The sequence below is a fragment of the Paenibacillus phytohabitans genome (genome assembly GCF_013141775.1).
Lineage (GTDB): Bacteria > Bacillota > Bacilli > Paenibacillales > Paenibacillaceae > Paenibacillus_AQ > Paenibacillus_AQ phytohabitans.
The window spans coordinates 57,672-115,342 of the sequence record NZ_WHOB01000068.1; the positions used below are offsets into that span (position 1 = coordinate 57,672).

A 57,671-nucleotide genomic window follows, 5' to 3' on the forward strand; every position below is an offset into this window, starting at 1 on the left:
GAACCAGCTATGAAAAGTGTCCGGCTCCAGCAGGAAGGCAGTGGATGCACTCAGAATGACAAAGGCCAGGATGATTAGACCTATAGACTTCTTTTTTAGATGAAGCAGCTTACCGGAAATTCGGATTAGAAAGTGCAACGCTCATCCCTGCTTTCGGGTAGTTAGCTTAAACCGGCCGGGCAGCTGCTGCCTGAACATCCGAGGCACGGCAGCTGCCCTGCTGTCTGGCCGGTCCTTTTAAATAATCAGGCTGCTGACCGCAAACGCTGTTCCGATGAATACCATGCAGAGTGTTACGCCTACTGCAACATTCCCCTTCTGCAGTTGTTCCGAAATCCGGAAGCCCGGAGTGAACAGCTCAAAGATCCAGTAAGAGGCGACCAGACAAACATAGCCTACCGCAAACCATAGCATCATGAACCAGATGGAGGTATTGGTATATGCCGCTACGCCGAGAATGATCGCCGTGGCCAGGAACTTGCCGCCAAAGGCCAGCGATACAGCGACATTCCCCTTCTTAAGCTCCTCCATATCCTTAAAAGGAGTCATCAGGGTGAATATAACCATACCCAGCACCTGAAGCAGAACAATGGTCAGAATACTAACCACCAGATTAATAACAATCGTCAATTAGCCCACCCCCGGAATTTCGCATAGGCCGAATCATAGTCGGCGAAATCATGTACTTCCTCCAGCACCACGGAGGCTGTTTTTTGTTTCTCCAGCGCAGAATAGCGCTTGTCATCAATCGGCTGCTTAATCCGGTTGCCGGAAGGCAGCTCGAGTACGGCAAAGTTTCTGGTTTTGTCCTGATACTGGGTTTTGTACACCCCGACAAGATCCACATCCGTCGTGATGGACACCTTCAGATTCGCCAGATCCTCCGTTGCCGTCTTCTGGTCACCGTATGATTTCAGCGTGGTCCAGGAGGACAGCCGGATCTCATTCTTCTGATCAGCATCTGTTACCAGCTCCGCATCCATGAACTGCAGTGTCCATACGGTGTCGCCTGTAGCATAATTGCCGTCGTTCGGCAGCAGCTCGTTATCCGGCAGTACGGTCATGTCGCTGCCGATCAGATCGCCCACCTTGCCTTCGACCACCCGGTAATCCCACGGCACGCGCGACACGCTGTCCGTTGTTTCGGTATCGGTGTGGAACACACTGCTGCTGTTTCCCGAGCATGCGCTTAGCAGCATGACTGCCAGAAGCAGCATTGCGGTCAGCGCCCCGGCCCGGAATCTGCGTCCGGCAGCACGTCCCTCTCTACCCTTGTTCATCTTCAAGCCCCCTCACTCCTAGCGCGATAAAATGACTGGCATTGCCTGTAATCGGTCCGCCAGCCCGGCCGAGCAGCCCGCAGGGCTTCCCGTTAATCACGAACATACCGGTCAGCAGGTGAAGCTCCCCTTCGCTGGTCTGAATCCGGGCCATTTCGGCTCTTTTTTGATAGACCACCGGGAACAGCTGGCTGCTGTCATACCCTTCCTCATCCTCTATTTCAAGCGTTCCGCTATCATCAAAAATCCGCACGGACCCGCCTTCCCGGCCGAAGACAGACTTGGACACAAAGCTTTCGGAGAATACCGCCTTATTGTACGTAGGCAGTATGTAACGGGAGATGACCTGGCGTTCCTCTTCGCTGAACAGCAGACCCAGCTCATACATCCCCCATACCGCAGCAATCAGCCCCTTGGATTGCAGGATAATACTATGCGGCCCGTTGAACAGCTGTAGCTTCCCCGTCTCGATGGCGTATGCCAGGGCGTCGCCGCCTTCATCTACAGCCATCCACTCCTTGGGATAGAGCGCGAACATCCGCTCAATGATCAGGTCCTCTGCGTCCTTCACTACACCTTCATCAATCCACAGGTCCAGGCAATCGACGCAGCGGATATCCAGTCCGCTATGCGCTGCCAGGGCATCAATCGTTCCTGTATCCTCCTGATGGCTGCCATAGGCTACACAGGCTGCCGTATCTGGACGTTCAGCGCCCCAGGCTGCGGCAAGCTGCTGCTTCATTGCGGCATTCGGATTCCCGATGCCCGCCTCTGCGCAGATCCACGGCGTGGCGATAGAGGCCTCCACATAGCCGGTCGGTGTATCCGCATTCAGCTCCAGCAGCTTAATGGTTCCGTCGCCGGCTACAGCAAAGTCGAACCGGGCATACCGGCTGATCAGCCCCGGCTCAGGCACAGGGCAGTCGTCGAGCATCTGCCACAGCACCGGGGGAATTCCCAGCAGATCATACAGGTCATGCTTAAGATGGACGTAGCGGACCGCCTTATCCAGAATCATCCACAGTCCTGAAGAGGCTTCCTTCAGTTCCCGGTAGGTCTCGCCGCGCATCACAGCTATTGCATCCAGCCAATATTCCTCTTCCTCCAGGTCAGCCCAGGTGAAGCCCAGCTCATGCAGCTGCTGTACCCGGGGTGCCCGCTCCAGAGCGGACTGGTCCAGATATTCGAAGACGCTCTCTGCCGGGATCATCCGCCGAAGCCGCTCTTGCTTGAGCTTTTGCCGGAGCTTTTACTGGAGCTGGATTTGGACGTGGATGAGCTTGATTTGCCCGAGCCCAGCCCGCTGGAGGTGCCGCCGATTCCGCCTGATTTCGAAGAGGTTTTCCTTCTGGTGATGGAGCCGGTCGATGAAGTCGAGGTCTTCGGTTTCACCACTGATCCGGCTACAGGCTTGTTCTGGAAGCTGCCGCTGCTGTAGGTTGGCGGCTTATAGGCAGTGCGTGTGCCTCCGTAATAAGTCGGCCGGTCATTGTACCAGCCTCTTGAAGAGTAGAACGAGCCGCTGTTGAACAGCATGTGGTACAGAAGCACATCATCCCAGCCGAATCCCGAGTTATAACCGCCATAGTTGTTGATAACCGTTGTCCCGCCTGAGGTTACCGCTCCCTGTCCTTCCTGGACAGTCTCTTCCTGATTCTCATCCGGATAGGGAATATTCCAGTCAACATTCTTGTCGAAATAATTCTTAACTTCCTCGGTAGACCAGGACACCAGCTTCGGTTCATCCCCTGTACCGCCGGTACTCCCGCTGGCACCAGCGCCTCCGGGAATAAATAAAGCATTGGCCAGCAGGGCAATGCCGAGCGAGGTCGACAATACGCGGATCGGCTTGCCGTCAGGGGTGAACAGCCTGCTTACAGCAGGCTCTTTAACATTTTCGTCTTTTGCCAACTTGGGCCCTCCTTTCCTGATAATGTTCTTTAACCTTCGGTACGCATCGGAACCAGCAGAAGCTCAAGCTTCCCTTCGTCCACATTCAGTCGGCCCTCTACCGCCTCGAACTCACGGCCGCCTACGACTATATAATTCACATGCTCCAGGGCCGTAATCATGTTCATGCTCCAGACGCGCTCCTCAATAATCTGCAGCTCGCCTTCGGGCATCTTCTCAAACAGGATGACATTCATTCCATTATCCACTCCATACCAATCCCTTCTGAACAATCTTATGCTTCTGATACGCTGCCGCTATTATTTCGTTTCAACTCGCGCAGCCTGGAATACCTATACCACAGCACCAGGCTTAATGAACATAAACTCACCACAAACAGCAGAATGTAAACATGCTTGTAGGCGGCGGCAGGCGCCAGATTCCGCTTAGCATGCAGCAGCAAGCCTAGGGCGGCGACAGAAACGGAGCCGCCGAAGAACTGGATCAGCTGCAGCAGCCCCATGCCGGAGCCGATCCAGCTGCGGGGAAGAATGCCCGACGCCTCATTGTTCAGGGAAGCCATGGTCGCCGAGAATGACGGCGAGAAGCACAGATAACCCGCGAGCAGAATGAACGGGGATACGGACAGCTTCATGGCAAAGACGGCCAGGACAGCGGTGAGCACCACATGGCCGATAATCAGGAACCGGAGGTTGCCGTAGCGGTCTATCCAGTGGCCGACGTAGCGGGTCAGAATCGCGGACAGAATCGCTCCCGGCGCGATGAACAAGCCGATGCTCAGCGCCGATTCATGGAACAGGCCCGCCAGGGCAAGCGGCATGAGGAACAGATTGCCGAGGTTCAGCACCAGAATGCAGAACCCGATGGCAGTCAGCTTCAGATACCCGGGCATGCGCAGCAGCTGAGGGTTAATGAAGGAGTTCTCCGCTTGGGCCAGATGGCGGGCATGAATAAGCAGCGACACTACACTGGCCGCAAGCCACAGGTAGGACTGGCTGGTGACCGCCAGCAGCAGGCTGCCTGCGTTAAGAACCGTCAGGGCCGCCCCCGTCACATCAAAAGCGGCGGGCTGGGGCTGTTCCTTCGGCAGCAGATGCAGCAGCACAGGCAGAACAATCAGCACGAGGCAGGTGATGCCGAACAGGCCGTTCCAGCCGAAATACTGGCTGATCAGACCGCCGATAATCGGCCCGAGCCCGAATGCCATCGCGCTGCCTGCGGAGATCATGGCGATAGCTGCGCCGCGTCTCCCGAGAGGAACATAGCGGCTGGCCAGCACAAGTCCGAGGCCTGCCATAACTCCTGCTCCTGCAGACTGCAGGATACGGGTCAACAGCAGGATGCTGAAGCTGTGCGCGAATAATCCGCAGACGGAGGCCAGACCCAGCGTAGTCAGGCCGATGGTCAGCAGTCTGCGGATCGGCACCAGGTCAGGGCAGCCTGCTGTAGATCACAGTTGACAGGGCATAACCGATGGAATAGCTCGATATGATCCACGAGCCCAGGTCCGCTGATATGTGCAGATCCTGAATAATTGTGGGCAGCGATACATTAAACATAGTGGTGTTCATAACAACGATAAACAGGCAAAAGGTCCATAGGGGCATTACAACTTTGTCGTTCATTACTCCATCCCTATCTATATTATCTGTTCAGGCTCAACTAAATTCTATGCCTAACAATTAATAATGGCAATGTCCTTAGGATGAATGCCCCCGGCTGATTTATAGCACCTTCTGGACCCAGCTGTCTATGACATGATCCGGCCGGATGCCTAAATCCCGCTGCAGCAATTCCTTATATTTATCATAGTGTTTCCTAAACCCGATGAAATCTCCCAGGTCGGCGTAACTTCTCAGCACCAGCCGGCAGATTTGATCGGAATACGGGTCCAGTGCCTGCAGAACCAGCAGCCTGTCCAGTGCCTGCCGGGGACGTACGGAGGATAATTCATATTCGGCCGAATGCAGCGACATGCGGATGAAGCGGATCTGCAATTCCTTGCGCCGCGTTTCTGCCCAGTCATAATGATGCTCTTCCAGATAATCTCCGCGGTACAGACTCAGCACCGCTTCTCTGCGCGCCCATTCCTCTTCCGATTCCACAGAGGTACTGCAGTATCCCTGCTCGAACTCTTCCAGATCAAGCAGCACATTCTCCTTGGTCAGCCTGTACCGCTCCTGCGAGAACTCAACCTGCACGTCCATATCCCAGGCCTTAAGCAGTTTACGGATATGGTACACCGTTGTATGCAGGTTGGTTACTGCCTTCTCCGGTTGGAAGTCCGGCCAGACCCAATCCACAATGGTATCCTTAAGAATCCATTGGCCGCGGTTATGGAGCAGCAGGGCGAACACTTCCTGCGCTTTGCTGGTTCTCCACTGCATCTTGCGTCCGGGCTCCGTGCTGTCCATGAACTCGAGACGTTTGAAGCAGAGAATCGAGAGCTGCTTGACGGCAGCTGCAGGCTCCGGGGGCGTCTCCACACGCGCTTCATTCTGCTCTATGCGAATCTCCAGGCGTTCGAGCGTCTTGCTCAGGCGCTGGGAGGTTACCGGCTTCAGCAGATAGTCGGCAGCGTTCAGTTCAAAAGCCTCAATAGCATACTCACTGTATGCTGTGATATAGACAATCCGCGTGCTCCGGTCCAGACCGGCAATATATTCGCCGGCTTCCAGCCCGTTCATCTCCGGCATGCCTATATCCAGGAAGACGATATCCGCCTTCTCCCGCTCCAGATGCTCCAGTCCCCGTCTAGCCGACGTATACTTGCCGGTAATCTCCAGACGTCCGTCTTTCAGGAGCAGGCGCTCCAGATGCTGCAATGCAGGCTTTTCATCATCGATTAGTATCGCTTTCATTGAAAGGACTCACCTCATGTCATCGTTCTCGAGTTGTCACTTACCTGGGAATTGTATAAGATATCGCCGTCCCCTGGCCGGGAACACTGTGGATACTCAGGCCTGTTCCGTACATTTTGAGCAGCCGGCGCTGAATATTCCGCAGTCCGATACCGCCCTCTGTCCGCTCTTCTGACAGAACCTCCGCTATCCGCTGAGGAGACATCCCGACACCATCATCTTTGACGGCAACCACAAGCTGGCCGGGCAACAGCTGAATCGACAGCCGCACTGTCCCTCCAGCCTCCTTCTGCATCAGCCCGTGGTTGACGGCATTCTCTACAATCGGCTGAATGCTGAGCGGCGGAACCAGTCCCATAATATCGTCCGGGACATCGAACTCGATATTCAGCCGCTCGTCAAACCGCGCCTGCTCGAGGGCAAGATAGGACTGAACCAGCCCCAGCTCCTTCTCAACAGGAACGGTCTGTCCCCGGTTCTGGAAGTCAAAGCTGCTCCGCAGGTACTGGCTGAGATCCAGCAGCAGATCAGTGGCCTTATCCGGGTCTACCGGACATACGGAGATGATCGCATTGAGCGCATTATACAAGAAATGCGGTTTGATCTGGGCCTGCAGGAAGGCAATCTCCGCCTGAACGGATATCCGGACAGACTTGCGCATATCGAGCAGTGTCTGCACACGCGCCTTGAACTCGCGCAGCTCCACCGGCTTGCTCAGATAATCATTGGCTCCGGCCTCGAACGCAGCCTGGATATCCTCGGGGCGGCTGCTCGCCATCAGCACCAGAATCGGCAGCTCCGACAGAACAAACCGTTCACGGATCGTTTTGCATAATAACAATCCGGGTATTTCCGGCATCACCCAGTCTGCAATGACAAGATCGAGTTCAGGGTACTGCTGTATTTTACTTATAGCTTCGGTCCCGCTGCTGGCCGTAATCACCGAATGATTCTCCAGCTGCAGCACATTAACCAGCACCTGAAGATTGACAGGATCATCATCCACAACCAGAATGAAGCAGCATTCCGCAGGCGGCGGAAGTACCGGCTCTTCTCCCGGCAGCTGGACTGCCGCTGCCGTCTCCCATCCGGTAATTTCCAGATACTCCTGCTCCAGCAGAGCTTTGCTTCTCCGCAGGATAGGTTGCGTGAAGCGGAAGACAGAGCCTTGCCCCAGCTCCGAATGCACCTCTATCTCTCCCCCGGCCAGCTCAACCAGCCTCTGGGTAATGCTGAGACCGAGGCCGTTTTCCCGGTAGGCCTTCTGGGCTGCGGGTCCGCTTGGATCATAGGCATCAAAGATGGAATGCAAACGCTCAGGAGCAATCCCCTGCCCCGTATCCGTGATAAGAATGGCAACATACTCTTCTTTAACCTCTGCAGACAGCGTTATCACGCCCTGAGGCGTATAATTGACGGCATTTGCCAATAAATTATGCAGAATTTGAGCAAGGCGCTGTTCATCCGTCTCCAGCAGGGGAAGATTGCCGGGCAGGTCCAGGCGGAATTCAAGATTGTCCTTTCCGTATACCTGGCGCGTCACCTCCATAATGGAGACAGCCGCGGTGCGGAGATCCACCGCCTGCCGGCGCAGAAAGAGCGAGCCGTGATTCAGCTTCGCGAAGTCAGACATATCATTGATTAAGGCAGACAGCCGCTTGCCCGTCGAGACAATCATGAGCAACTGCTCACTCTGGGCACTGCTCACGGAACCTGCCGCACCCTGCGCCAGTGTCTGGGCCATGTTGACCATTCCCTGCAGCGGCTTGCGGAGCTCATGGGAAGTATCGGAGATGAAATCGTCCTTCAAGCCATCGAGTGTCTGCAGCCTGCGTGACAGCTGCCCCACCTCAAGGAAAGACGACGCATATTGCCGGGTCATAATAATCGCCTGAACGAATCCGAACAGGACAATCTCGTAAGAGATTATAAAATAGCTGAATGACAGGTTCATAAAGCTGACCAGATAGCAGATAATAACGACGCTGAGACTCTCAATGCTGACCATCATCAGGAACATATTTTTCGGATTCCGTCTTGTCCCCTGAACCATAGAGTAGAGCACAAAGCCGATACTTACCGAGCCCCAGGTCAGCAGCAGGCCCTCCAGATAGCTGAACAGATAGGCCGGCATGAATATAGAGATCAGCAGCAGCACGCTCGTAATCATTTTAGAGGCCTTAATGACTGCAATAGACATCGGGTAATTCACGGAATTGGCGACATAGCGCAGCAGATAATAGTAGACCAGCGTGGAAGAAGCCAGCTGCAGCTTGAGCACAACTTCATACGGAAGCCCGGGAAGCCCAGCCGCGATCAGCTTCTCGCCGTGGGTCAGAATGTAGACAAAGGCCGCCATGCAGAATAGACCCAGATAGAGGGTGACCCCCCGGCTCTCTCTAACCTTGGAGAACATCAGCAGGAATAAAGAAAGAATAATAAATCCGAACAGCGCTCCGCCGTCTACAAACAGCGCAAATTCGCGGTGCTTCAGAATAGAGGCCTGATCACCGATGACAATCGGCAGAACGATACCGCCGGAGGAGTAGCTGTAATTCGCCACCTGTACAATAATCTCCATGGTATCTCCGGTCACCGAAGCAAACCCCGTATAGGGTATATTATTCTGCCTCCCCTCAGAAGCCATGGGGGCGGGGCTGCCGCTGCTGCCAATCTCCTGTCCGTTCACGAAGACCCGGCTTGCCGTACGGATGTTGCTGGTGCGCAGACCGTATATTACGGCTTCCCCATAGGCAATCCTGGCCTGCAGACGGTAAGTGCCGTACCCTTTGGCTGCGGGTTCACCGGTGACGGATATATAAGGATTCCATTTCCCGGGAACCTGAACCATTCCGGACACGGCAGGCATGCCCGGGTCCCTCCGCTCCGGGGAGAACGCCTCAGGCATCAGCAGCGCACCGCGGTACAGCTCCCATTCCCCGTTCAGCTTCACAACCCCGTCTTTGCGGAAGTCCCAGCTGCGCAGATCGATCATCCCTTGCCGGGCTTGCGGCATTCCGCGGTTTATATGGAGAGTCTGGAGGATAGAGAGCAATGGAATGATCAACACCAGCACCAGACTGCCTAGAATACTCAGCCAATATTTTTTCATGCCCCATGCCATTCCCTTCTAGCTGTCATTGTATAAATTATACATTAAATTCTGTTTATTTAAGTGCAATAAAAAAAGCCGATTCCCATTTATTTCGGAATCGGCTGCTTATCTTATTAGATTAAAATTTTAGGAATATTTTACTTTACCTCCGGAGCGGCGACTGCGGAAGCTGTGCTCTCCTGGGTTTTGGACAGAAAGATATTAAGAATAATTGCTGTCAGAGATCCGGATACGATCCCGTTCTGCAGCAGCATTCTGGCGAACTCCGGCAGCTGGTCGAACATGGACGGCAGCACAGCAGAGCCGAGACCGACAGCAATACTGCAGGCGGCAATCAGCAGATTGCCGTCCTTGCGCAGGTCAACATCCGACAGAATCGACATGCCGGATGCGGCAACCGATCCGAACATGACAATCATCGCCCCGCCAAGCACCGCGTTCGGTACGACTGTAGTCAGCGCTGCCAGCTTCGGCAGCAGCCCGAGCACGATCATAATTCCGCCGGCGGCAAAAATAACATTGCGCGTCTTCACCCGGGTCAGCGACAGCAAGCCGACATTCTGGGAGAACGCCGTATAAGGGAACGCATTAAACAATCCGCCGAGCATGATGGCAAGCCCTTCAGAACGCAGGCCGTTCACGATCTGCTTCTGTTCTACCTGCTGATCCGTTGCCTTGCCCACGGCAAAGTACACACCCGTCGATTCCACCATGGACACAATATTAACGATAATCATCGTGAAGATCGCCGTAATACTGAACTGCGGCCAGCCGAAGTAGAATGGCTGGGCCACACTCACCCAAGAGGCCGTAGTCACTGTAGAGAAATGTACGATGCCCATGGCATAGCCGATTACGGTTCCGACAACCAGGCCTACCAGTACAGATACGGAACGCAGGAAGCCTGTAGTCAGGCGGTTCACCGCCAGAATTACGAGCAGTGTAATCAGGGCCAGCAGCAGATTGCGGGGCTGGCCGAAATCAGCGCTGCCCTGTCCGCCGGCCACGTTATTCATCGCTACCGGGATCAGCGAGAGCCCGATGATAGTTACTACGGAGCCGGTTACTACTGTAGGGAAGAATTTCAGCAGCTTCCCGTATATCGGGGCTGCCAGCACAACGAACAGACCGGAGATAATAATAGCCCCGTACGCTGTCGGGAGATTGGAGCCTGAAGCGATAGCGATAATCGGGCTGACTGCGGTAAAGGTACAGCCGAGTACAACGGGAAGTCCGCTTCCGAAATACTTGCTGCCCATAATCTGCAGCAGCGTTGCCAGCCCGCAGGTGAACAGATCCGCTGCGATCAGATACGCCATCTGCGTTCCGTTCAAATTCAATGCCCCGCCGACCACCAGCGGCACAATCACAGCTCCGGCATACATAGCCAGCACATGCTGAAGCCCGAGGGCGAATATCTTCTGTTTGCTTAGCATCCTGCACTCTCCTTAATTAATTCTTCCGCACGGGCACTGCCGGTGCCGGGATTATCTATAAAGTGAACTTCCCCCGGAGACATTGAAGCAATCCGCGCCAGGGCATGTACCGGAATTCCGCGCTGCTCCAGCAGGCTGCGTCCTTCCTGGAAGCTCTTCTCAATGACACAGCCGACTCCCATCAGCTGCGCCCCGGACTCCTCCACGATATCGCATAGTCCTACAAGCGCTGCACCGGTAGCCAGAAAGTCATCGACAATCAGCACGTTGTCGCCAGGTCCGAGATACTTCTGCGAGATGCTGATCAGGTAGTCTTCCTGACGGGTGAAGGAATGCACCGGTGCGGAATAGACCGCCTCGGAGAGGGTAACAGCCTTCTTTTTCTTGGCATAAATAAACGGTACACCCAGCGCAATGCCTGCAGCCATGGCGAACTGGATGCCGCTGGCCTCTACAGTCAGCACCTTGGTGATGGGCTGGTCTCCGAAGATAGCTTTGAATTCCTGCCCGATTTGCAGCGCAAGCTCCGTGTCCACCTGATGGTTCAGAAACGAGTCTACCTTCAGCACAGTCTCCGATAGAATTAAGCCTTCTTGTCTTATGCGTTCCTCCAGTACTTTCATTACAGCGATTCTTCCTCCTTTAAAATAAAAAAGACAGATCCCCTTGAGCGTTTCTCTCAAGTGAATCTGTCCTTCTGGGTTTTTGTCCCTTAGTGGTGTAACACATAAGCGTGTCCGCATCGCTTGGACCAGTCCTTCCCCTGCCGCAGCACAAGAAACGGAACCCTAGATGCGCTATTTCACTCATAGTCGGATAATTACAGTGGTCATCCGGTAGAAACTTATGGGCCATATTCCCAAGATTATATGAGGTATTATGATAAGTCTGTTTTTAAAAACCTTCGTATATCTTACACGCTCTGTATGATCCTTACAAGCAAAATTTTAAGTATATTTGCTGTGGATTTCAAAGTGTTTCATGAAATACACGCGTATTTCATCATCGATTCTCCCTGCTCACTAGGCAACCGTTTGTTTATGGGGTCGCAGCGCCTGTATTCCTCACCCTTCCTTCCTCCGCGCATTAATGATAAGGAAAACCTATGCAGGGAGGCATGATACGGATGGCTAAGCAAAAAGACCGGATAACTGTCATTATTCAAAAAGGGAAGCAGCAGATTGTTACCCGCCCCCCGCTGGCCGGCATCAGCCGGCTGGTGTTTGTTATCAATAACCAATATACCAACGCAGCCAATACCACACAGATTGCCAGCGGCGCCGGCCGAAGCAGCGCAGCGGGCAGCAATGCAGCCATTGCTTCGCCCCATACCCGCCAGCAGGAGAGTGTCGGAGCCGGGGGGACGGCGGCGAACACAGGCAGCAAGGGACACCGGGGCACCCGCCGTCACGCGCCGCTGCTTCGTCCGCGCACCGGAGAGAAGGAGATTGTCATCGTCGTGAACAACCAGACCGTGAAGCTCCCGGGGGGCAGCAGAAGCTCCTCCGCCACACAGGTCGGCAGCGGCAGCGGAACCTACAGCTCGGGCGGAACCAATGCCGCTATCGAGATTCCCGGATCCAAGCAGCAGCAGGCGGTTGGCGGCGGTGCAGGAGGCCATGCTTCGAACCGGGCTGCTGCCCGGCGGCGTCAGGGCGGCAGGCGGCGGCGCTGACGCCGCCTGCCGGGAAATGCAATCACGCTTAAACTGGCAAATAACACCGGAAACCTTGTAAAAATCAGGTTTTTCGGTGTTTTCTCTGTGTCCTCTATATCGCCGGGCGTCTATTAAAAGTATACTTATATATATTTAGTAGTACTAACTGAACAAAGGCGGCGAACTATGAGGATTAAACAACAGGTTTGGTTAGCAACATCGGTTACTATACTGCTGCTGGGCAGTATGATTATTATATCTTCACTCTATTTGGAAGGCATTCCGCGTATCTTCATTAATGGATTAAGCGGGGGCGGGATTCTGATTGGAATAGGCCTCATCTTCAGCATTCACCGGAATATTGACCACGGGCTGGACCGGATTACGAACATCTCCCGGGATATCGCCGACGGGACGCTTAATCCTGCAGCCGCGGCAACTGTACGCAAGGATGAATTCGGACTGCTCGCAGCTTCTTACTACAAGCTGGCAGCCGATCTTCACCACAGGTCCGCTGAAGAACGCGAACTGCGGCTGAAGGCGGAGGAGCAGGCCTGGATTAATACGCAAGTGTCAGAGATGGCAATGCAGCTTCAGGGATCGGTGCATCTGCAGACGGCAGCGCGTGTATTTATCGGCAGGCTGGCTGCCGCTGTCGGCGGAAGCTATGGAGCCGTATATTTGAAGCAGGGCGGTCAGCTAAACTTCGCAGCCGGCTATGCCTTTGACGAATCGGCAGGCCGCCGCGAACCCATTCAGCTGGGCAGCGGACTGGTCGGACAATGCGCGGTGGATCAGCAGACCCTCGTGCTGGAGAATCTTCCGGAGCATTATATCAAAGTCCATTCCGCGCTGGGTGAAGCTTCCCCATCTTCGCTTATCGTAGTTCCGATCATGCATGAGCGGGAAGTGGTCGCCGTAATGGAGCTGGCCGCTTTGCACCCGTTCGGCTCCAAGGAGCACGAGCTGATCGAGCGGACCGGCCAGAACATGGGGGTGCTGATCAATACTTTGGCCGGCGTGGCCAGAATTGAAGAGCTGCTGAGCGAAACCCGGCTGCAGAAGGATGAGCTCGAAGCGCAGACCGAGGAATTGACGGCGCAAACCCAGGAGCTGGAGGCACAGACCGAAGAGCTTATGGCCCAAACCGAGGAACTGCGTATGCAGACTGAGCAGCTGCAGGACCAGGGGGAAGAGCTGAAGATGCAGGCCGAGAGCCTGCTGTCCTCCAATGAAGAGCTTCAGGCGCAAATGGAGCTGACAGAGGAACAAAAAGCCGAGATTGAAGCCCAGGCCGATGAGCTGAGGCAGCAGACGGAAGAACTGTACGCCTCCAATCTGGAGCTCCAGCAGCAAATGGAGATTACCAGCCGGCAATCAACAGAGATCAAGGCACAAGCCGATGAGATATCGGCCGCGAACCGCGATATGCAGAAGCAGCTCCAGCTTACAGAACGCCAAAAAGCCGAGATCGCCGATCAGGCTGAAGAGCTTCAAGCCCAAACGAACGAACTGCTGGAGCAGAAAGAAGAACTCCAGGCCCAGACTGAGGAGCTTCAAGCTCAAACGGAAGAACTTCAGTCCCAGACGGACGAGCTCCAGGCTCAGGCCGATGAGCTTCTGACCCAGAAAGAAGAGCTAGCCGCCTCCAATGATCAGCTGCTGCTCCAAGTCCGGCTTACCGAGCAGCAGAAGGAAGAAATTCAGGCGCAGGCCCAGGAAATCTTCATGGCTGCCCAGTATAAATCGGAATTCCTCGCCAACGTATCGCATGAACTGCGCACACCGCTGAACAGCCTGCTGATTCTCTCGCAGATTCTCGCCGAGAACAAGGAAGGCAATCTTGAGAAGAAACAGCTGGAATATGTGCATACCATCTTCTCCGCAGGCAAGGATCTGCTGCAGCTGATCGACGAGATTCTCGATCTGGCCAAGCTGGAGGTCGGCAAAATGACTCCTGTTCTTGAACCGGTCTCTTTACAGGACCTCAGCAACCATGTCTTCCGCCATTTTGAACAGCAGGCCAAGAAAAAGAATCTCCGCTTCGATGTCCATTCAGACAGCAGGCTGCCTGACCATCTGATGACCGACGGCCACAGACTGCAGCAGATCATGAATAATCTGTTGTCCAATGCTATTAAGTTCACCCCGGAGCAAGGCTCCGTTTCCCTGTCCATCCGCACCAGCGGCGATGAAGTAATCTTCGCTGTCAGCGATACCGGCATCGGCATTGCCGCCTCCAAGCTGGGGAGCATCTTCGAAGCGTTCCAGCAGGCGGACGGCACCACCAGCCGTAAATACGGCGGCACCGGTCTTGGGCTTACGATCTGCCGCGAGCTGGCTACCCTGCTGGGCGGAAGAATTGAAGTGGATTCCGTTGAAGGCAAAGGCAGTACCTTCTCGCTGATTATTCCTGCAGTTGAGCCGGGAGAGGACGCACAGGCGCTGGCTGCCGCTACCTTTGCAGCCGCAGCCACTGCGGATATGCCGGGTTCCGAGACCGGCAGCCGGGAGAATCCGGCTTTCCGGGAATCGTTCGTTCCCGATATTTCCATCTCGAATCCTAAGCTGCTGCAATATGCCGAGATGGAGGATGACCGCGGCAATCTGCTCCCCGGCGACACCCTCCTGCTGATCATAGAGGAGGATGCGGAATTCGCCACTATGCTGCTTGAACTGGCGCGCAGCCGGGGCTTCAAGGCGATCGTCGCCTTCCAGGGCGATCAGGGTCTGGCGCTGGCACATGCCTACAAGCCGGACGCCATCCTGCTGGATCTGCATCTTCCCGTCCTGGACGGCTGGTCGATTATCAACCGGCTGAAGAGCCGGCCGGAGCTGCGCCATATTCCGGTGCATGTCATCTCGACAGCCGAGGAGAATCAGCAGAGCCTGGCGATGGGCGCCTTGTCCTTCTGGAAGAAGCCGAATGATTATGCCGAGCTGGAAGCAGCCTTCCTGCAGATTGAGACGTATATCCGCCGTCCGGTGAAGAGCCTGCTGATTGTCGAAGACAACAAGATTCTGCGCAGCAGCCTTGTCGAATTCATCGCGCATCCCGATGTGAACATTATTGCGGTCGGCACAGGCAGGGAAGCGATGGAGCATCTGGCCAGTCATCATTTTGACTGCATGGTGCTGGACTTAGGCCTGTCGGATATTTCCGGCTTCGATCTGCTGGAGCAGGTCAAAACCAACCGTAAGCTGCAGACCCTGCCGGTCATTATCTATACAGGCAAGGATCTCAGCAAGACCGATGAGCAGCGCCTCAAGCACTACGCCGAGAGCATTGTCATCAAGAATGTACGGTCTATGGAACGGCTCTACGATGACACGGCCTTATACCTCCACCGCAAGCATGCTGACCTGCCGCTGGATAAGCAGCGCCTGATTGAGAATCTGCACAATCCGGAGTCAGCCTTTGCCGGAAAAAGCATTCTGCTTGTGGATGATGATATGCGTAATATTTTTGCGTTATCCAGTGTGCTCGAAGGTTATAATATGGAGATCAGCTTTGCCCAGAACGGTAAAGAAGCCCTGGAGCATCTGGAGACACACCCGGGCGTTGAGCTCGTATTCATGGATATTATGATGCCGGAGATGGATGGTTACGAGACCATGAAGCATATCAGGCTCAGACCGGAGTATGACCAGCTGGTGATTATCGCGCTGACCGCCCGCGCCCTGGAGGAAGACCGGGTCAAATGCCTGCAGGCCGGAGCAAACGATTATATATCCAAGCCGATTAATACGACACAGCTGGTAAGTGTGCTGAAATTATGGTTGATTCAGTAGGAGGAATTATGGAGTACCCTATTAATATTTTACTTGTCGATGACCGTCCGGACGAGCTCCTGTCCATGCAGGCTTTGCTGGCCGACACACCTTATCACCTGATTGGTGCAACCTCCGGCATGGAGGCCCTGAAATGTCTGCTGGAGCAGGAGTTCGCCCTGATTATTATGGATGTGCTCATGCCTGACATGGATGGATTCGAAACAGCGAAGCGGATCAAAGCGCGTCAAAAGTCACGTGACATCCCGATTATATTCCTAACTGCGCTGACTTCCGAGCTGGAGACCTATATGATGGCCTATTCAGCCGGAGCTATAGATTTCCTGACTAAGCCGTTCCATCCGATTGTGCTTAAGAGCAAAATTGACGGCTTCGTCCGCCTCTATCAGACCCGCAAAGAGCTGCAGCTTAAATCCCTGGAGCTGGAGGCGGCGAATAGCGTTCTGACCGAGCTGAAGGATACTGCCGAAGTCGCTCTAAGGATCAAAAGCGGCTTCCTCGCGATGATGAGCCATGAAATCCGCACACCGCTGAACGGAATTATTGCCATGTCGGATGTACTGCGGACCTCTGAGCTGGCGGCGGATGACATGGAAATGGCCGAAATCATTCATACAAGCGGCCACGCACTGGTGTCTGTCATTAATCATATCCTGGACTTCACCAAGATTGAATCCGGCAAAATGGAGCTGGACTATGAGCTGTTCAACCTCCACTCCTGCATCAAGGAAACCGTTGATCTTTTCCGGGCACTCGCCAAGGAACGCAATCTGGCCCTGGAGACCTTCATCGACCCGGCCATTCCCGCGCTGCTCGTTGGAGATCCCAACCGTCTGCGCCAGGTACTGAACAACCTGATCGGCAATGCAATTAAGTTCACCTACTCGGGCGGCGTTAAGGTAGGGGTTCATCTCCGGCAAGCGATGGATAGGGTAATGGAGCTTGAGTTCATTATTGAAGATACCGGCATCGGCATTCCTGCGGACAAAATGAAATACCTGTTCCAGCCGTTCACCCAGATCGGCGCTACGATCAACCGTAAATTCGGGGGCACCGGACTCGGGCTGTCCATCTGCAAAATGCTGGTCGACCTGATGGGCGGAACAATCTACGCTAGACCGGATGTTGAACAAGGGGCCGTCTTTATCTTCACGATTCAGGTCGGTGAAGGACAACCGGATTAGCGTTTATTTCTGCAGCTGGCCGGATACCAGGCATATCAAAGAACCGCAAGCCTTCGGGGCTTGCGGTTCTTTGTGTACGCTCATAGGTCTGCTGCGCCTTATTCCACACCGCCGGGCAGCAGCTCCACCTTCTTGTTATTCAGCACATTGTCCTCCAGCACAGCGAATTTATCGCCATACTCCTTAATAATATGCTGCTCTCCCCACGCGCACAGGGAGTCCAGAATGGACCCGAGCGTCTGTCCGTATTCGCTCAGCTCATATTCCACTTTGGGCGGAACCTGGTTATAGCTGATCCGGTTGACGATGCCGTCCTGCTCCAGCTCGCGGAGCTGCTGGGTCAGCATTTTCTGCGTAATATTCGGCATATGCCGCTTCAGATCGCTCGTCCGCAGCTTGCCATGCGTCAGGTGGCAGAGTATAACGCATTTCCACTTCCCCCCGATGACCTCAAGCGTAGCTTCGACCGAAATATTATATTTTTTAGCCATTATATTGCCTCCTGTATGCTCACTGTACATCCCTTTATGTGTCGCTCAGCGGGTAGTTCAGGGTAGTTTATGGGTACTTTTTGGTACCTATAGTACTTTAAAGTACGTACTACCCATTTGCATATCTGTACTCCATAATAGCACTTACCGGCCGGTGATTACCATAGTAGGAGTGAAGAACATGTCTCTGGACACAAAAAGAAGTACCCTCGCGCTGCTGGCTCTGGCGATCAGCGCCTTTGCGATAGGAACAACCGAGTTTATCAGTGTCGGGCTGCTGCCGCTCATTGCTGATGACCTGAATATATCCGTGACCACCGCCGGATTAACCGTTACTCTGTATGCGCTCGGTGTAACCTTCGGTGCACCTGTGTTAACCTCGCTGACCACAAGAGTCTCCCGCAAAACACTGCTGCTCCTGCTGATGCTCGTATTCATCGCCGGTAACAGTCTTGCGGCCGCTGCTGGCGGAATCGGCACTCTGCTGGCCGCCCGGGTAATATCCGCCCTCTCGCATGGCCTGTTCATGTCGATCGCCTCCACCATCGCCGCCGACCTGGTGCCCGAGAACCGCAGGGCCAGCGCCATCTCCATTATGTTCACCGGCCTTACCGTAGCCACGGTCACCGGCGTGCCGCTTGGCACCTTCCTCGGACAGCAGCTGGGCTGGCGGGCCGCCTTCACCGCCATTGTCGTGATCGGCATCCTCGCGCTGATCGCTAATCTGATTCTGGTGCCCGCCGGACTCCGCAAGGGGACCCGCACACCGCTGCGCGAGCAGGTCAAGCTGGTGACGAACGGCCGGCTGCTGCTGGCTTTTGCCATTACAGCCCTGGGCTACGGCGGAACGTTCGTCGTCTTCACTTATCTCTCCCCGCTGCTGCATGAGATCAGCGGCTTCCAGGAGAAGACGGTCGCTGTGATCCTGCTCGTCTATGGTATCGCCATTGCCATCGGCAATGTGATCGGCGGCAGAGCAGCGAACCGCAAGCCGATGAACGCCTTATTCTATATGTTCGCCCTGCAGGCCGCCGTGCTGCTAATCCTCACCTTCACGGCTCCCTTCAAAACCGCCGCCCTGATCACCATCTTCTTCATGGGGCTGCTCGCCTTCATGAACGTCCCCGGGCTGCAGGTCTATGTAGTAATGCTGGCTGACCGGTTCGCGCCCGGCGCCAGAGATGTCGCCTCTGCTGTCAACATTGCCGCCTTCAATGCAGGCATCGCCATCGGCGCCTATCTCGGCGGACTGGTCACCGATCATATGGGACTGATCCACACCGCCTGGGTGGGCGCAGTCATGGTGTTCGGGGCCGTTCTGCTCACGGCCTGGAGCCGGGCGCTGGAGAACAGGGACGAGCGTATGCAGCGGGCGGAAGCTGCTTAAGCCTAAGTGCTGTGTGCGCCGCAAGAGGCAATGTGTGCAGTCAAGCGGTATGTTTCTCAAAATCCTGCCCATAATACAACATTTCCCTCTTTATTCCGGGCAAATTTTAAGATTGTTGTATGAAATGCAGTATTTCTCGTCTTCTAAGCAGCTTATCGAAGAAATTATTGTATTTAATACAACAATCCTTTAGAAAATCCAGATATCAAGGAATCAAAGCTGCACTACGTACAACATTTTGCCCGTACCTACACTATTCCTTCAGGAGGTCATTCGATATGGCACAGCATTTACAAGATACAACTATACTTCAGGGCGGCGTGAGTATGCCGTGGGTTGGACTCGGAGTTTTTCAGGTAGAGGACGGCGATGAGCTGGTGCAGGCAGTGAAGTCTGCAATTGCCCACGGCTACCGCAGCATTGATACGGCCGCAGTCTATGCCAATGAGCGCGGGGTAGGGCAAGCAGTCAGGGAAGCTATGGCCGGGAACAAGCTGGCCCGCGAAGAGCTGTTCATAACCTCCAAGGTCTGGAATGCAGACCTTGGTTATGAAGAGACCCTTGCCGCTTACGAGGCCAGTCTTGAGAAGCTGGGTCTAGAATATTTGGATCTGTATCTCATTCACTGGCCGGTGAAGGGCAAATACAAGGAGTCCTGGAGAGCGCTCGAAGCCCTCTATAAAGCAGGCCGCGTCAAAGCCATCGGCGTCAGCAATTTCCAGATTCATCATCTGGAGGATATCCTGCAGGATGCGGAGATCAAGCCGATGGTCAATCAGGTTGAGCTACACCCTTATCTGTGCCAGCAGCCGCTGCGGAGCTTCGCTAAGACGCATGGCATCCAGATCGAAGCATGGGCTCCGCTGATGCAGGGCCAGCTGCTGGATCAGCCGGTGCTAACGGAAATCGCCGCCAGCAACGGCAAGTCCGTTGCCCAGATCATCCTGCGCTGGGATCTGCAGCATGGGATCGTCACCATTCCGAAATCAACCAGAGAACAGCGGATCATCGAGAATGCCTCCCTGTTCGATTTCGAGTTGAGCGACGCCGAATTGGACCGCATTGACAGCCTCAATCGTGATCAGCGGACCGGTCCCGATCCAGACAATTTCGATTTCTAAGCGGTTGGCGTTCCGCCAGGTATCCAGCCTGATGTGCAGCATGCTGTATATCTGCTAATAGAATAAGCTCCCGCCTTCACACTCTGAAGACGGGAGCTTCTTTTGTTCTTTGTACTTTCCTACTTTACTCTTACTCTTTACTATTACTCTTACTCTTACTATTACTCTTACTCTTACTCTTACTCTTACTCTTACTCTTACTCTTACTCCTTACTCTCACTCTTTACTCTCACTCTTTACTCTTACTTCTTACTCCCACTCTTTACTCTTACTCCTTACTCTTACTCCTTACTCTTACTCCTTACTCCCACTCTTTACTCTTACTCTTTACTCTTTACTCTTTACTCTTACTCTTTACTCTTACTCTTTACTCCCACTCTTTACTCTTACTCTTTACTCTTACTCCTTACCTTCACTCTTTACTCTCGCTCTTTACTCTCACTCTTTACTCTCACTCTTCACTCTTACTCTTTACTCCTACTCTTCACTCTCACTCTTCACTCTTCACTCTCACTCTTCACTCTTACTCTTTAATTCTTACTCTTTACTCCTTGCCCCGTTTCCCCTTTCGTTGCCTGTCTCTGTACCTCTACCCGCCCACCATAGCAATAAGCACCGGTAGAGCCAGGAAGGACGCCAGCGTAGTCCAGACAATACAGCGCGAGACCAGTGATGGCGAGCTGCCGAAGCGTTCGGCCAGCACCACGGAATTGACGGCCACCGGCATCGACGCCAGAATCAGCAGCACCGAGAATAAGGTGCCCGTAATGTTCAGCGCGAGCAGCACCAGCGCGGCCAGCAGCGGAGCCAGCAACAGCCGGACGGTCAGCCCCGTCCAGAATGCAAGCTGCACATTGCGCTCCGTATGCGCAGCCCGGACCTTCACCATCTGCGCGCCGAGGATCGCCAGCACTACCGGCGAGTAGGCTCCTGCAGCCATCGATACGCCCGAAGCCAGCTCATGCGGCATATGCAGGCCGAGCGCCCGCAGCAGCAGGGCCAGAATGGCCGCATAGATGGCCGGCAGCGAGAAGACTGACTTTACGGCGCTGCGCACCGAGAACTGTGATCTGGCGGCAAAATACACGCCGATCGTATTCACAATCACCATCTGGGCGATGACATAGACCGATGCCTTGTCCAGGCCCAGCTGGCCGAAGGCCAGCAGCACCAGCGGCAGACCGTAATTGACGCTGTTTGTGAAGGTGGAGATGAGCGTCAGGCCGGCGGCTTCCGGCGGAGCCAGCTTCAGGATTTTGCCGATCAGGGTAGCCAGCCCCCATAAGAGAAACAGATTCAGCAGCGAGAATGCGAGCGTCTTATAGACATCATCGAAGGAGATTTCCGCCGTAGCAAGCGTATCCAGGATAATTGCCGGACTGAGAAAATACAGGTACAGCGTCAGCAGGGGCTTCGTGTCAAGATTCTTATAACGTCCGAGCAGCGCCCCCGCAGCCACCGGAATGGACAGCGGCACAATAACCTCTACAAGTGTCGATAGTACAGTCTGAATCACAAGCCAGGACCCCTCTGTTCTTTAGTTACTCCCTACTATAACCTTTGGGGCAAGGAGCGTCTAAGACCGGGAATCAATATCCTTAATAGAAACTGCCTATGGCAGCCCGCCGCTTGCAGTCTTTGCAACAAATTCCGCCCGAAGGGCAGAATCGGCACCTTACCAAGGGATAGATTAGACCTTACTCCCCCGCTCTTCCAAGGTGCCTGACATTCACCTGGAATTGACGGCATAGGCATCCCACTCTGAGGTAATAGTTGGAAAAACGTATCTTAATTCGGCTTTTTATGATCCTTTGCCGCAATTAAGTGGATTAACGTCATTTAATTCCTGCCTTTTCTCTATTCTGATTTATATGTAGCCTATTAAGTGCTGATTTTCCAACTATTGTCCGGCAGGTAATCTTCCGCTCATAAGCAAGTGGAGAAATTCCATCTATTTCGATCCAATGGCTCTACCTCCACCACCGGTTATCAGGCGCAGCGTATAAATTCTTATCCTTAGACAAAAAATCCTGTACCCTTATTAAAGCAGGATACAGGATTTAAGGTTTACAGGATTTAAGATTTACAGCATTTTAATTTCAAGCAGCTCATATTTAATGACGCCCATCGGGGCATTGACGCTGATAATGTCGCCCACTTTTTTGCCGATCAGCTCTTTGCCGAGCGGACTTTCGTAAGAAATTTTGTTGTCCAGCACATCAGCCTCTGCGGGACCTACCACTCTATATTCAATCTTTTCGGAGTATTCCACATCATTCAGAATGACGATGCAGCCTACGCTGACTGTGCTCAGATCCATATTGCTGGAATCCACAATCTGCGCCTTGATCAGCATCTTCTCCAGAATCATGATCCGTGTCTCCATGAAGGATTGATCCTCCTTCGCGGAGTGGTATTCGCTGTTCTCCTTCAAATCGCCGTAGCTGATCGCCAGCTTAAGCCGGGCTGCAAGCTCTTTGCGCCCTGCTCCCTTAAGTTCTCTCAGCTCATCCTCGAGCTTGGCCAAACCTTCTTTCGTCAAAAACACTTCGTCATTGTTGGACATGTATACAACTCCTATTATTTGCTCGCTTTATTGTATTCTAACTCATATTCGCCCAACATGCGAAGAGAAAGCGCTACAACGGCAAATCGCCACAATTCCAGCACAGCAAAAATAACCCATTATCATTTACAATAGGGACAGATTCCAAATCCAACCACAGTCAGGAGCACTTAGAATTGATGTTTATGCAATCCTCTAAAGTATACCGCTTTACAATCTGCCTGGCCGCCGCACTGATTCTGCTCTCGGGTTCGAGCCTGTCCATTGCAGCTGCAGCAAAGCCATCGTCATCTTCACCAGCGGTTTCAAGCTATGATGTCGTTGTTATCGGAAGTGAAATTCAAGGCGTACTGCTCGCCAAGGAAGCCGTTAAGGCGGGCCTGAAGGTGCTGATGCTTGATCCCCGCAGCAAACTGGGCGGTGAATTGATCCAAGGACAAATGTTCTTCCTCGATGACGTGAATGACAATAAGCAGCGAAGTCTCGTGCAAGGCGAAATCAAGAACCTGTTCAACGGATACAAAGCCGGAACCATCCGCAAGGCAGCGGATTTCCAGACGTATTTTGACAAGGTCATTCAAGGAATTCCGCTGAAAAGCGGGGTTGTTCTGGATCATGTAGACATTAAGACAGCAGGCAGCGGCAAAACTCTTAGCTCGCTTACGTACCACGGCAAGGACGGCAACAAAGTTACAATTCAATCCCGTTACTGGGTGGAGAATACGGATTACAACGCCCTAAGCAGTCAGTTGAAGGAAGCCCGGATTCCGGGAATGGAGACTATATATAACGGTAAGAACCCGGATTATATGGCCGCTACCTATATGCTCAATTTCAAAAATGTAGATTGGAATCTGCTGCACCAGCGTATTCTGGAGGATTATCCGCTTACGAATGTGCGCAAGAAATATGGCCCCAATACCTATGTAGACTGGCATTTCGCTACCGGGTTCAGCAATATTACCAATACCTACACCACTAAGGACAAGCAGCTGAGGCTGCGAGGATTGAATGCCACCTACCAAAAAAACGGCCAGGTAATCATCAACGGGCTGCTCATTTACGATGTAAACCCCTCAGACCCCAAATCCGTAGCGTCCGCAGTTCAGAGGGGGCAAGCTGAAGCACCTTTCATTCTAAGCTTCTTGCGCAAGAATATTCCCGGCTTCGCCAAAGCAGAGCTGAATGGCTTTCCGGAGTACCTCTATATCCGTGACTATAACCGGTATGAGACTAAGTATGTCCTGGATTACCCGGATCTGATGAATAGTCGGATGTTCTGGGATAATGTGAGTATCGGCGGCTACTCCATAGATTTGCAGGGTACCCGGGCAATTCCTACCGGTATTGGCTACGGCAAGCCGGACCGTTATGGACTGCCGCTGCGCTCCTTCGAGTTGAAGTCTTATGACAATGTGCTGGTGACCGGAAAAAATGTCGGCGCCAGCATCAAGGCCTACGGCAGTGCACGAATCATGCCGACCACCGCACTGGCAGCACAGACCATCGGCATCATTCTTGGGCGGGAACGAAACAAGCCGCTGGCTAACCTTACGGAGGCGGATTTCAAGCGGATTCGAGCCTATCTGAAACAAGATTATCAGATTGTCCTACAGTAGAAACTTTCTATCTATATTATGTATACACAGCAAACCGCCACTCTGATCCGCGAGAATCTGGAGTGGCGGTTGTTTGTATATCCAGCGGCAGCCCTTTTACCTGTTCGCCCTCTGCTTCCCGGCCCCGGCCTGCAGCACAGGAGCTGCCGCAGTCTTGCCGATTCCGCTTCTCAGCAGAAAGGTCAGCGGAATCGCCAGCAGGCCAACCAACGTAGCGATCAGGAAAATATCCTGTACGCCCAGGGTCATTCCCTGCGCCTTGATCAGCGCACCTGCCGCAGAAGCTCCGCCGCTGAGTTCCTGCTGATGGGCAAGCGACCTGGAGGCGAGCAAGGAGCTGAACACCGCAATGGACAACGCGCCTGTAGCCTGGCGGACCCAGTTCGTCACAGAAGAAGCATGCCCTGTGATCTGCTTGGGTACGGCTGACATCCCGGCATTCGTCACCGGCATGAAGGCCAGGGCAATGCCAACATTGCGCAGGGCCATCAGCATCGCCACACGGGTATGTGTAACGGCCAGCGTAATATGGCTAAGCTCCCAGGTTGAAGCGCTCAGCAGCAGAATACCGCTGAGAATGAGCCAGAACGGGCCGATCCGGGAATACAGCTTGCCGACGACCGGCGACATGACCGCCATCACGATTGAGCCCGGCAGCAGCACCAGCGCCGTCTTCAGCGGAGTGGACTGCTGGATATCCTGAAGGAAGACCGGAATTAGGAAGGTCCCCGAGTATAACGCAACGGTAATAATACAGTTGATGATCAGACTGTAGGTGAACCGGCTCTGCTTGAATACCTTAAGGTTCAGCAGCGGCTCCTGCAGCGACAGCTCCCGGCGGATGAAATAGGTTAAGGCCGCTGCACCAATCAGCAGCAGGGATACGGTCTTCCATGAGGTCCAGCCCCAGGCATTCCCCTTATTGAAGGCCAGAATAATAAAGGCGCTGCTCAGAATCACGGTTACGAATCCCTGCAGATCAAAGCTTCTGCTGCTGGCGGTTTGACGCTGGAACGGCAGGCATTTCAGCGCTACCACGATCGCGATGATGCCGATCGGCAGATTGATTATGAACAGCGATTTCCAGCCGAAGTACCCGGTGAGCCAGCCGCCGAGCGTTGGCCCGAAGGCAGGAGCCAGCATGGAGGACAGGCTCCAGAGGCTCATGGCGAATGCCTGCTTCTCTTTCTCGATAAACTGATAAATCATCGTCATCGTCGTCGGGATAATCAGCCCGCCGAATATTCCCTGCAGGGTCCGGAAGATAATCAGGGAATGGATACTCCAGGCCACGGTACACAGCCCGGAGAACAAGGTGAAGCCCGACAGGGCAAACACATAGAGATATTTATAGCTCCACTTGTCGCCGAAATATCCTACGACCGGAGCAATTACGCCGGTAGCCAGCAGATAACCCGTAATCATCCATTGCACCGTGCTGATCTCGGCATGGAAGTCTTTCAGAAACACCGGGAACGCAACGTTAATCGTTGTTGTACTGAGAATGGCCATGAAATTACCGAAAAATATGGCCAGAATAATAAGCCAGAATGATGAATTTTTTGCCGTCTGATTACCCAAGTATGCTCTCTCCTCTGCACTGCCACCACTTTAAACATTAGCTTCACACTAATATAGGTGTATGATACAATTATTTCAATATACGTGTATTATACAACTATCATTCTGGAAGTCAATATGACTTATTTCATCAGAGTTTCATTATGCTCTCATAAATAACCGGTAGCTTTCGCTAAGGGCTGTATTATCACTTATAATATGGATACATATAAGGCTTGACCTTAAGAATTACTCAATCATAAAGGACGGATACTAACTATGGCTGATGAACAGACTGATAAAAACCTTGAAACCCTGAACCATGAGCTCATTACGCTAATCCGCCTAGGCTCGCTGGATAAAAAACATGGCGGACTGGACCGCTCCTCCTATACCCTGCTCCACCATCTGTCGAACCACGATAAGGTAGGCGTTAAAGCGCTCGCCGAAGAATTCGGCCTCGATACCTCTACCATCAGCAGGCAGACGAGCGTCCTTGAGGCGAAGGATTATGTGGTAAAGGTGCCTGATCCGCAGGATGGAAGATCGAGCTATTTTCAGATTACCGCGCTGGGTGCGCAGACGTTTGCCGAGGCCCGGGACATCCGGCTGCAGCGCTATGAGCAGATTTTTGAAGACTGGTCTCCCGGGGACTGCCAGACCTTCAGCGGACTGCTGGCCAGGCTCAACTGGAAACTGCTGCAAAAGCCAGACTAAGGATTGACGAATAATGACGAAACTGGTAGATTGAATTAATCATACAATTTAACTCGGAATTATATTTTAGCCAAAGGGGCTGGTTCTGCATGAATTTTATCTTCTTTTCCCCGCATTTCCCTAAGAACAGCGCTGATTTCTGTACCCAGCTGCAGCAGCAGGGGGCGACGGTGCTCGGGATTGGCGATGCCGAATATGACCAGCTGGAGGACAAGCTGAAGTCGGCACTGACGGAGTATTATAAAGTAAGCAATCTGGAGAGCTACGAGGAGATCCTGCGGGCCGTTGCTTTTTTCACCTATAAATACGGGAAGATTGACCGCTTCGAGTCACTGAACGAATACTGGCTGGAGCAGGATGCCGCTATCCGCACGGATTTCAACATTTACGGCACCAAGTCCGATTTCGTCTCCAACCTGAAGCAGAAATCCAAGATGAAAGAATTCTTCCATAAAAGCGGTGTAAGCACCGTTCAGTTCTCCACCGGGACTACGCGTGAAAGCGTGGAGAGCTTCATCCAAAGCGCCGGCTTCCCGCTGGTGGTTAAGCCCGATCTCGGCTCCGGTGCCAGCAATACGTACAAGATTAATAACGAAGAGGAGCTGCAGCACTTTTTTGACACTAAGCCAGAGGATGTAGCCTTTATTATTGAGGAATTCATCGATGGCGTTATCCTCACCTATGACGGGCTGGTGGATATTGACGGCAATGTGCGGTTCGCGGTCAGCCACCTGTTCGAGAATAGTGTCATGGAGGTCGTCAACACGGATAACCACCTCTACTATTTCTGTCTGAGAGATATCAGCCCCGAGGTTGAAGAGGCCGGGAAGAATATTCTGAAGGCTTTTGACATCCGGGAACGGTTCTTCCATATCGAGCTGTTCAAATCTCACAAGGATGGCCGGATCATTTCCCTGGAAGTGAATATGCGTCCCCCGGGCGCCTGGATGACCGATGCCATTAACTTCGCATACGATGTGGATGTCTATAAAGAATGGGCCAGCATGATCGTACACAATGAGGTCGGCGGTCCATACGAAGGCAAATACTACACTGGCTATGCCAGCCGCAAGAATCATAAGCATTACGCTCACAGCCACGAGGACATCTACCGCACATTCGGCGGGCAGATTGTGAACTATGCCGAGATCGAAGAGGTATTCAGCCGAGCGATGGGCAACAGCGCTTATCAGTTCCGTTCTCCCGAGCTTTCGGAGGTTAGGGACATCAGAGGTTATATTCACCAAGAAGAGGGATAGGATGTGTTAACGGATGAGGATAAGCTACCATAAGGAGTACAGCCACAACCTGGGCAGAGATATGGAATATAAAATATACGGCCACGCCGGCAAACCGATGCTCGTCTTCCCCACGTCGCTTGGACGCTTTTATCAATATGAGGATTCGGGTATGATTGACACGCTCTCCTCCTTCATTGAAGCGGGCAAGCTGCAGATATGGGCCTGCGACAGTATTGATGAAGAGACCTTCTTCTCCACTCACTGGAATAATGAGGACCGGGTGCACCGCCATGAGCAGTATGATAAATATATCGCGCATGAGCTGATTCCCGGCATCCTCCACCAGAGCAAGCAGAACAACGGCGGGACCGATCAGCGCATTCTGATCTCAGGCTGCTCTATGGGCGCTTATTACAGTGCCAGCTTCTTTTTCCGTTATCCGCAATATTTCGATACCTTAATCGCCCTGAGCGGCGTCTATTCCACCTATTATTTCTTCGGCGACTATATGAGCGAGAATATCTATCTGAATTCACCGCTGCATTACCTGCCGGGACTGACGGATGAATACTATCTTAACCAGTACCGCAGCAGCAATATCATCGTCTGCGTCGGACAAGGCGCGTATGAGGATGAGATGCTTCACGAGACCCGCCTGCTTCAGGATGTGCTTGGACGCAAGGGAATTCCCGCACGGATCGACTACTGGGGACATGATGCCGGTCACGATTGGCCGTGGTGGAACAAGCAGATTCATTATTATGTGGAAGGCTGCTTGTAGCACGTTTATGGGAAAAAAGAACGGGACTGTCCAGTCATCATTGCAGATGACTGCGGCAGTCCCGTTTTTGGCATGCGCTCACCCGGTTCACGGCATAAAAAAGGAAACCGCCAGGTTCAGCAGTTTCCTTCCAGCACTTACAGCCAAGTCTTATTCAGGCAAATGCTCTGAACAGAACAGAACCAGTGCTGCTTCCTCGTCTTCTTCCATATCGAAATCGAGAACCTTGCCTGACGATGTTTCCTGCAGATCGTAGCTGACAATGCTTGTCTGCTCTTCTTCCACTTTCACAATTACGCGGGCCGAAACACCGTTCTCTACGTATAGCTCATCATCTTCCGGCACATCCAGGTTAATGACGAACTCATATCGCTTGCCGCTTAGTATTCCAAAAGGATCTCTTACGTTCTCCACGGTGTAGCTTGTAAATGTCAACACGTCGCATTCCTCATTTCTCAAATCACTGCCAGATTATTGTAACACAAGTAGAAACGCCTTTGCTGTCCTTTTAGACAGCATCGTACTTATGATGACAAACTGCTGCCTAATTTATCCGGGAAACTGCGCTGCCTGCACCTCTGCCTTGCCTTTGGTCTTCTTGATCTGCTTGCTGCGCAGCTGTCCGCAGGCCGCATCAATATCGACTCCGTGCTCCAGCCGGGTGCTGACGCTGACGCCCTGTTTCTTCAGCGTATCGAAGAACGCCCGCACGGATTCCCGCTCGCTCCGCTGGTACTGGCTATGCTCATCTACCGGATTATACGGGATCAGATTCACATTCGCCAGCTGGCGCCGGTCTCCGATTAACTCGGCCAGCTCCAGGGCATGCTCCTCACGGTCATTGATATCCTTCAGCAGGATATACTCCAGGGTAATTCTCCGGTTGGTCTTCTCCAGGTAGTAATCAATCGCCGGCATTAACTTCTCTATAGGAATGGCACGGTTGATCTTCATGATCTGTGTCCGCAGCTCATTATTCGGCGCATGCAGGGAGATCGCCAGATTGACCTGCATATTGGCGTCGGCGAATTCTCTGATTTTGTCAGCCAGACCGCTGGTGGATACGGTAATGCCTTTGCCGGCAATGGCCAGACCCTTGTGATCCTTGATCGTAATCAGGAAATTCAGCAGATGCCGGAAATTATCGAACGGCTCACCGATGCCCATTACGACTACATGGCTGACCTTTTGCCCAAGACCGGCCTGATCCAGATCAAGCTGAACCTTCATAATCTGCTCGACAATCTCGCCGCTGGTGAGATCGCGGCTCTTCGCCAGCAGCCCGCTTGCGCAGAAGCTGCAGCCGATATTGCAGCCGACCTGAGTGGTGACGCAGACGGACAGACCGTACTTTTGCCGCATAAGCACCGTTTCAATCAGGTTGCCGTCTTGTAAGCGAAACAGGAATTTGACAGTGCCGTCAGCCGATTCCTGCTTCACATGCTCTTCCATCGTCTGAAAGACATAATGCTCTTCCAGCAGCTGTACACAGTCCGGGTTCATCCCCGTCATCTCTGCAAAGCTGGTAACCCGCTTGCGGTATAGCCATTCCCAGACAGCGGATGCACGGGATTTCTTGTGCCCATGCTCCAGCAGCCAGGCGGTCAGTTGTTCCAAAGTCAATCCATAAATGGATTCTTTATTCATTTCATATCCTCTTTTCAAAACTTTAAAGTTCAATCAATCTATTCTACCTTGCGGGGGACATTAGCAACAACAATAACTTATTGTCTCAAATTTTGTTTATTAAAACAAGGGGAAACGCTGCCGATTCCGGGTCTTTTCCGTGCACATACGCAGAAAAGCGCACCCCGCGATCCGGGATACGCTTCCTGCTTTTTATTTGAAGACGGCGAACTTCAGTCCCTGTGCCTGAAGATACTCAATGATCTCAGGAAGCGCCTGGACCGTAACTGCTTTTTCGTGCAGCAGGTAGATGCCGCCGGACGGGTCCGTTGTATGGAAATAACGGAGGACCTGCGGGGCATTATCGGCTTTCCAATCTTCGGGGTCCCGGTTCCAGAGCAGCAGCTTCATATGCTGCCGCTTCGCCTCAGCGGCCAGTTCATCATTAACTGCACCATAAGGCGGACGGAAGATAGTTACCGCCGAGTTCATGTTCGACTCCAATTCCCGGCTGGCCCGCTCCAGATTCTGGCGGTTCTCCTCAGGGCTGTTCCGTGTCATATCACTGTGATCCCAGGAGTGGCTGCCTACTGGCATGCCATGCTCATTAGCATAGCTGACCTCTGCCGGGCGGCTGCTGGCGTTCTGTCCAATAAACAGGAAGTTCGCCGCCACACCATACTCGTCCAGAATATCTACGATCTGCCTTGTATACTGCGAGGGCCCATCGTCGAAGGATAAGGCCACATAACCCTGAGGCAGGCTGTATTCATAGCTGTTCCCGTCCAGTTCAATCTCTTCAACCGCAGTCTCAGGAGCCGCTGCAGAGGTATCTTCCGGGGTATCTTCCGGGGTATCTTCCGGAGCCTCTTCCGGGACTGCCGGGACTTCGCTGCTCTGGTAGGCCGCCGTCTGGATCACCGGTATAACATTAATAAGGGGACTGCTGCTGACGTCCGCAGCTACGGCCGCCTGCAACGGGTCCTCATGGGCTTCTGCGCTGTTGCTGAACAGCTTGCCGTCCATGCGCAGCAGGAACAATGCGATGAGGCAGCTGAACAGAATACCGCGCAGCAGTATAGCCCGGGCAGGCCGCAGGCTGCGGCTGCGCTTCAGATGTCCAGGTCTGTGCTGCGGCAATTCAAGTGACGGTACCTGAGCAGCAGGCTCGGGCCCGGCTGGACGTTCTTCCTCCTGCCGCGCCTTTACAAGCTGCGAGGCATACTCCTCAGAGCAGGCATAATACAGCGTTTCGCTAAACGTCTGGTTCATTTTGATCAGGGAGCTGAAAAAACTGCGGCGGAAGGGGTCCCATTTGGGATAGAGAGACAGACGCACACGCTGACCCGCGAAGGGGCCAAGCATACTCAATTGCACATATGTATATTCATCGATGATTAGTATTTGGCGGGCGGAACCGCTGCTGTGGGTTAAACCTACCTCCATCTGATAGACGCCCTGTCTCTGCTCAAGGGACAGCAGCTCTACCATCCGAGCAGCGTTCGCCGGGTGTACTGGCATAAGTCCTATGTATCTCCGTTGCTGTCGTTACGCTCTGCCGGCGGAGTGCTTCCGCCAAAGGGTACGGTCATGCGGTTGGTGAAATCGCTGATCATGCTGGAGAGGTAGGTTTTCTCCTGCCGGACCGTATCGTATTTCTGTTTCAGGTGACTGTTCTCTGTCTCCAGGCGCCCGATCTTCTCTTCGAGCTCATTCATCCGCTTCAGCTTCTCGGAGATGGCATCATTATGTTTTTGTACAAGATTGGCATATTTCTGCTGCTCCAGATCAATGGTGCTCTTGAGCTCATCCATTTCTCCTGACAGGGTCGTGTGCAGCTCACGGTAGTCCTCCAGTACCTGGTCCACCTTCAGATTCTTCTCCACCAGCTTATGCTCTAGCTCCAGGATGCTCTTCTCCCGCTCTTCAATTACCTTGTTCAGGTTCTTGAGATCCCGTCCCAGTCTCTCCACATGACTGCTGGAATGATTCAGCCGGTCCTGCAGCTCATGGTTATTCGTTTCAGCATGCGCTCGGGCCTGAATCATCTGCTCTACTGCGAAGACAAGATCCAGCGACTTTTTATCCAGCTGCGCTTTGCCGACGGACACGAGGCCGGGAGTACTTTCAGCCTTCTCATAATTATCGCTATCTTCGGGCGGAAGTTCGGCCAGTTGAACCTTTTGAACCATACCCGCTTTGGCCGGTTTGTCCACAGCTTCTTTCTTCTTAAAAAACGGAGCCGCCATCTATATAATCACCTCATTATAAATGTCAAAATATGTCGAGCATATACGAGTTTATTATAGTTGATTTAGCGGATGCGTTAGTGAGCCTTAGTATCTAACTTTACTAAATGTATCCAAAGGCCTAAGTTGCGTCATACAAGCCGCTGACAGGCTTATTTCAGGGTAAATCACCCATGCCATTTGTACTGGGTGTTCCCGAAAAACAAGGACCACACCGCGCCTGAAAATCCCGGATTATTCCGGCGTGTTGTCATAGCACCTTAGGGCCAGAGTAATGTACTGAACAGCAAAAAAGCGCAGTCCGCAGGAAGCAGACCACGCTTTTCATCCAAACTATTATTTATACAGTACCTTCTCCACATTGTATTTCGCCTTAAGCTTGTTCACAATGTAAGTCTCATAAATCTCTCTGTCAACCGGGTCTTCCACGAGGCAGACTTCAATCTTGGTAACTTCGTCACGGTGTGGCTTCATGACCGATACGTTATCTTCGAAGTGCTTCTTGATCCGCGGTCTAAGCTTGCGTGCCTTGCCTACAAACAGCAGCTCATCCTTGTCATTGTAGAACATGAAGATGCCGCCGGCTTCGCGGGTGATCAGGTGAAAGTCCGTAAATCCGTAAATATTGCTGAGCACAGGGTTCTCCTGCTTAAAAATAGTAACTTCCGGTGCCGGAATGGTAATGCTAATCATTAAGCTTCACTTCCTCATTGTATATAGAAATAAATAGTATCACAGATTGGGAAACCTGACTATTTCTATCTTCTGCAGATTACTCCTGTTTTATAAGGGGATTTGCACATTTTCAGCTGCACGGTTCTGGAGGGAATGGATCGTCGCTGTTATCCCCTGTTCAAAAGGCGTGGCCGGAACCGGCCCGGCTACCCGCTCGTACTTCGCACCGCTGAGCCGCAGCGGCTCCTTCGTCAGATACAGCATCTCGACAATCTCTTTCATTACCGGTACAAACAGGCCGAGCAGTGACAAGCCTGCTGCGCCTAAGGGGATAACCAGTTTCGAGCTTCCGGCGGCTTCGCGGGCAATCCGGACGATCTCTTTACCGGAGATCACGCCCGCTCCAGGAATGTTCCAGTTCTGACCGTAGGCCTCCTCGCGGAGGGCAAGCTCCACCATCATCACTGCCGCATCCGGCAGATAAACGTATTCGCGCGGAACATTCATGTTGCCGATGAACATCGCAGGCCTACCGGCAGCTATGGCTTCCAGCGTCGATCCGAGGTAAGAGGCTTCATTGGCCGTGGGGCCGTAATAATCCGGCAGACGGACAATCATTCCCTTCGTGCCGCTCCAGCGCGGGCTGAAGAACATCCGCTCGAATTCCAGTTTTATTTTCCCCTTGCGGGTATGCGGATTCTTCGGATAATTCTCGTCGATCGGCTGCTCATTCACTCTTCTGCCATACGGATAAATCCCGTCCACAGCCACTACCTTCGCCCCCAGCCGGTTCGCGGCCTCCATCACAGCTTCACCCATCGGCAGCAGCTTCGCGGCCATTTCGTGATAAGGCACCGATGCACTGTGAAAAATAACATCAGCCCCACGCGCGGCCTTGAATACGTCATCCGCACGGAACACATCTCCGGTCTGCAGGCTCAGTCCTGCCGGATTCCCGAGCTTGGCCGCGAGCTGTTCCAGCTTCGGCATGGAGCGCCCAAAGGCTATAGTCCCGATACCTCTTCGAAGCAGCTCGGCAATAATCACCGTTCCTGTCCCTCCGGTTGCTCCCAGTACCATCGCTTTGTTTATCATTTGAAATTCCTCCTGGTATAATAAATTGTTATTTATTATTAATTATTATTAGTGATTGATCACTAACTAAATAATAAAAATAAAAATAAATGGTATATAGCTGGACTAAATTTAAGCTGTTAACTGAAATCCTGCACGAAATACAACATTCTACCCATGAAATCGGGCTAAATTGAAAATTGTTGCACAAAAGGCAGCATTCCATCTGATTCAGGCGGCTAAGTGGAACAATTCATGTATTTCGTACAACATTAATTACGAATCCCACCTTATCTATGAGCCCAAGTTGTAATACGTACAACATTATCTTTTTCCTGGCTACTTACTTGCGTTCATAATGAAAATGATGGACACGTACCACTATTTCGTTTCGTGCAAGCTTTGCTTGTTCTTTGCTTAATTCTTTGCTGGTTATCCATTGCATTATTAGGTTATTGATCAGTCACTACTCGAGCTTGATAAATGATGATCCGGCTGGATCGGGAATTATGCAGCTGACTCTTGCCTGTGGCTCTGCATTTTGTTTAATCCTCCTCCAGCGCTTGTTGCACCGTTACTCCGATCATCCCCTAGCCCGCCCCGCGATGCTTATAGATGCTTCGGCTTCAGCTCCGGCATTCCCAGCGTGAGGGCGATATTGCAGAGCATGCCGTTAGCCATGAAGGTGCTCACCTCCACCTCCGGGTGCGCAAACCCTGCTGCCGAGAACTTGCTCTCCATCAGACGGGTCACCTCCAGAATTCCAGCCTGCATCGATTGGCGGATAGCTTCATCCCGGATGCCGATCGCCTGCACCTGCAGAATAATCTCATTCGGATGGGTCTCCATCAGTTGCTCGTATAGCTGAATGGCCTCTGCAAGCAGCTGGTCTGCGGGAGCCTGAAGCCCTGAGAAGGTGCGGAGAATCCGTTCAAAAGCCCGCTCCAGCGCAGCAATGAACAGCTCTTCCTTATTCTTAAACAGCTTGAAGATATACGGCTGGGATATCCCCACCTTCTCGGCCACCTGCGCGGTTGTAGCCCGGTAATAGCCATGTTCTGCAAACACAACCACAGCCGACTCCAGAATCTGCTCCCTGCGGTTTACCGGAACGGTCTCCTCTCCTTTGGAACGGATAGTGCCTGATTGCTTGTTCATATAGGTCTTCCTTTCTGCCGGAATGATAGGTGATCGTTTGGCTGTCTTTAGGTTATTGATCAATCAATCTCTTGTTTAGCAGTATATACTTCAATCTTTAAATAATCAACCACAGCCAGAAAAAAAATACTTACTGAACAAAATCTCCCGGAAGGCGAATCAGCACCAAACAGCACCTCCCTAAGGTTAATCTAGTCCTCACTCACCGTTCCCGGTTAAATTCCCCTTTGGATTAGCAGCTGCAAAAATGGAAAATGGAGGTGATAGACCTCCACTCCCTACTTAATTGGATAAACGTATCTTAATTCGGATGTTTCGGAGTATTCGAGGAATTAGTTGGATAAATGCAATTTAATTTCATGTATTTCCTCCGTTTTGATCTATTGCTGCATATTAAGTGCTGATTTTCCAACTGTTTGCTCGCAGGGGCTCCTCCGTTCATGAGCAAGTGGAGAAAAAGCAACTATTGCCGGCCGCCATACTGCCAAGCCCTTTCGCCTAGACAGCCGTGCCGCCTGAATCAAATCGCGCATCGCCGCACCAGCTCCCCTTTCAACCGCGTGCAGAGAGATTGCACGCGGCGTTAAGCCAATTATTTCCCATATAATTATTTATTTTGCCGGACCGGACGCCGGACCGGAGTTAGTGGGGGTGATGGAAAGGACATGTCATCGCTTCGGCAGCGCCCTGTTGTTCAGACTCTGCTGCCGGATCATCCGTCCCCGCATGCAACGAGGCAGAGCCGCCAGCTTCACTGGATGGACCGGCTGCTGCTTCTAACCTGTCCGCGTACGCCTTCTTCTGGTACATGAAACGCGGACTTAGATGCAAATCCCTCAAGGTGTTATCGTTCCAGATCGGCGTGGACGAAGGCGACATCGGGGGAATCAGCCAGCCCCATTTGCCCGATACTTCGCGTCCCTGCCGCTTCTCCTGTTCCTGGAAGCGGACGAACTGATCTGCCGCTGTATGGTGATCGACAATACTGACCCCGGCCTGCTTGAAAGAATGCAGTACAGCGCGGTTCAGCTCCAGCAGCGCGCGGTCTTTCCACAGCGAGGTATTAGTCGAACGGTCCAGGCCCAGCAGATCGGCCACTGCCGGCAGGCGGTTATACCGTTCTGTATCCCCCAGATTCCGGGAGCCGATCTCCGTTTCCATATACCAGCCGTTGAAGGGCGCCGCCGGGTAACGGATGCCGCCGATCTCCAGGCACATATCCGAGACAACCGGAACGGGGTACCAGCGCAGGCCCAGCTCTGGGAACCGTCCGATCTCCGGATGAGTGAGCGGAATCTCCTGTACAAGTCCCGGCGGGACGGGGAACCAGCGGGGTTCCTCCCCGCCGATGCTGATGACAAGCGGCAAAATATCGAAATCCCCGCCTGTCCCCTGCCAGCCCAGCTTCCGGCAGACCGCAGTGAACTCATCCGACGCAGGATCACCGGCACGCGGCTGCTCCCCGTCCCCGGGATAGCCGGCATAACGGATCAGCTGATGATTCCAGATCCGGATAGCTCTATCCGGCTGCTCTCCGCTGCGGAATACGGTAATGACCGGCCGGATCCTGCCGCCGTTATTCGCATGCTCCACATGCCGAAATAACGCCTCGGCCACCTCCTCCGCAGTCTCTGCCCCGCGCGCGTCAAGCACAGTAAGCGAATGCCAGAACAGCCTTCCGATACAGCGGCTGTTATGACGCCAGGCCATCCTCGCCCCATGGGTTAGTTCTTCCTCCGTATGTATATAGGTGCCCGTAAGAATCACCTCTTCATGTATATCTGCAAGACGCCGCTCCCGCTCACTCTCTGACTTGTCCAGCTCCTGGTAACATGCAGTGATGAAGGCTTCCGCCTGCCCGATTAATTCATCAATGTTAGGCTGCTGATCTATTCGATTCATTCTTTCCCTCCTTGTTTCTGGTAAAATAATGTTGATCAACTCCGCTATTGGAGCGGATAACTACATGCTGGGGTGATGAGGTTGAGCAAATTCGGAATGTACGCGAAATTCACCGCTAAACCGGGTGAACGGGAGGCATTGGCTGCCATTCTGCTGGAAGCCGCAGCGGCGGCTGAGCCTGTCCAAGAATGCGAGCTGTATATCGTGAACCTCTCGGAATCCGAGGCGGATATCCTCTGGGTCACAGAAGTATGGAGCAGTGCGGAAGCCCATGCTGCTTCCCTTGCCCTGGAGGCCACCCGTGCCACGATCCAGCGGGCCATGCCGCTGATTGCCGGAGTCGAGCCGGTCAAGCTAATACCTGTGGGCGGAAAAGGGCTGGCGTTCGGTTCAACTGCCCCATAGGCGGCTGAACCCTTATACCTTTCCTGAAATAGAGGCAAGGAATGCAGCCCCAGGGCAGTAATCCTTGCCTCTATCTCATGATACCCGCCTTGCCGGCAGCCCCGCTGCCATCCAGGCGCAGTTCCGCTTCAATCAGAGCACTTATTTCAGCTCCAGCTCAGCCAGCCTGGCGATAATCCGTCTTTTGCGGTATAGCATACGGGCAGCCTCCGTCACATCCTCCAGCGTCTTCCGGTTGAGATACGCGCCAAAGAACATGCCTGCAACCGGAACAGTCTGGAGCAGCTTTTTCCAGCCCCAATTGTCACGGTATACCATAACAACCTCTTTCCAGCCCTGAATCTTCGAGACCGCCGCGTTCGTTCCGGCAATGATGTTGCCGTCCCCGCCTGCCTGCAAATTCAGCTCCCGCAGAATCGTCCGCTTGCCGACAATATCGGAGGATGCGAATTGCATCACCTTCACAGTGAATATCCGTTCCGCCTTATCCGTCGGATCGTAGCCATAGCATAGGCCAATCTCCTGGATGGCCTTCAATGAAAGGCCGAGCACAGCCGGAATATCGGCAGCAAGAGTGAAGATTCCGCCGAAGCCGGTAGTTGCCCCTTGGGCAGTTGCCGTATTCCGGCTCCTCTCTGAGAGCCGGAGCGCTGCCGCATCCATCACAGCCAGCGGATACGGCCCGGTGCCGGTACCCCCGGCTGCCACGCTTGCCTCCCCGATCAGCGTGCCTACCTTGCGTCCGGCAACCAGATAGTTGCCGCCATTCTGGATGTAGCTGCCCAGCTCATCCAGCAGCTTGCCTACCTTCTCATGAATAATCTTCGGTGTGATTTTATCAAGCAGCTTGAACGGCAGGCGGGTAATCCGGTCCCAGATCATCAGCTTATTCTGCTCTTTCTCCCACTTGGCAATCCGGGCAAGCTCAGCATGCAGTGTCTCCGGTGTCTCCAGCGGTACCCGTGAATCAGTAGCTTCCGGCATATTTATGCCTCCCTTGAATGAATGGTCTTGTCATGTTTATTGCGTCTGCGTCTTAGTGGTATTACTACGTATCCTTCCCCTGATCCGGTTCACGTATATTATAGATGTGCCTGATACCTTATAACCTTATTCACTCCGAATGATTGCACAAGTTTGCATAAGCTGGCCCCTAATTAGATAAATATATAAGACGCACTTAAGATTTGAACGTGAAGCTTAGTCGTCACTGCGGTGAACATTTGGACTTCCGGCCGCTGCCCGCCCCCAGATTTCTTGATGATTACCGCTGTTCGCAGTGGAAATCCGGTGACTGGGTATGCTTCCGTAGCGAGCTTTCCTGCGGAAAGCTTTCAGGCGGGCGCTATCGCTCCTACAGTTCCAAATTTCCCCTCCGCTTCTTTCGCTTTTTGTTATTTTTTAGTGCTTCTTATATAGCAAACAGGCATTCCCGGATTAAATCCGGAAATGCCTGTTGCAGCAGTAACGCAGGTGCTTAATAGCCTGCCGAATTCAGGCCAGCTTCAGACTCGGAGCAGATCACGCTGGCTGATTGCTCAGGCTTTAGCTCTAGCTTTAGCTTTAGCTCTAGCTGCGCGCCTTGCCGCCAGGTTCGTCCAGTGAAGCGAGTCTGCGTTTCTCTTCGGCCAGCCTGTCTTCAGTCAAGTCTACACCGTGTCCGCCGACCGATCCTTCGGGAGCATGGCGAACAGCTTCCTCCGCATGCTCCAGGCTATTCTCCGCCTGGTCAATCATCTGTTCCGCCGGATGGCTTAACGCCTGAGTTACAGCATTATGCAGCTTGGTCACAGAATCCTGCGCCTGATCCACCGTGCTGTTCGTCCGCAGACTGGATTCGTAATGCTTCATAAATATACTTCCCCCTCAATCACGGTTTCTGTTCTTCTCTAGGATGGATTGGGGGCGTGAATCTTATGCAGACATCTCCTACACCAGCAACATGGCGGTGAGAGTCATCGCCGCCAGACCCAGCAGGACCGGCTTCAGATTGCGCCGGGCCAGCTCGAAGGGGCTGACGCCGCAGATCGCCGCGGCGGGAATGAGCGCCCACGGGATCAGGGTGCCGCCGCCGACCCAGATGGCGGCTACCTGCCCAAGGGCGGTCAGGGTCGCCGCGCCGGAATGGATCGCGGCGGCGAACAGCCCGGCAATCGAGCCGGCCAGCGAGATGCCGGAGAAGCCGGAGCCGTCGAGACCGGTGATCGCGCCGATCACCGTCAGCGTTACGGCTCCCACGGCACCGTTAAGCGGCACGTGATCCGCCAGGGCAACGCCCAGGTCGTTCACGATGCCGTGCGAGCCGTCCGGCAGCACCTGGCCGAACAGTTCGGTGAAGGCCGAGTCGCCAAGATAGAAGAAGGCGGCGATCGGGATAACCGGTCCGAAGACCTTGAAGCCGAATATGAATCCTTCAATGAGATAAGCCGTGATTTTCTCCAGCCCCTGTCCCTGGCCGCGGTGGGCCAGCAGGGTGATGACAATCAGGATCAGCACGGCGGTTCCGCCGACCAGAGCTGTAGCATCACCGCCCTGCAGGTGCAGCATGAACATGGCTATCACATCCAGGAGGAAGAGCAGCGGGATGGCGATAGCCAGCGCTTTTCGAAGCCCGGCGCTCATGTGTACCTGCCCGTCATCGCCCGTCCCGGCTGCAGACAAAGGCCCTGCTGTGCCTTGGGCAGTGACCAGGCCGTCTCTCCACGTTCCGTTCTTCTGGTCTCTGCGCATCATCCAGAAGGCAGTGACCGTAGTTACAACCCCCATCACAATAACCAGCGGAATACTTGCCTGCATGACGCTGGATACCGGAAGACCGGCAGCATCTGCAGTCAGCTTCGGCGCTCCCTGGATAATATAATCACCGGAGAGGGCGATCCCGTGCCCGAACAGATTCATTGCCATCGCCGCACCAAGTGCGGGCAGTCCCACCCGGACAGCCACAGGCAGCAGAACTGCCCCGACCAGTGCCACCGCAGGGGAAGGCCAGAAGAAGAAAGAGGTCACCATCATGATCAGCCCGATCCCCCAATAGGCCATTGCAGGTGTGCGCAGAAACCGGGTGAGCGGGGATACCATCGTCTCGTTGATGCCTGTAATAATCAGAATCCGGCTCATCGCCACAATAATGGAGATAATCATAATGGTGCCGAGCAGCTCTTTGGTAGCATATACGAAGGAGTTGAAGATTCCCGACACCGATCCGCTGAGTGTGGCCGTTGCCAGCAGCCCCAGCGCCAAAATCCCGGTCACGCAGATCATTGTCGTATCACGCCGCCGGATCAGCAGCGCCAGAATGAACACAATGAACACTAAATAGACCCAATGAATCGCCGTAAGCTGGATACCCATTATCCTGCGCCCCCTTTCCACTTACTTATAGCAAGTAGGTGCTATATGCTATGCAGGGGCATAGGCTGGTGTTCGTACAACCGGGCACGGCTGCACCATCCTTATAAAAAAAAGACCCCGGAATCCACGCAAACCGCGGATTCCGAGATCAATATATAGGTGTTTCCCTATTAAGGCTGCCGGTTCGCCCTCCGCGCCCGGATGAAGGCCAGCTGCTGCAGCCGGTCCTGGGTAGAGCTTCCGCTCCATAGACCAAGTTGCCCGGTAGGGCCCCCGCTGCTCTTCCCTGCTTCTTCCGGTGAAGGGGCAGGAAGGGACAGGGTACAAGTAGCATCCCTGTAGATGATCAGGCTATGATCAGCAGAGAGGTGATCTTTGGCGACATACTCATCGATGTAGCCGTATATTTTTCTTAAGGTCACAGGATCTTTGCTCATCTGCTGCAGAATATTCGGGGCAATCACAATCTCCCGCACATCATCCCGGAATCCCTTGCCGGAACTGTCCGCACCCTTGCTCCCGTCCTTGGACACCGCTGTGATCCGGACAGGCAGGCCGTATTTCTTCCTGATTCTGCGTGCCTGATCTTCAATGGCCGCAGCAACAGCTGCCAAAGTCTCCGAAAAACTAAGCACAGACGACTCTGCCGGAGCATGGGCCTCCTGATGCGGTGAACGGGTCAGTGAAGCGGCTTGAATCCGGGAAATGGGAATATACATCGAACATTCCTCTTCTCGATAAAAGTTCAGGACAACTCTTTATCGGTGAAAAGAAGAAGATTGCTTAAACCGTTCTATTTTGTGCCCAGTGCCCCGGCTGCTGCATCCTCGCCGCCAAGCCGCCCGGAGGTGAAGGAATACCCCAGTCCGACGCCATTTCCTACATAAGTATCGTTAAAGAGTACACCTTCGGACTCCACGCCCACGGCATATAATCCTTTGATGGGCACACGCTTGTCATTCAGCACCTGGAACTTGGTATTTACAAGCAGGCCGCCCACCGAGCAGAGATTGTTGATCTCGGAAATAATCGCATAATACGGGCCGCTCTCACCCATCGGAAGCAGATATTCCTTTGCTTTGCCGAACTCGGTATCGATGCCGGTCTTCGCCGCTTGCTGATACAGCTTAAAGTCAGCAGCGAATACCGCAGCGTCCATTCCCGCATTTTTTGCCAATTCCTCAATGGTATTACCCTTGAAGCCGTCACCGTTGGCAACCATGGACTCGAAGACTTTATCCGCATCCTTCCAAGGCTGGTCCAGCGTGAATTTATCAGCAAAAGAAGCATAGAATTCCGGCGGCATTCCCGGCAGTCCGGGTGCCTTCAAGCCATTCATCCCCTTGGTCTTGAGGGCATCAATCTGCGCCTGCGAGAGAATGACCAGATGATAAGCTCCGTTAAAAGCACTCGTGTTCGCCGCTGCTACTGCGGTTAGTGTTGCCGCTTCATCTCGGAATCTCGCCCCGGAAGGGCCGACATTCATCAGCGTTGGCAGGTAGGAGAGCATCAGCGGATAGCTGGCTTCGAACGGCTCATACTCCGCCTTCAGCTTGTCCGTTGCTCTGGCCAGGGTCTGGTGAAGCATTTGTCCCCCGAAGTTATCGGGAACCTTCGCCCCAATATCCCAGGACATTTGCAGCCCTTCGCCGATATTCTGTCCTAGTCCGCCATTGACGCCTTCGAAGCCGAAGGCTTCCTTGACCATCTCTTTGTTGCCGGCATAACCGCCGGTAGCCATGACAATGCTTTTGCCGGTGATCTCAAGCACAGTTCCATCCGCCTTCCCGGCAACCACTCCGGTAACCTCTCCATTGCTGCCTGTAATCAGCTTCTGGGCTGTTGTTTCGGTGATTACCTGTCCGCCGCCCTTTTCCACGGATTCTGCAAGCATCGCCTTCAGCAGATCCTGGCGGGTGTCATAGGCTGGTAACATATGCAGCTGTTCTCCGCCAAAGTTAAGGAAGGTAGTGGTGTAGCCCTTGCCTGTCAGCCAGTCATAGGTTTCACCCGACTTGGTCACGTACTGGCGGATTGCCGCTGCGTCTACTCTCCAGTGATTATTAACAATCCAGTCGCCGATCTCCTTCTCTACTTCCACTTTAAGTCCGCTGCTGACAGCGGCTGAAGAGTTGTAGAACTTACCTGCCCAGGACAGATTGCTTGCTCCGCCAATCGTAGCTGTTTTCTCAATAAGAATGACCTTTGCGCCTTTATCGGCTGCAGAGACTGCTGCAGATACTCCGGATGCGCCTGCACCCACGACAACGACATCCGCAGACAGCTGCTCCGTCTTGCCTTCTCCCGATTTCACTACAGCTCTCGATTTAAAAGCCTCCACGTTGCCGCCCGCCTGCTTCACCGCATCTTCAACGGCTGTCAGGATCGCCGTGCTCGACTCCGAAGCACCGCTGACTGCATCTATGGCCAGGGTCTGGCCGGCAATAATCTCTTCCTTAATCTTATTAATGGCCTCCACGCCGATGCCGGCCGTTTCGTTCTGGCTGACCACCTGGATATCCGTGATTACGGATTCGGCGTCGAGTGTAACCTCAACCTGAATCTTGCCGTCTTTGCCGTCAGCTTCCGCTTTATAGGTACCCGCTTTAAAAGCTTCCGGTACCGCACTTGTATCCACCGGCTGCGTAGCCTCCGGTGATGCTGAAGGCTGCTCCGATGCTGCCGGTCCGGCTGAATTATTGCCGCTGCAGCCGCTGATGAGCGACAGAACCAGGATCAGACATACGCTTACTTTTAACAACGGCCGTACTGCTTGCTTATGCATTATTTCTCCCCCTGTGTGGTTAGTGCAGCCAAGCTTCTCTCTCTATAAGAACTGCTGACTACGCACAGAGTGTAAACCTTGGTACAACACCAAGGTCAATGAAATATATGTGAAATATTTCTCAAAGTATAAAGGCGGGCGGTTCCGTTTCTGCTTGTTTCGCCGGAATATTGATCTCCAGATAGGTTTTGTTGCCGCTGTTCGTGCGCTCTGTAAACAGGATTTTACCGCTGATATCCCCGCTGACCGTATACTTCTGCGCCTTCGCATAATCCAGCATGAATCCGAAGGACTCCCGTTCGAGGTATTCCTCATAGGTGCTGACAATCACTGCAGAGATGCAGGTTGCCGGCTCCAGATACTCCACACTGTCATTCAGGCAGACCTCAAGCTTCTGTTGATCCTCTTCCAGCAGGGCAAGCCCCCAGCTGTAATCCAGCTCTTCGGCTCCATAGATGCATTCTGTATTCTCAATACGGAAGGAATAGAAGGTGAACGGCAGCAGCTCCATCCAGGCCTGGACAGTTCTTTTGAGGCCATCCTTCTGCAGCAAATGGTTCTTGTTCGTCTGCTGAATCCGGTACATACCCGGCACTTGCTTGATTCTGCATGTATAAAAGGATTCGCTGATCCCCCCAAGCTCGGCATGAATCTCCTGAATCTTATTCAGCAGCAGCGTGCTGCGGCGTATCTCTTCCTCCAGCTGCATTCCGGCAGCCGCTATCGACTCCACCACTTGCTCGGAAGGTGCGTCTTTAATCAGACCGGCCACATCCTGAAGCGGAATCTGCATACTCCGGTACCATCTGCTCGACAGTAAATTGCGCGCGTCCAGATCATTGAAATACCGGTAATTGTTATGCTGATCCTTCACCGGCCGGACAATATCATGTTTCTCATATAAGCGCAGTGTATCTGCCGTCACCCCTAGAATTGACGCGAATTCACCGATAGAATATTTCATCAGCAGCCCCCCAGCTTACTTGATCCCATTCTTTCATCAGTTCAATGATAGAGGGTTTAGCCGGGAGACTTTGTGGATTATGTCACACGGGTGCTACTGCGCCTTGCCTTCGCTCAGCATCGCCAGCGTCTTATTGAGCCGCCGCTGCCGCGTTTCTGCCGTCTTGGCATCCTCAATCGAGAGGACAAACCGCCGTTTATTCGTGTAGGATAATCCGTCCCAGAACTGCTTCGCTCCGGCATGCCGCTCCAGCTCCGCAGCCAGATCAGCCGGTACCTCCACTTCACGCGGCCGGGTATCCAGCGCAAGCTCTACTTCGATCTCATCACCGGCACTGACACCGGCGCCCTTGCGGTGCTCCGCGCTGAGCGGAATCATGAACTGTCCGCCCATCGTGGCCACCGTGCTGGAATAGCTATATTCACCGATCGTTACCTTCACCGCCGGCTTCTTGCTTGTCCCGAGCTCTGCTACCGCCTCCGCAGGAACAGGGATTCCCGTTGCCGTCTTGCCGCCCAGTATAACCGTTGTCCGGAATTTCATATTTATTTCCTCCTGGATAGGCGCTTAGCCATTTTTATTCCCATTGTAGTGCAGGGAATGGAGCTTTTCCAGTCGCCGGTGAGGGCGGCATGGTTTATACTTAAAGGTACTGAAGAATGTGACGAACGGAGGCGGCCGCCATGCCCGCGAATCTAACAGAAAAGGTAGCAGACCTCCCTTTATCGCCTGGCGTGTATCTGATGAAGGACAGTCTGGGACATATCATCTATGTCGGCAAAGCGAAGCAGCTGAAGAAGCGGGTCCAGTCCTATTTCTACAATAACAAAGGACATTCACCCAAGGTGAAGCAGCTCGTCAAGCATATCCGCGATCTCGAATACAGGCTGACCGATACGGAATTCGAAGCCTTCATGCTGGAATGCCAGCTGATTAAAGAGATCAAGCCGATGTACAACCGCAAAATGAAAAATCCGCTCGCCTACAGCTATATTTCCATCGTAGACACTGCGCCGTACCGGCAGATCGAAATCGGCTATGAGCCCAGCACACAGGCAAACAGTCTCTCCTATGGTCCTTACACCAGCCGCAGCACTGTGGAGCGGGCTGTACAGGGCATTAGGGAATCGCAGAGAATCCTCTGCAGCAGCCCCCATTCCCGGGCTACCCGCTGTCTCAACCATTCGCTGGGCTTATGCATCGGCATGTGCGGGGGCGGTGAGGCTCTGAAGCGGTATGAGGAGATTATCGGGCAGATCATTGCACTGTTGAACGGGAGCGGCAATTCAATCGTAAGCGGACTGGAAGCCCGGATGGAGGAGGCTGCGCTGCGGTTTGATTTCGAAGCAGCTGCCAAGTACCGGGATTACCTCGGGGCGGTCCACTCGCTGCTGCACAAGGAGCAGGTGATCGGCTTCACCGGAGAGAACAAGAATATTATCGTGCTGGAGCCGGTGGACGAGCAGTTTCACAAGCTGATTCTCATCAAGGGCAGCGTGATTCTCTACCGCACCCGGCTGGCGACTGAAGCGCTGGACAGCAGACAGCTTACCAAGATGATTACCACTGCCGCATTGGAGCATTTCCGCAGCAGTAGTCTGATTGCGGCTACAGAAGAAATGAGCCGTCATAAGATCGATGAGGCCCAGATCATCTACAGCTATCTTAAGAGCAGCTCCGGCAATTATCTGCTGGTTCCGCCGGAATGGCTGGAGGATAAGGATACCGCCGGGCTGGAGGAAGGGATTAACGGGCTGATCGGGAGCGCATTATAATCAGCGCTGATACCGGCTCTCCAGGTGATTCAGGAATGGACCGTTAACCTACTCGCGGTACCAATAAATCGCTGCAACAATAAACCAGGACCTCTGCATGCAAGCAGCGATCCTGGTTTCTAATATAGAGGAGCATTCGGCTGCAGCCTTCCTTTGCTCGAGGGCCGCAGGCAGTCCTGACTAATAGGTTACACTTGCGCAGTAGGACGGATCACGATCTCGTTCACATCGATATTATCCGGCTGTTCAATCGCGTAGGCAATGGCACGCGCTACTGCATCCGGTGTCATCGCCAGCTTATCGCGGACGGCGGCAAGCTGATCTCTCAAAGCCGGGTCTGTCACACTGTCTGTGAAGCCGGTCTTGACGATGCCGGGCGAAATGATGGTGACGCGCAGCTTGTCGCCCGCCTCCTGGCGCAGCCCCTCCGAGATGGCACGCACGGCGAATTTCGTTCCGGAGTAGACCGACTGGTTAGGAACCGTCTTGTGTCCGGCTGTAGACGCAGTGTTCACGAAATGTCCGAAGCCCTGCTCGCGGAAGACCGGCAGCGCTGCGGCAATACCATACAGAACACCTTTGATATTAACGTCAATCATGTCCTCCCAATCCTCGACGCGCAGGTCGTCGAGCGGGGAAATAGGCATCACTCCGGCATTGCTGACGAGCACATCTATCTTCCCGTACCGCTCACAGGCAAGTGCAACGAGTCTGCTTAGATCCTCCCGCTGTCTCACGTCCGTGCTTGCATAAACGGCTTCGCCGCCATTGTTCACAATGCGTGCCGCCAGCGCCGCCAGACGCTCCGCTCCGCGCGCTCCAAGCACTACCTTTGCCCCGCGCTCCGCAAGGAGCAGCGCTGCCGCTTCCCCAATCCCGCTGCTCGCACCCGTAATGACAACAACTTTATTCTCAATGCTCATATTGCATCCTTCTCTCTAAGGTCTAATGGCCTTGCCTGTTCATTGTAAGTAATCAGCAGCCTAATCAGGTAGACAGATCGCCTCCGATTCTTGCCTAATCCTCTCCGGTGCGGATATAATTAGCCATTAGACCTTCGCGGAAAGGAGCAGTGAAGCATGAACGACATCTCCTCCCTCTCTACCCTCCCTGCCCATTTACAAGAACTGATTCTGCTTATTCAGCGTCATGCGCCTTCAGAAGGAACACATGCTTCATCCGTGCCGGAGCTCTGCTTCAGACGTGCAAGCCAGGTGTCCGAGCCGAGACATTCGGTCAATACGCCTTCGTTATACGTGATTGTACAAGGCTCCAAGACAGCTTCGCTGGCGGGAGATACTTACAGATGCAGTCCGGGAAGCTACATGGTCAGCCCGGTGCATCTGCCTGTAGTCGGGATGATTACGGAAGCCACGCCGGAGCTTCCCTATCTGAGCCTGCAGTTATCTATTCGTCCGGAGGTCATACTGGACATCATCCACAGCAGCGGTCCGCAGCGGGAAGCAAAGACGGAACGCGGGATCCTGCTGGGCCAATCCGATACACCGCTGCTGGAGGGGCTGGTCCGCCTGGTCCGTCTTCTGGATACCCCTGAGGATATTGAGTTCCTCGCACCGATGATGATCCGCGAGATTCTGTACCGTGTGATGAATGGTGATCAGGGGGCTATCCTCAGCCAATTCTCCATTGCCGGCAGCTATTCGTATAACATTTCCAAAGCTATACATCTGATTAACCGCGATTACTCTAAGCCCCTTGTGATCGAAGAATTGGCGAAGGACGCCAATATGAGCCCTTCCTCCTTGCATAAGCATTTCAAAAAGGTCACAGCAATCAGCCCCCTGCAGTATCAGAAGGCCATCCGGCTGCAGAACGCACGCCGTTTGCTGCTGTCAGAGGGATTAGAAGCCGCTGACGCGGGCTTTCGCGTGGGCTACGAGAGTCCTTCCCAGTTCAGCCGGGAGTATGTCCGCATGTTCGGGCGTCCGCCCATGAACGATGTTAAGCATCTGCGCAATACCTTAAGTGTCCACGTGGATGAATAGGCGAACTGCCGCAGGACAGAAGCCGATGGAGGGAAAGGAGAATGACGCGTGAAGAAGGACGTTGACGGGATCGCCCGGGAGTTCGCAGAGGGTTCACTGACTATTAAGAACGTGAGTCTCGGAGCACTGAAGCTGAATGTAAGCTATCCGGAAAACACAAGCGATGATCCCATTTCTTTCTCCGGCTTGTTATTTGTTATCAAAGGAAAAGCGACATTTAAATTCGACGATATCGTCTACGAGCTTACGGCAGGTCATGCCGTCCACGGTGCGGCTGGCATGCAATTGCGGCATCATGTGAAGGGCCCGGAGGATTTAGAATATTTACTCGTTCATTATGAGCTTTGGGAGCCGGGATCAGAGATTGCGAGGGACAGACGTTACGATAAGACGAGCTATCTGCTGAACTACGGGGATCATGCGGCAATGACGGAGAAGATGTACCTGCTGAACCAGGCATGGCATACGCCCGGCAATATCACATCCGTCCGCTGCAAGGAGCTTTTCTTCGGGATTCTGCACGATATGCTGTCTGCCGCACGGGGCGGAAGTGTGCAGCCTAATCACGGCGATATCGAGGGCATCATCGCTTATATTCAGAGATTCTACATGGAGAACCACTCCGTTGAATCGCTGGCGGCGCGCTGCGGCATGAAGGCCAAACGCTTTTCGTACTTGTTCAATAAATATACCGGGCGGTTCCCGATCGACTATCTTATCCGTCACCGCCTGGACCGGGCCAAGCAGCTGCTGGCCGCAAGTGACTGTGCTATTTATCAGGTTGCAGAAAGCGTAGGTTATGCAGATACACATTATTTCAGCAGATTATTCAAGAAATATGAGGGCTGCTCGCCAGGCGAGTACCGCAGCCGTTTGGGAAATCGTCCACTTCTGTTTCGATAATTATCCATTACCAAACATCGTCCGGTTCCTTATAATGGTTCTATGAAAAATATCGAACGCTTAAGCATCGGAGGACGGGGAGTGAATATTTATCTGCCTCCGTCTTATTCCACCTCCACCAAGCGCTACCCGGTTGTCTATGTGCCGGGCGGCGGCGATCTTATCAAGCACTGCGTAAATCATTTGTACCGTTTATATCTGGAAGGCTGGCTGCCGGAGCTGATTCTGGCCGGTGTTGAAACCTACGGCGGACAGACCGAATCTATCCCGCGGGCAGACGAGTCTGACGCCGGAGGCGTCCTTGTTCCCGGAGGAGAGGAGGCCCGCGCCTTCATCGATGAACTGGCGGACCGGATCAAGCCTTATCTGGATGATCATTACCGTACGATTCAAGATGGCAAGCGGACAGCGATTGTAGGAAGTTCTGCAGACGCGTTGCCCCCCTTATTCGCAGCGTATTTCCGCCCGGCTGCCTTCGGCAATATCGGGCTGCTGTCCCCGGCCTTAGGTTACGATAGGCTCATGGAGTTCATCTGCGCCCAGCCGGCTCTGTCCGGTCACCTGCGTGTCTTCCTCTCTGCGGGCGCGCAGGAAGGACTGCAGGAGCGGCAAGCCAGCCGGAGTAAGGCAGGGCTAACGCTTGAGCTGCGCCGTCTTTGGCAGTCGCAGGGCCTTGCCGGGGACCAGCTCGCTTTTGAACTGGAGGAAGAGGGTACACACGATACGATGTTTATCGCCGGGCAATTTCCGAAAGCCCTATTGTGGCTGTACGGAGGGGAAGCAGAGCGGCCTTTGAAGCCAGTACGGGACATGAAGGATACCGGTGTGACCGCTTCTATGCGCTATGAGCTTCCCCGGACAGAAACATTCCGGCTGCGTGCTGAATGCTCCGGGCTCGCCTACTGCATCTTCGTCTCGCAGCCGCTAAGACCGGCTCCGGCCGAAGGCTATCCTGTGCTCTATGCGCTGGACGGCAACGCCTATTTCGGCTCGCTGGCTGAAGCGATGGGAATGCAGGCCTGGCATCCGGAAGGAATTGCGCCGGGACTAATCGTAGGCATCGGATACGATTCGGAGGAGCCTTTTGTATACGGACGCAGGATGTACGATTTCACCACCGACACTCCGGAATCAGAGATACGTTCGGACGGCATGGCGTGGCCGCCTACAGGGGGCGCTGATTCCTTCCTGGAGTTTCTGGAACAAGACCTCCTACCGCAGATCCAAAGCCGTTACCCTGTTGACAGATCCCGGCAGTCGTTATTCGGCCATTCGCTTGGCGGGCTATTCTCCTTGTACGCGCTCTTTGGCCGGCCGTCGCCGTTCCGCTCGTTCATTGCGGGAAGTCCTTCGATCTGGTGGAACAATTATGCCTTGCTGCACAGGCTGCCGGAGTTTGAGGAGAGACTGGCTCAGGGGGCAGACCTTACGGAGCTCATTATTGCAGTGGGGTCCGAAGAGGATCCTTCGATGATTGAGGATGCCCTGCTGCTCTATCAGAGATTACAGCCGTACAGTGGCCAGGGACTTGCGCTATCCTATATGCTCATTGAGGGCGAAGACCATCTGTCGGTCATCCATCCGATGATCAGCAGAATATTCCGGCGTATATTCCATAACTAATTAGGGGAATTGTCCACCTTTCATTTGCTAATTATCTATTTTCAGCAAGCAGCCTCTTTCGCTATAATAGTTGTGATAATGATTTTCATTATCACAACTATGCTCGAAAAAGGGGACCGATCCACATTATGAATAAGCACTTCAGAGGATATACCTTGTTGATATGCGCTGTTCTACTGCTTAGCGCATGCGGTTCTACCGGCAATACAGACTCAGTGCCGACGGCTTCAGCGGCCACGACGGAATCAGCTTCCGCTACACCGTCCCCCGATGCTCCAACTGCGAGCAGCTTCATGGATGATTTCGGACATCAGGTGAATTTCAACACTAATCCAGAGCGCGTTCTTGCCCCATACATGGAAGATGCGCTGGTGACATTAGGGGTTACCCCTGTAGCAAAATATTCGGCAGGCGGTACGGTGCAGGAGCATCTGGAGCCGTGGCTGGCCGACTTGCCGACGATTGATCTGATGAGCGGCCTCTCTCCTGAAGCTGCACTCAGCTTTGAGCCCGAGCTGATCATGATCAGCTCACACTTCCTCCCGGCCGAGAACTACGAGACGATCTCCAAGGTGGCTCCGGCTTACCTGTTCAATGGGGACGCGATGGATTGGAGAGCACAATTGCGCAAGGTTGCCGAGCTCCTGGGCAAAGAAGATGTAGCGGACCAGAAGCTGACTGAATACGAAGCCAAGATATCCGAAGTGAAGGAGCAATTATCTACGGTGACTGAGGGTAAAACAATTGCCATTGTCTGGCCATCAGACAAGGAGTTCTATCTGGTGGGCAGCGACTTCCTGTCCGGCAAGCTGATCTACGGCGAGCTGGGCTTGCCGGCACATGAGCTCTCGAACCTAACCCCGGACAATTTCGGTTCCATTTCCTTCGAGAAGCTGCCTGAACTGGATGCGGCCGAGCTGTTTGTCATAACGCCGGAAGGCCAGAGCGAAGAACAGGTTAACCAGATGCTTGATGGTCTTCCGCTATGGAAATCGCTTCCGGCAGTCAAGAATGGCCGCGTCCACCATGTATCCTCCGGGCATTGGATCAATTCCGCCTATATGGCGAATCTCGCCGTAATGCAGGATTTGACCGAAGCTCTGCTTCAGTAAAATTAATAAATACATCGCCAGCCGGCTTCTACGCCATGGCGATGTATTTTTTAAAACTAGTAATAACCATTTTGATAAATCACTTGCTGAGGGGTCGCAGTGACCCTATTACGGTCTATGCTGTATGCTTAATTGCACTTTGTACAACTAAATCGGCTGATTTATAACCGATTATCCGTTTAGTTGTATTTCGTACAATTAAACTGCCATTTTAACCTTGATTCTCCCCTTTAGGGCAGATTTAGTTGTACAGACTGCAGTTATATGAGGCAAGCAACCCTTTTCGCTGTTTTTAATTGTACAAAATACAACTATCATTAAGCGGACTTTTTAACAACAGGAATCCAGACTTCCATTTCATACATGTTATTGCCCCGGTCATACGTCATTTCAAACTCAGGACCCTCTGTGGCTTCATAATTCGAGCCCGGGAACCATTCCCCCCAAATACGCTTCCATAAATCATGAATATTGCTTTCTCCATCCGGATAAACGCCGGTCGTGAAAATTGCGTAGGTTTGCGGAGGGATCTGCAGCTGTTCAAAGCTTTCCGGCAAGCCGCTTTCGGGTACAAAATATCCGATCATGTATGAAGATTTCTCACCCTGCTTGTTATACATTACCGCATGAATTTGGCCGTTCTCCCCCAGTCCTGCGGCAGCCCGAATCCGGTCCACATCTCCGCCAGCAATACACCGGGTCCAAAAGGCAGGGATTTCAATAAACGGATTCTCGCCATCCGCCTGGATTACAGTAGATACGCCAAACATTTCAACAGCTTGTTTTTCTTCGATTTTATAGTTCACTTCTACATCTCCCCGAATTGAAAGTTGAAAGGATAACCGGGGATAAGCCTTAAGTGAGACGCCCTTGTCGCGCGCTGACATTGGCATTACACCATGCATTTTTTTGAACGCTCTGGAGAAGGCTTCGGGCGATTCGTAACCATACTTCATAGCGACGTCGATAACCCGGGTTCCGCCTTGCTGCAGTTCAAAGGCTGCAAGGGTCATCCTTCTGCGCCTGATATACTCTGAGAGCGGCACATCAGTTATGAACGAGAACATCCGCTGAAAATGGTACGTTGAGCAGCAGGCAATCCTGGCCGCCTGATTGAAATCAATCACATCCGCCAGATGTTTTTCTACATATTCCATTGCATTATTCATGCGGTCCAGCCAATCCATACCGGTCCCTCCTTTCAAGTCTGATTATAGGGGAGGATGAGACAGGAAACCTTGCAATCCATGCACCGAAATATCATGCGGGAGTCTCGTAGCAGACCAACTGCCATTCAAGCAAGGTCCAAAGTGGAGACAGAACCATGTTCCCGGGAATACGCTGCATTGCCATCAATACACCGCCTGCGGCTCAAAGCGGCCGGTATCTTTTAACGTATAATCAAAAAACTGCAGAATCAGCTCATTCATCGTCTCAATGCAGTAATACTTATCACTATCTGCTTGCCCGCGTTGCAGCTTATTCGCAAGGATCGGCGAGAACAGCGGAAGATCGGTCAGGCTTAAGTGCTTGGCGCCTTGAAAATGAACGGTGTACGCATCCTTGAAGTTCGGATTATCGACTTCGTTCGCCGCGTAAGCCGAGTTCTTCCCGAGCTGTCTCCACACATCGTCCGTATAAATGTTCAGCAGCGGAACGTGATACGGTTCATTTTTTGCCGCCAACTCATTAATCTCAGGGTCATACACAAGCTCGCTGAAGAATGGGGCATCGAGATTCACGACAGCATCCACATCGCTGCGCTCCCGGCCGAGCGCCACGCTTGCCGCACCGCCCATGGAGTGGCCGAACACGCCAATGTGCTCAGTGTCGATCAGCTGATATACGGGGTCCTGGTCACTTACTGCCTTCTCCAGGATCGTATCGATCACGAAATTCATATCCCCGGTCCGCAGCTTCATCCATTTTTGCGTAAGGCCGTACAGCTCTTCCATGGTGTAAATCCCGTCTTTGTTGGAGTCGTAAACCTCCCGCAGATAATCTGCATTAACCATAGTGATCTTCCCGTCCACGCTCTGTGTATAAAAGGAATGATAAGGATGATCAATGGAAACCACTACATAGCCGTGGCTGGCCAGCTCCGTAAAGGTTGAATTGTTGCTTTCCCTGATTCCGAAGGCCCCATGGGAAAAGACCACCAGCGGATAGGTTCCCCCGGCATTGCCCGGATACCAGAATTCCACATTCACAAACCGATTGTCCCCGGTATCCGTAAATTCTTCAATCCGGTTAGGGTCCGTATACGTGTAAACAGCCGTTCTGACCTCATATTCCCCGGTCACTTCAGGTGCCCGGTACTGCGGGAATAGAATGGGCGGTATAAGTGCGATTAGCAGTGCCACAGCGGTTATGATGATTTTCAATACCCTGAATGAACGTTTGAGCGTACGGGGCTTCGCCTTCTTTCGGATAAGATCAATTGAACCCTTCAACGCAAAAATGAACAGCAGTGCCGCCAGCAGCACCCAGCTGAAGCTCCAATCAATAACGGGAGACAGTGTCAGTATAACGAATACGATAAAAAGGGTGATTCTAATCCAGCTTTTGAGCTTGCCAAGGCTGTGCATAGGGGGATTCTCCTCTTCCAGTTAAGTTATGAACTCATCATAAAAAACTGTGAAAAGGGTGTATATAGATTTACGGTAAGCTGTAGCTACAGGGCAATAAGATGCAGAATAACCCCACAAAGCGGGGCACTGGCTTCGGGATTAATCGTGAATTTCTTGCTTAACAGCCTTAAGTCTCTCGTTAATTTGCTCTGCTTCCTTCTTATCCTTCCCATAGGACAGCACCCGGACTACGGCATATACCACGGCAATTTGGAGGGCAAGAAGGAGTGCGCCGGGCACACCAGTCACAACTCCGATCAAGCTGGCAAGGGCAATCAATAGAATCTCCAAGGTGAGAAAATGAACAACGATTCTAACACGCATGGCCCGCTCGCTTATCTCATGTGGAGTGTACCAAATGATTCCCGTTAATGCCCCAAGCAGGGAGAAGCCCATAATCGTATAGATCGATATCAGGTCAAATGCGAGCTCCGGGATATAAATCTGCCGCAGCACTGTAATGATAATCATAATGGATGCGAAGATGATCAGAAAATCGCGGATGATGTCTTTGATAAATTCAGATAACTTCATGCTGTGATCCCTCCCCCTATAATCCAAGTCTTTGTTTGAGTGCCGGCACATACTGTCTTGATATCACTACACGTTCCCCGTTATCAAGCAAAGCTGTGAACCGGCCGCTGAGGGACGGATGCACACTGGCAATCTTGGCGATATTCAGAATCGTCGATTTGGAGGCGCGGAAACAGTTCTTGTCTCTGCACAGCTCCTCCAGCTCATACAGCTTCTGCTTCACTTCATGCACCTGGTTCTCGCTGTAGACAAACACTTTGCCGTCCACGGCTTCAAAATAATAGATATCACTGAGCTTGATACGGCTGAGCCGGTCCTCCTGATATCCCAGGATGATCAGGGTTTCTGTCTTCAGCTTATTTACGATTTCAGAGATCTCTTCATCGACTTCATGGCACCGGATGCGGATCTCCTCTTCTTGCTCCCTGCTGATTTGCTCGATGGAAATTTTGATAGGATCACCTGCAATAATTCAGATTCAATTCCCGCTGCCTGTTTCATTCTCATGATAAGGGAACGGTCTGACAGCTACAAGGGGAAGGATACACAAAAAGCTGTCCTCCGGTTTGACCGGTCGGACAGCTTGGTATGAAACGGGGACCTGCCAGGGATGTGAGGTCTGCCAGTTCCTTACTTTAGCGCATTCGCCTGCCTATCATGATACCGTCCTCTGGGTACGACCAGCGGAGAGCCCGAGACCGGGTCTGCGATTACCGTGCAATCCAGCCCGAAGATCTCTTTGACCCGCGTGCTTGTAATCACCTCTGCAGGCGTACCGGCAGCGACAAGCTTACCCGTGTGAAGCGCAAAAATATGGTCGGCATACCGCGCGGACAGGTTGATATCATGCAGCACCATTACAATTGTCGTTCCGTGCTTGCGGTTCAGGTCGGTGAGCAGATCGAGAATCTCAACCTGATAGGTAATATCCAGGAAGGTCGTCGGTTCATCGAGAAACAGGATGTCTGTCTGCTGGGCCAGCGCCATGGCGATCCAGACGCGCTGCTGCTGTCCGCCGGAGAGCTCATCAATATTATGATTGGCGAACTCGGTGATATTCATAATCTCCATCGCTTCGGCAACGGCCTCATAATCCTTCCTGGACCATCCGCCAAGCAGGGACTGATGCGGAAATCTGCCCCGTCCCACCAAGTCGGCGACAGAGATTCCTTCCGGAACAATCGGAGACTGCGGCAGGAGCCCAATTACGCGGGCCAATGGTTTGGCCGGCATTTTGGAGATCGGCTTGCCGTCGAGGGTAACCTTACCCGAGGTTGGCTTGATAAGTCTGGCCATTGTTTTGAGCAGCGTGGACTTGCCGCAGCCGTTCGAGCCGATAATTACACTGATTTTATGATCAGGAATTACCAGGTCTACGCCGTGGATAACCGTCTTATTCTCATAGCCCGCTACGAGCTGCTCGGCCCCGAAAAGATGTGTCTTGTTCATTATAACTCTCCCTTTCGATTCATCCGGATTAACAGGAAGATCAGATATGGCGCTCCGAGTAATCCGGTAATGATGCCTACAGGGAATCTGTACTCAAAAGCAAATTGTCCGATCAGATCGGACGCCAGAACCAAATTAACTCCGACAAGACCCGCCGGAAGGATATTCGAGGCACCTGTTCCAACGAGTCTCTTCGCGATCGGCCCCGACAGGAAGGAGACAAAGGCAATCGGTCCTGTAGTAGCCGTAGCAATCGCAACCATACAGACAGAACTGACAATCAGCGCAATTCTTGTCTTATCTGTGCTTATGCCGAGCGAGGTGGCCGATTGTTCTCCAAGCTCCAGTATACTCAGATGCTTGCTCAGCAGAATGATGATTGGCGTACAGATGATTACGATGATCACCAGCGGCGGAAGCTCGCGCATTTGCGAGCCGTTGAGACTGCCGGTCAGCCATCTGATGGCTGAGGGAACGTCTTTCTCGGAGCTAATCAGCAGCAGATAGGAGATTACAGCATCCAGCATAGCCTGCAAGCCGATCCCGATCAGGATCAGCCGCCCGATGGAGAAGGTCTTCCCTCTGGATAGTACATAAATCAGCAGCACCGTGGCCAGACCGGCAATTACCGAAGCAAGGGATATCACTGCTCCGCTTGCGTGAAGTATGACGATGCAGTACACCGCAGCTGCGCTTGAGCCGGACGTAATGCCAATCACATTCGGGTTCGC

53 protein-coding genes and 1 riboswitch (2 of these 54 cut by a window edge) are annotated in these 57,671 nt (G+C 53.1%); of the genes, 15 read left to right on the forward strand and 38 right to left on the reverse strand.

Features of this window, described 5'->3' with window-relative positions; translation table 11 throughout:
- From GC101_RS22880 to GC101_RS22930, 12 genes are all read right to left on the reverse strand, one after another.
- Window positions 1-138, reverse strand: the start of a protein-coding gene (locus tag GC101_RS22880; RefSeq protein WP_171719150.1) for a potassium channel family protein. It extends 879 nt beyond the left edge of the window; 138 of the gene's 1,017 nt are visible here — the first part of the coding sequence; it begins with the start codon at window positions 136-138; its stop codon lies off the left edge, out of view.
- A gap of 99 nt (window positions 139-237) precedes the next feature.
- Window positions 238-630 (reverse strand): DUF350 domain-containing protein, encoded by a 393-nt coding sequence (locus GC101_RS22885; RefSeq protein ID WP_042140402.1) that lies wholly within the window; start codon window positions 628-630, stop codon window positions 238-240.
- Window positions 627-1,280 carry a hypothetical protein gene (locus tag GC101_RS22890; RefSeq protein ID WP_171719151.1) on the reverse strand — a complete coding sequence of 218 codons (654 nt, stop codon included), beginning with the start codon at window positions 1,278-1,280 and terminating at the stop codon, window positions 627-629. Before GC101_RS22890 ends, GC101_RS22885 begins: the two co-directional genes overlap by 4 nt.
- Window positions 1,267-2,490, reverse strand: coding sequence for a glutathionylspermidine synthase family protein (locus GC101_RS22895; RefSeq protein WP_171719152.1), 1,224 nt, complete (start codon window positions 2,488-2,490; stop codon window positions 1,267-1,269). The genes GC101_RS22890 and GC101_RS22895 overlap by 14 nt, the downstream gene beginning before the upstream one ends.
- Window positions 2,487-3,191, reverse strand: coding sequence for a hypothetical protein (locus GC101_RS22900; protein ID WP_042140405.1), 705 nt, complete (start codon window positions 3,189-3,191; stop codon window positions 2,487-2,489). The genes GC101_RS22895 and GC101_RS22900 overlap by 4 nt, the downstream gene beginning before the upstream one ends.
- 29 nt (window positions 3,192-3,220) lie before the next feature.
- Complete coding sequence (locus GC101_RS22905; protein ID WP_042140406.1) at window positions 3,221-3,427, reverse strand: hypothetical protein; 207 nt, start codon at window positions 3,425-3,427, stop codon at window positions 3,221-3,223.
- 38 nt (window positions 3,428-3,465) lie between these two features.
- Window positions 3,466-4,617 (reverse strand): MFS transporter, encoded by a 1,152-nt coding sequence (locus GC101_RS22910; RefSeq protein ID WP_343049814.1) that lies wholly within the window; start codon window positions 4,615-4,617, stop codon window positions 3,466-3,468.
- A gap of 4 nt (window positions 4,618-4,621) precedes the next feature.
- Complete coding sequence (locus GC101_RS36270; protein ID WP_246354467.1) at window positions 4,622-4,816, reverse strand: MFS transporter; 195 nt, start codon at window positions 4,814-4,816, stop codon at window positions 4,622-4,624.
- A 99-nt stretch (window positions 4,817-4,915) separates the two neighbouring features.
- Window positions 4,916-6,052 carry a response regulator gene (locus tag GC101_RS22915; RefSeq protein ID WP_171719153.1) on the reverse strand — a complete coding sequence of 379 codons (1,137 nt, stop codon included), beginning with the start codon at window positions 6,050-6,052 and terminating at the stop codon, window positions 4,916-4,918.
- A gap of 40 nt (window positions 6,053-6,092) precedes the next feature.
- Window positions 6,093-9,164, reverse strand: a complete 3,072-nt coding sequence (locus GC101_RS22920) for an ATP-binding protein (RefSeq protein ID WP_171719154.1) — start codon at window positions 9,162-9,164, stop codon at window positions 6,093-6,095.
- 140 nt (window positions 9,165-9,304) lie between these two features.
- Window positions 9,305-10,603, reverse strand: a complete 1,299-nt coding sequence (locus GC101_RS22925; RefSeq protein WP_039304744.1) for a nucleobase:cation symporter-2 family protein — start codon at window positions 10,601-10,603, stop codon at window positions 9,305-9,307.
- Entirely contained in the window at window positions 10,597-11,226 is a 630-nt protein-coding gene (locus tag GC101_RS22930) for a xanthine phosphoribosyltransferase (RefSeq protein ID WP_171719155.1), read from the reverse strand. Before GC101_RS22930 ends, GC101_RS22925 begins: the two co-directional genes overlap by 7 nt.
- A gap of 166 nt (window positions 11,227-11,392) precedes the next feature.
- A riboswitch (purine riboswitch) is annotated at window positions 11,393-11,496 on the reverse strand.
- A gap of 233 nt (window positions 11,497-11,729) precedes the next feature.
- Here GC101_RS22930 and GC101_RS22935 point away from each other — a divergent pair.
- The 3 genes from GC101_RS22935 (at window position 11,730) to GC101_RS22945 (ending at window position 17,236) form a co-directional block, all read left to right on the forward strand.
- Entirely contained in the window at window positions 11,730-12,278 is a 549-nt protein-coding gene (locus GC101_RS22935; protein WP_246354468.1) for a hypothetical protein, read from the forward strand.
- Window positions 12,279-12,446: 168 nt separating this feature from the next.
- Window positions 12,447-16,052, forward strand: coding sequence for a response regulator (locus tag GC101_RS22940; protein WP_246354469.1), 3,606 nt, complete (start codon window positions 12,447-12,449; stop codon window positions 16,050-16,052).
- Between the two features lie 8 nt (window positions 16,053-16,060).
- Window positions 16,061-17,236: an ATP-binding response regulator gene (locus GC101_RS22945; protein WP_171719156.1), complete on the forward strand. Its 1,176-nt coding sequence runs from the start codon at window positions 16,061-16,063 to the stop codon at window positions 17,234-17,236.
- Between the two features lie 98 nt (window positions 17,237-17,334).
- On the opposite strand, the gene GC101_RS22950 is transcribed toward GC101_RS22945, so the two are convergent.
- Window positions 17,335-17,727 (reverse strand): winged helix-turn-helix transcriptional regulator, encoded by a 393-nt coding sequence (locus GC101_RS22950; protein ID WP_042140412.1) that lies wholly within the window; start codon window positions 17,725-17,727, stop codon window positions 17,335-17,337.
- 181 nt (window positions 17,728-17,908) lie between these two features.
- Here GC101_RS22950 and GC101_RS22955 point away from each other — a divergent pair, with 181 nt between their 5' ends.
- Both GC101_RS22955 and GC101_RS22960 read left to right on the forward strand, forming a co-directional pair.
- On the forward strand, window positions 17,909-19,114 hold the full coding sequence (locus GC101_RS22955; RefSeq protein WP_076243623.1) for an MFS transporter: 1,206 nt from the start codon (window positions 17,909-17,911) through the stop codon (window positions 19,112-19,114).
- A gap of 278 nt (window positions 19,115-19,392) precedes the next feature.
- On the forward strand, window positions 19,393-20,235 hold the full coding sequence (locus GC101_RS22960; protein WP_171719158.1) for an aldo/keto reductase: 843 nt from the start codon (window positions 19,393-19,395) through the stop codon (window positions 20,233-20,235).
- A gap of 589 nt (window positions 20,236-20,824) precedes the next feature.
- On the opposite strand, the gene GC101_RS22965 is transcribed toward GC101_RS22960, so the two are convergent.
- Both GC101_RS22965 and greA read right to left on the reverse strand, forming a co-directional pair.
- Complete coding sequence (locus tag GC101_RS22965; protein WP_039294905.1) at window positions 20,825-21,751, reverse strand: AEC family transporter; 927 nt, start codon at window positions 21,749-21,751, stop codon at window positions 20,825-20,827.
- A gap of 567 nt (window positions 21,752-22,318) precedes the next feature.
- A complete protein-coding gene (gene greA / locus GC101_RS22970; protein ID WP_042140416.1) occupies window positions 22,319-22,801 on the reverse strand; it encodes a transcription elongation factor GreA in 483 nt (160 codons plus the stop codon).
- A gap of 179 nt (window positions 22,802-22,980) precedes the next feature.
- On the opposite strand from greA, the gene GC101_RS22975 reads away from it, so the two are divergent.
- The gene (locus GC101_RS22975) at window positions 22,981-24,420 is read left to right on the forward strand and encodes an FAD-dependent oxidoreductase (RefSeq protein WP_171719227.1); all 1,440 of its coding nucleotides are present in this window, start codon (window positions 22,981-22,983) and stop codon (window positions 24,418-24,420) included.
- 96 nt (window positions 24,421-24,516) lie between these two features.
- On the opposite strand, the gene GC101_RS22980 is transcribed toward GC101_RS22975, so the two are convergent.
- On the reverse strand, window positions 24,517-26,001 hold the full coding sequence (locus tag GC101_RS22980; protein ID WP_171719159.1) for an MDR family MFS transporter: 1,485 nt from the start codon (window positions 25,999-26,001) through the stop codon (window positions 24,517-24,519).
- 258 nt (window positions 26,002-26,259) lie between these two features.
- On the opposite strand from GC101_RS22980, the gene GC101_RS22985 reads away from it, so the two are divergent.
- From GC101_RS22985 to GC101_RS22995, 3 genes are all read left to right on the forward strand, one after another.
- A complete protein-coding gene (locus GC101_RS22985; RefSeq protein ID WP_171719160.1) occupies window positions 26,260-26,697 on the forward strand; it encodes a MarR family winged helix-turn-helix transcriptional regulator in 438 nt (145 codons plus the stop codon).
- 89 nt (window positions 26,698-26,786) lie between these two features.
- Entirely contained in the window at window positions 26,787-27,956 is a 1,170-nt protein-coding gene (locus GC101_RS22990; protein ID WP_171719161.1) for an ATP-grasp domain-containing protein, read from the forward strand.
- 13 nt (window positions 27,957-27,969) lie between these two features.
- On the forward strand, window positions 27,970-28,719 hold the full coding sequence (locus tag GC101_RS22995) for an esterase family protein (RefSeq protein ID WP_171719162.1): 750 nt from the start codon (window positions 27,970-27,972) through the stop codon (window positions 28,717-28,719).
- Window positions 28,720-28,869: 150 nt separating this feature from the next.
- Here the strand turns inward: GC101_RS22995 and GC101_RS23000 are convergent, their stop codons facing one another.
- From GC101_RS23000 to GC101_RS23035, 8 genes are all read right to left on the reverse strand, one after another.
- Window positions 28,870-29,157, reverse strand: coding sequence for a DUF6509 family protein (locus GC101_RS23000; RefSeq protein WP_039294928.1), 288 nt, complete (start codon window positions 29,155-29,157; stop codon window positions 28,870-28,872).
- Between the two features lie 111 nt (window positions 29,158-29,268).
- Window positions 29,269-30,366, reverse strand: a complete 1,098-nt coding sequence (gene rlmN, locus GC101_RS23005) for a dual-specificity RNA methyltransferase RlmN (protein ID WP_171719163.1) — start codon at window positions 30,364-30,366, stop codon at window positions 29,269-29,271.
- Window positions 30,367-30,558: 192 nt separating this feature from the next.
- The gene (locus GC101_RS23010; protein WP_171719164.1) at window positions 30,559-31,866 is read right to left on the reverse strand and encodes a polysaccharide deacetylase family protein; all 1,308 of its coding nucleotides are present in this window, start codon (window positions 31,864-31,866) and stop codon (window positions 30,559-30,561) included.
- Between the two features lie 5 nt (window positions 31,867-31,871).
- Window positions 31,872-32,594: a hypothetical protein gene (locus GC101_RS23015; protein WP_171719165.1), complete on the reverse strand. Its 723-nt coding sequence runs from the start codon at window positions 32,592-32,594 to the stop codon at window positions 31,872-31,874.
- Window positions 32,595-32,930: 336 nt separating this feature from the next.
- Window positions 32,931-33,287 (reverse strand): nucleotide excision repair endonuclease, encoded by a 357-nt coding sequence (locus GC101_RS23020; protein ID WP_171719166.1) that lies wholly within the window; start codon window positions 33,285-33,287, stop codon window positions 32,931-32,933.
- Between the two features lie 90 nt (window positions 33,288-33,377).
- A complete protein-coding gene (locus GC101_RS23025; protein WP_171719167.1) occupies window positions 33,378-34,364 on the reverse strand; it encodes an NAD-dependent epimerase/dehydratase family protein in 987 nt (328 codons plus the stop codon).
- Between the two features lie 588 nt (window positions 34,365-34,952).
- On the reverse strand, window positions 34,953-35,501 hold the full coding sequence (locus tag GC101_RS23030) for a TetR/AcrR family transcriptional regulator (protein WP_171719168.1): 549 nt from the start codon (window positions 35,499-35,501) through the stop codon (window positions 34,953-34,955).
- A 642-nt stretch (window positions 35,502-36,143) separates the two neighbouring features.
- Window positions 36,144-37,403, reverse strand: coding sequence for a nitric oxide synthase oxygenase (locus tag GC101_RS23035; RefSeq protein ID WP_171719169.1), 1,260 nt, complete (start codon window positions 37,401-37,403; stop codon window positions 36,144-36,146).
- Between the two features lie 81 nt (window positions 37,404-37,484).
- Between GC101_RS23035 and GC101_RS23040 the strand changes: the two genes are divergently transcribed.
- Entirely contained in the window at window positions 37,485-37,808 is a 324-nt protein-coding gene (locus tag GC101_RS23040; RefSeq protein WP_039294950.1) for a putative quinol monooxygenase, read from the forward strand.
- A gap of 141 nt (window positions 37,809-37,949) precedes the next feature.
- Here the strand turns inward: GC101_RS23040 and GC101_RS23045 are convergent, their stop codons facing one another.
- The 7 genes from GC101_RS23045 to GC101_RS23075 all read right to left on the reverse strand — a co-directional run bounded on the left by GC101_RS23045 (window position 37,950) and on the right by GC101_RS23075 (window position 45,451).
- Window positions 37,950-38,792, reverse strand: coding sequence for an EcsC family protein (locus GC101_RS23045; protein ID WP_171719170.1), 843 nt, complete (start codon window positions 38,790-38,792; stop codon window positions 37,950-37,952).
- 585 nt (window positions 38,793-39,377) lie between these two features.
- Window positions 39,378-39,659: a hypothetical protein gene (locus tag GC101_RS23050; protein ID WP_171719171.1), complete on the reverse strand. Its 282-nt coding sequence runs from the start codon at window positions 39,657-39,659 to the stop codon at window positions 39,378-39,380.
- A 78-nt stretch (window positions 39,660-39,737) separates the two neighbouring features.
- On the reverse strand, window positions 39,738-41,159 hold the full coding sequence (locus tag GC101_RS23055; RefSeq protein WP_171719172.1) for a hypothetical protein: 1,422 nt from the start codon (window positions 41,157-41,159) through the stop codon (window positions 39,738-39,740).
- A 170-nt stretch (window positions 41,160-41,329) separates the two neighbouring features.
- Window positions 41,330-41,878, reverse strand: coding sequence for a hypothetical protein (locus tag GC101_RS23060; protein ID WP_171719173.1), 549 nt, complete (start codon window positions 41,876-41,878; stop codon window positions 41,330-41,332).
- Window positions 41,879-41,952: 74 nt separating this feature from the next.
- Complete coding sequence (locus tag GC101_RS23065) at window positions 41,953-43,944, reverse strand: FAD-binding protein (RefSeq protein WP_171719174.1); 1,992 nt, start codon at window positions 43,942-43,944, stop codon at window positions 41,953-41,955.
- Window positions 43,945-44,065: 121 nt separating this feature from the next.
- Window positions 44,066-44,908 (reverse strand): MerR family transcriptional regulator, encoded by an 843-nt coding sequence (locus GC101_RS23070; RefSeq protein WP_171719175.1) that lies wholly within the window; start codon window positions 44,906-44,908, stop codon window positions 44,066-44,068.
- Between the two features lie 93 nt (window positions 44,909-45,001).
- Window positions 45,002-45,451, reverse strand: a complete 450-nt coding sequence (locus GC101_RS23075) for a YdeI/OmpD-associated family protein (protein ID WP_171719176.1) — start codon at window positions 45,449-45,451, stop codon at window positions 45,002-45,004.
- Between the two features lie 140 nt (window positions 45,452-45,591).
- On the opposite strand from GC101_RS23075, the gene GC101_RS23080 reads away from it, so the two are divergent.
- The gene (locus GC101_RS23080; RefSeq protein ID WP_171719177.1) at window positions 45,592-46,683 is read left to right on the forward strand and encodes a GIY-YIG nuclease family protein; all 1,092 of its coding nucleotides are present in this window, start codon (window positions 45,592-45,594) and stop codon (window positions 46,681-46,683) included.
- A gap of 188 nt (window positions 46,684-46,871) precedes the next feature.
- On the opposite strand, the gene GC101_RS23085 is transcribed toward GC101_RS23080, so the two are convergent.
- A complete protein-coding gene (locus tag GC101_RS23085; RefSeq protein WP_171719178.1) occupies window positions 46,872-47,606 on the reverse strand; it encodes an SDR family oxidoreductase in 735 nt (244 codons plus the stop codon).
- A 156-nt stretch (window positions 47,607-47,762) separates the two neighbouring features.
- Here GC101_RS23085 and GC101_RS23090 point away from each other — a divergent pair, with 156 nt between their 5' ends.
- The 4 genes from GC101_RS23090 (at window position 47,763) to GC101_RS23105 (ending at window position 52,327) form a co-directional block, all read left to right on the forward strand.
- Window positions 47,763-48,689: an AraC family transcriptional regulator gene (locus tag GC101_RS23090; RefSeq protein ID WP_171719179.1), complete on the forward strand. Its 927-nt coding sequence runs from the start codon at window positions 47,763-47,765 to the stop codon at window positions 48,687-48,689.
- 48 nt (window positions 48,690-48,737) lie between these two features.
- Complete coding sequence (locus GC101_RS36800; protein ID WP_171719180.1) at window positions 48,738-49,592, forward strand: helix-turn-helix domain-containing protein; 855 nt, start codon at window positions 48,738-48,740, stop codon at window positions 49,590-49,592.
- Window positions 49,593-49,673: 81 nt separating this feature from the next.
- Entirely contained in the window at window positions 49,674-51,215 is a 1,542-nt protein-coding gene (locus tag GC101_RS23100; protein WP_171719181.1) for an alpha/beta hydrolase-fold protein, read from the forward strand.
- Window positions 51,216-51,343: 128 nt separating this feature from the next.
- Complete coding sequence (locus GC101_RS23105; protein WP_171719182.1) at window positions 51,344-52,327, forward strand: ABC transporter substrate-binding protein; 984 nt, start codon at window positions 51,344-51,346, stop codon at window positions 52,325-52,327.
- A 317-nt stretch (window positions 52,328-52,644) separates the two neighbouring features.
- Here GC101_RS23105 and GC101_RS23110 read toward each other — a convergent pair whose 3' ends face one another.
- From GC101_RS23110 to GC101_RS23135, 6 genes are all read right to left on the reverse strand, one after another.
- Complete coding sequence (locus tag GC101_RS23110; RefSeq protein ID WP_171719183.1) at window positions 52,645-53,514, reverse strand: AraC family transcriptional regulator; 870 nt, start codon at window positions 53,512-53,514, stop codon at window positions 52,645-52,647.
- 165 nt (window positions 53,515-53,679) lie between these two features.
- Window positions 53,680-54,915, reverse strand: coding sequence for an alpha/beta hydrolase (locus GC101_RS23115; RefSeq protein ID WP_171719184.1), 1,236 nt, complete (start codon window positions 54,913-54,915; stop codon window positions 53,680-53,682).
- Window positions 54,916-55,056: 141 nt separating this feature from the next.
- Window positions 55,057-55,491, reverse strand: coding sequence for a DUF3021 family protein (locus GC101_RS23120; protein WP_171719185.1), 435 nt, complete (start codon window positions 55,489-55,491; stop codon window positions 55,057-55,059).
- Between the two features lie 16 nt (window positions 55,492-55,507).
- A complete protein-coding gene (locus tag GC101_RS23125; protein ID WP_343049815.1) occupies window positions 55,508-55,963 on the reverse strand; it encodes a LytTR family DNA-binding domain-containing protein in 456 nt (151 codons plus the stop codon).
- A gap of 158 nt (window positions 55,964-56,121) precedes the next feature.
- Window positions 56,122-56,940: an ABC transporter ATP-binding protein gene (locus GC101_RS23130; protein WP_171719186.1), complete on the reverse strand. Its 819-nt coding sequence runs from the start codon at window positions 56,938-56,940 to the stop codon at window positions 56,122-56,124.
- Window positions 56,940-57,671 carry the 3' portion of a FecCD family ABC transporter permease gene (locus GC101_RS23135; RefSeq protein ID WP_171719187.1) on the reverse strand. It continues 300 nt past the right edge of the window, so the window shows 732 of its 1,032 coding nt (coding positions 301-1,032); its start codon lies beyond the right edge, outside the window; the stop codon is at window positions 56,940-56,942. Before GC101_RS23135 ends, GC101_RS23130 begins: the two co-directional genes overlap by 1 nt.

Coding starts and splice junctions, on each gene's coding strand:
- GC101_RS22890 (WP_171719151.1), bottom strand. CDS start 1,280: ATGAACAAGGGTAGAGAGGGACGTGCTGCCGGACGCAGATTCCGGGCC.
- GC101_RS22895 (WP_171719152.1), bottom strand. CDS start 2,490: ATGATCCCGGCAGAGAGCGTCTTCGAATATCTGGACCAGTCCGCTCTG.
- GC101_RS22905 (WP_042140406.1), bottom strand. CDS start 3,427: ATGAATGTCATCCTGTTTGAGAAGATGCCCGAAGGCGAGCTGCAGATT.
- GC101_RS36270 (WP_246354467.1), bottom strand. CDS start 4,816: ATGAACGACAAAGTTGTAATGCCCCTATGGACCTTTTGCCTGTTTATC.
- GC101_RS22915 (WP_171719153.1), bottom strand. CDS start 6,052: ATGAAAGCGATACTAATCGATGATGAAAAGCCTGCATTGCAGCATCTG.
- GC101_RS22920 (WP_171719154.1), bottom strand. CDS start 9,164: ATGAAAAAATATTGGCTGAGTATTCTAGGCAGTCTGGTGCTGGTGTTG.
- GC101_RS22925 (WP_039304744.1), bottom strand. CDS start 10,603: ATGCTAAGCAAACAGAAGATATTCGCCCTCGGGCTTCAGCATGTGCTG.
- GC101_RS22930 (WP_171719155.1), bottom strand. CDS start 11,226: ATGAAAGTACTGGAGGAACGCATAAGACAAGAAGGCTTAATTCTATCG.
- GC101_RS22935 (WP_246354468.1), top strand. CDS start 11,730: ATGGCTAAGCAAAAAGACCGGATAACTGTCATTATTCAAAAAGGGAAG.
- GC101_RS22940 (WP_246354469.1), top strand. CDS start 12,447: ATGAGGATTAAACAACAGGTTTGGTTAGCAACATCGGTTACTATACTG.
- GC101_RS22945 (WP_171719156.1), top strand. CDS start 16,061: ATGGAGTACCCTATTAATATTTTACTTGTCGATGACCGTCCGGACGAG.
- GC101_RS22950 (WP_042140412.1), bottom strand. CDS start 17,727: ATGGCTAAAAAATATAATATTTCGGTCGAAGCTACGCTTGAGGTCATC.
- GC101_RS22955 (WP_076243623.1), top strand. CDS start 17,909: ATGTCTCTGGACACAAAAAGAAGTACCCTCGCGCTGCTGGCTCTGGCG.
- GC101_RS22960 (WP_171719158.1), top strand. CDS start 19,393: ATGGCACAGCATTTACAAGATACAACTATACTTCAGGGCGGCGTGAGT.
- greA (WP_042140416.1), bottom strand. CDS start 22,801: ATGTCCAACAATGACGAAGTGTTTTTGACGAAAGAAGGTTTGGCCAAG.
- GC101_RS22975 (WP_171719227.1), top strand. CDS start 22,981: ATGTTTATGCAATCCTCTAAAGTATACCGCTTTACAATCTGCCTGGCC.
- GC101_RS22985 (WP_171719160.1), top strand. CDS start 26,260: ATGGCTGATGAACAGACTGATAAAAACCTTGAAACCCTGAACCATGAG.
- GC101_RS22990 (WP_171719161.1), top strand. CDS start 26,787: ATGAATTTTATCTTCTTTTCCCCGCATTTCCCTAAGAACAGCGCTGAT.
- GC101_RS22995 (WP_171719162.1), top strand. CDS start 27,970: ATGAGGATAAGCTACCATAAGGAGTACAGCCACAACCTGGGCAGAGAT.
- rlmN (WP_171719163.1), bottom strand. CDS start 30,366: ATGAATAAAGAATCCATTTATGGATTGACTTTGGAACAACTGACCGCC.
- GC101_RS23010 (WP_171719164.1), bottom strand. CDS start 31,866: ATGCCAGTACACCCGGCGAACGCTGCTCGGATGGTAGAGCTGCTGTCC.
- GC101_RS23015 (WP_171719165.1), bottom strand. CDS start 32,594: ATGGCGGCTCCGTTTTTTAAGAAGAAAGAAGCTGTGGACAAACCGGCC.
- GC101_RS23020 (WP_171719166.1), bottom strand. CDS start 33,287: ATGATTAGCATTACCATTCCGGCACCGGAAGTTACTATTTTTAAGCAG.
- GC101_RS23025 (WP_171719167.1), bottom strand. CDS start 34,364: ATGATAAACAAAGCGATGGTACTGGGAGCAACCGGAGGGACAGGAACG.
- GC101_RS23030 (WP_171719168.1), bottom strand. CDS start 35,501: ATGAACAAGCAATCAGGCACTATCCGTTCCAAAGGAGAGGAGACCGTT.
- GC101_RS23035 (WP_171719169.1), bottom strand. CDS start 37,403: ATGAATCGAATAGATCAGCAGCCTAACATTGATGAATTAATCGGGCAG.
- GC101_RS23045 (WP_171719170.1), bottom strand. CDS start 38,792: ATGCCGGAAGCTACTGATTCACGGGTACCGCTGGAGACACCGGAGACA.
- GC101_RS23050 (WP_171719171.1), bottom strand. CDS start 39,659: ATGAAGCATTACGAATCCAGTCTGCGGACGAACAGCACGGTGGATCAG.
- GC101_RS23055 (WP_171719172.1), bottom strand. CDS start 41,159: ATGGGTATCCAGCTTACGGCGATTCATTGGGTCTATTTAGTGTTCATT.
- GC101_RS23060 (WP_171719173.1), bottom strand. CDS start 41,878: ATGTATATTCCCATTTCCCGGATTCAAGCCGCTTCACTGACCCGTTCA.
- GC101_RS23065 (WP_171719174.1), bottom strand. CDS start 43,944: ATGCATAAGCAAGCAGTACGGCCGTTGTTAAAAGTAAGCGTATGTCTG.
- GC101_RS23070 (WP_171719175.1), bottom strand. CDS start 44,908: ATGAAATATTCTATCGGTGAATTCGCGTCAATTCTAGGGGTGACGGCA.
- GC101_RS23075 (WP_171719176.1), bottom strand. CDS start 45,451: ATGAAATTCCGGACAACGGTTATACTGGGCGGCAAGACGGCAACGGGA.
- GC101_RS23080 (WP_171719177.1), top strand. CDS start 45,592: ATGCCCGCGAATCTAACAGAAAAGGTAGCAGACCTCCCTTTATCGCCT.
- GC101_RS23085 (WP_171719178.1), bottom strand. CDS start 47,606: ATGAGCATTGAGAATAAAGTTGTTGTCATTACGGGTGCGAGCAGCGGG.
- GC101_RS23090 (WP_171719179.1), top strand. CDS start 47,763: ATGAACGACATCTCCTCCCTCTCTACCCTCCCTGCCCATTTACAAGAA.
- GC101_RS23105 (WP_171719182.1), top strand. CDS start 51,344: ATGAATAAGCACTTCAGAGGATATACCTTGTTGATATGCGCTGTTCTA.
- GC101_RS23110 (WP_171719183.1), bottom strand. CDS start 53,514: ATGGATTGGCTGGACCGCATGAATAATGCAATGGAATATGTAGAAAAA.
- GC101_RS23115 (WP_171719184.1), bottom strand. CDS start 54,915: ATGCACAGCCTTGGCAAGCTCAAAAGCTGGATTAGAATCACCCTTTTT.
- GC101_RS23120 (WP_171719185.1), bottom strand. CDS start 55,491: ATGAAGTTATCTGAATTTATCAAAGACATCATCCGCGATTTTCTGATC.
- GC101_RS23130 (WP_171719186.1), bottom strand. CDS start 56,940: ATGAACAAGACACATCTTTTCGGGGCCGAGCAGCTCGTAGCGGGCTAT.